This is a genomic window from Mycobacterium sp. 852002-30065_SCH5024008 (assembly GCF_001665645.1).
Classification (GTDB): domain Bacteria; phylum Actinomycetota; class Actinomycetes; order Mycobacteriales; family Mycobacteriaceae; genus Mycobacterium; species Mycobacterium paraffinicum.
Genome location: NZ_LZSZ01000078.1, coordinates 57172 through 110783 on the forward strand (window position 1 = coordinate 57172; position 53612 = coordinate 110783).

57 protein-coding genes (1 of these 57 running past the window's edge) are annotated in these 53612 nt (G+C 66.9%); 28 read left to right on the top strand and 29 right to left on the bottom strand.

All coding sequences use genetic code 11. From position 1 onward, the window contains the following. Together A5781_RS09950 and A5781_RS09955 are read right to left on the bottom strand one after the other, a co-directional pair. Positions 1-406 carry the 5' portion of a serine/threonine-protein kinase gene (locus A5781_RS09950; RefSeq protein ID WP_067204311.1) on the bottom strand. Its footprint begins 2744 nt before the window's first position, so only the first 406 of its 3150 coding nucleotides appear in the window; the start codon lies at positions 404-406; the stop codon falls past the left edge of the window. 150 nt (positions 407-556) lie between these two features. After that, positions 557-1159: a DsbA family protein gene (locus A5781_RS09955; RefSeq protein ID WP_067204315.1), complete on the bottom strand. Its 603-nt coding sequence runs from the start codon at positions 1157-1159 to the stop codon at positions 557-559. 96 nt (positions 1160-1255) lie between these two features. Between A5781_RS09955 and A5781_RS09960 the strand changes: the two genes are divergently transcribed. Then, positions 1256-2086: an arylamine N-acetyltransferase gene (locus tag A5781_RS09960; RefSeq protein WP_067204318.1), complete on the top strand. Its 831-nt coding sequence runs from the start codon at positions 1256-1258 to the stop codon at positions 2084-2086. Here A5781_RS09960 and A5781_RS09965 read toward each other — a convergent pair. The 5 genes from A5781_RS09965 to fadD3 all read right to left on the bottom strand — a co-directional run bounded on the left by A5781_RS09965 (position 2083) and on the right by fadD3 (position 7898). Continuing rightward, positions 2083-3240, bottom strand: a complete 1158-nt coding sequence (locus A5781_RS09965) for a pyridoxal phosphate-dependent aminotransferase (RefSeq protein WP_067204321.1) — start codon at positions 3238-3240, stop codon at positions 2083-2085. The two genes, A5781_RS09960 and A5781_RS09965, sit on opposite strands and share 4 nt — an antisense overlap. Further along, the gene (locus A5781_RS09970) at positions 3237-4187 is read right to left on the bottom strand and encodes an acyl-CoA dehydrogenase family protein (RefSeq protein ID WP_067204324.1); all 951 of its coding nucleotides are present in this window, start codon (positions 4185-4187) and stop codon (positions 3237-3239) included. Before A5781_RS09970 ends, A5781_RS09965 begins: the two co-directional genes overlap by 4 nt. Before the next feature lie 78 nt (positions 4188-4265). Beyond that, positions 4266-5210: an acyl-CoA dehydrogenase family protein gene (locus A5781_RS09975; protein WP_067204327.1), complete on the bottom strand. Its 945-nt coding sequence runs from the start codon at positions 5208-5210 to the stop codon at positions 4266-4268. Beyond that, positions 5207-6352: an acyl-CoA dehydrogenase family protein gene (locus A5781_RS09980; protein ID WP_067204331.1), complete on the bottom strand. Its 1146-nt coding sequence runs from the start codon at positions 6350-6352 to the stop codon at positions 5207-5209. Before A5781_RS09980 ends, A5781_RS09975 begins: the two co-directional genes overlap by 4 nt. 1 nt (position 6353) lies before the next feature. Then, positions 6354-7898 (bottom strand): 3-((3aS,4S,7aS)-7a-methyl-1,5-dioxo-octahydro-1H-inden-4-yl)propanoate--CoA ligase FadD3, encoded by a 1545-nt coding sequence (fadD3, locus tag A5781_RS09985; protein WP_067204334.1) that lies wholly within the window; start codon positions 7896-7898, stop codon positions 6354-6356. A gap of 48 nt (positions 7899-7946) precedes the next feature. Between fadD3 and ipdE1 the strand changes: the two genes are divergently transcribed. From ipdE1 to fadA6, 4 genes are read left to right on the top strand one after another with little or no spacing between them, the layout of a single operon-like run. Beyond that, positions 7947-9095, top strand: a complete 1149-nt coding sequence (ipdE1, locus tag A5781_RS09990; protein WP_067204337.1) for an acyl-CoA dehydrogenase IpdE1 — start codon at positions 7947-7949, stop codon at positions 9093-9095. Next, positions 9092-9880, top strand: a complete 789-nt coding sequence (gene ipdF, locus A5781_RS09995) for a (5R,7aS)-5-hydroxy-7a-methyl-1-oxo-2,3,5,6,7,7a-hexahydro-1H-indene-carboxyl-CoA reductase (protein WP_067204340.1) — start codon at positions 9092-9094, stop codon at positions 9878-9880. Before ipdE1 ends, ipdF begins: the two co-directional genes overlap by 4 nt. 44 nt (positions 9881-9924) lie before the next feature. Next, positions 9925-10527, top strand: coding sequence for a TetR family transcriptional regulator KstR2 (kstR2, locus tag A5781_RS10000; RefSeq protein ID WP_156624522.1), 603 nt, complete (start codon positions 9925-9927; stop codon positions 10525-10527). A 3-nt stretch (positions 10528-10530) separates the two neighbouring features. Then, positions 10531-11691 carry a steroid 3-ketoacyl-CoA thiolase FadA6 gene (fadA6, locus tag A5781_RS10005; protein ID WP_067204347.1) on the top strand — a complete coding sequence of 387 codons (1161 nt, stop codon included), beginning with the start codon at positions 10531-10533 and terminating at the stop codon, positions 11689-11691. Between the two features lie 99 nt (positions 11692-11790). Here fadA6 and A5781_RS10010 read toward each other — a convergent pair whose 3' ends face one another. The 5 genes from A5781_RS10010 to echA20 are packed head-to-tail and all read right to left on the bottom strand — an operon-like array spanning position 11791 to position 15713. Further along, positions 11791-12216 carry a nitroreductase gene (locus tag A5781_RS10010; protein WP_067204350.1) on the bottom strand — a complete coding sequence of 142 codons (426 nt, stop codon included), beginning with the start codon at positions 12214-12216 and terminating at the stop codon, positions 11791-11793. 41 nt (positions 12217-12257) lie between these two features. Beyond that, a complete protein-coding gene (gene ipdC, locus A5781_RS10015; protein WP_067204353.1) occupies positions 12258-13334 on the bottom strand; it encodes a (3aS,4S,5R,7aS)-5-hydroxy-7a-methyl-1-oxo-octahydro-1H-indene-4-carboxyl-CoA dehydrogenase in 1077 nt (358 codons plus the stop codon). Beyond that, positions 13334-14077: a cholesterol ring-cleaving hydrolase subunit IpdB gene (ipdB, locus tag A5781_RS10020; protein WP_067204356.1), complete on the bottom strand. Its 744-nt coding sequence runs from the start codon at positions 14075-14077 to the stop codon at positions 13334-13336. The genes ipdC and ipdB overlap by 1 nt, the downstream gene beginning before the upstream one ends. Positions 14078-14079: 2 nt before the next feature. Beyond that, positions 14080-14958 (bottom strand): cholesterol ring-cleaving hydrolase subunit IpdA, encoded by an 879-nt coding sequence (gene ipdA, locus A5781_RS10025; protein ID WP_067204358.1) that lies wholly within the window; start codon positions 14956-14958, stop codon positions 14080-14082. Next, positions 14955-15713, bottom strand: a complete 759-nt coding sequence (gene echA20, locus A5781_RS10030) for a (7aS)-7a-methyl-1,5-dioxo-2,3,5,6,7,7a-hexahydro-1H-indene-carboxyl-CoA hydrolase (RefSeq protein ID WP_067204361.1) — start codon at positions 15711-15713, stop codon at positions 14955-14957. The genes ipdA and echA20 overlap by 4 nt, the downstream gene beginning before the upstream one ends. A gap of 59 nt (positions 15714-15772) precedes the next feature. Here echA20 and A5781_RS10035 point away from each other — a divergent pair, with 59 nt between their 5' ends. Both A5781_RS10035 and A5781_RS10040 read left to right on the top strand, forming a co-directional pair. Next, the gene (locus tag A5781_RS10035) at positions 15773-16558 is read left to right on the top strand and encodes an SDR family oxidoreductase (RefSeq protein WP_369817707.1); all 786 of its coding nucleotides are present in this window, start codon (positions 15773-15775) and stop codon (positions 16556-16558) included. 14 nt (positions 16559-16572) lie between these two features. After that, positions 16573-17478, top strand: coding sequence for an SDR family oxidoreductase (locus A5781_RS10040; protein WP_067204364.1), 906 nt, complete (start codon positions 16573-16575; stop codon positions 17476-17478). Between the two features lie 48 nt (positions 17479-17526). On the opposite strand, the gene A5781_RS10045 is transcribed toward A5781_RS10040, so the two are convergent. The 5 genes from A5781_RS10045 to A5781_RS10065 form a co-directional block, all read right to left on the bottom strand. Continuing rightward, the gene (locus A5781_RS10045; RefSeq protein ID WP_067204367.1) at positions 17527-18717 is read right to left on the bottom strand and encodes a cytochrome P450; all 1191 of its coding nucleotides are present in this window, start codon (positions 18715-18717) and stop codon (positions 17527-17529) included. A 170-nt stretch (positions 18718-18887) separates the two neighbouring features. Beyond that, positions 18888-19337, bottom strand: coding sequence for a nitroreductase family deazaflavin-dependent oxidoreductase (locus A5781_RS10050; protein ID WP_067204370.1), 450 nt, complete (start codon positions 19335-19337; stop codon positions 18888-18890). A 39-nt stretch (positions 19338-19376) separates the two neighbouring features. Beyond that, entirely contained in the window at positions 19377-19829 is a 453-nt protein-coding gene (locus A5781_RS10055; RefSeq protein WP_067204373.1) for a nitroreductase family deazaflavin-dependent oxidoreductase, read from the bottom strand. Between the two features lie 59 nt (positions 19830-19888). Next, the gene (locus A5781_RS10060; RefSeq protein ID WP_067204376.1) at positions 19889-20281 is read right to left on the bottom strand and encodes a hypothetical protein; all 393 of its coding nucleotides are present in this window, start codon (positions 20279-20281) and stop codon (positions 19889-19891) included. Between the two features lie 6 nt (positions 20282-20287). Continuing rightward, a complete protein-coding gene (locus A5781_RS10065) occupies positions 20288-21451 on the bottom strand; it encodes a steroid 3-ketoacyl-CoA thiolase (RefSeq protein ID WP_067204378.1) in 1164 nt (387 codons plus the stop codon). A gap of 122 nt (positions 21452-21573) precedes the next feature. Between A5781_RS10065 and A5781_RS10070 the strand changes: the two genes are divergently transcribed. From A5781_RS10070 to A5781_RS10095, 6 genes are read left to right on the top strand one after another with little or no spacing between them, the layout of a single operon-like run. Beyond that, positions 21574-22815 carry a cytochrome P450 gene (locus A5781_RS10070; protein ID WP_067204383.1) on the top strand — a complete coding sequence of 414 codons (1242 nt, stop codon included), beginning with the start codon at positions 21574-21576 and terminating at the stop codon, positions 22813-22815. A 7-nt stretch (positions 22816-22822) separates the two neighbouring features. Next, positions 22823-23836 carry an acyl-CoA dehydrogenase family protein gene (locus tag A5781_RS10075; RefSeq protein ID WP_067204386.1) on the top strand — a complete coding sequence of 338 codons (1014 nt, stop codon included), beginning with the start codon at positions 22823-22825 and terminating at the stop codon, positions 23834-23836. Continuing rightward, positions 23827-24990 carry an acyl-CoA dehydrogenase FadE29 gene (gene fadE29, locus A5781_RS10080; RefSeq protein WP_067204389.1) on the top strand — a complete coding sequence of 388 codons (1164 nt, stop codon included), beginning with the start codon at positions 23827-23829 and terminating at the stop codon, positions 24988-24990. Before A5781_RS10075 ends, fadE29 begins: the two co-directional genes overlap by 10 nt. Continuing rightward, positions 24987-25940 carry a bifunctional MaoC family dehydratase N-terminal/OB-fold nucleic acid binding domain-containing protein gene (locus A5781_RS10085; protein WP_067204392.1) on the top strand — a complete coding sequence of 318 codons (954 nt, stop codon included), beginning with the start codon at positions 24987-24989 and terminating at the stop codon, positions 25938-25940. Before fadE29 ends, A5781_RS10085 begins: the two co-directional genes overlap by 4 nt. Then, complete coding sequence (locus A5781_RS10090) at positions 25937-26338, top strand: MaoC family dehydratase (protein WP_067204394.1); 402 nt, start codon at positions 25937-25939, stop codon at positions 26336-26338. The genes A5781_RS10085 and A5781_RS10090 overlap by 4 nt, the downstream gene beginning before the upstream one ends. Then, positions 26338-27507, top strand: a complete 1170-nt coding sequence (locus A5781_RS10095; protein WP_067204397.1) for a lipid-transfer protein — start codon at positions 26338-26340, stop codon at positions 27505-27507. Before A5781_RS10090 ends, A5781_RS10095 begins: the two co-directional genes overlap by 1 nt. A gap of 67 nt (positions 27508-27574) precedes the next feature. On the opposite strand, the gene A5781_RS10100 is transcribed toward A5781_RS10095, so the two are convergent. Further along, positions 27575-28435: a MaoC/PaaZ C-terminal domain-containing protein gene (locus tag A5781_RS10100; RefSeq protein ID WP_067204400.1), complete on the bottom strand. Its 861-nt coding sequence runs from the start codon at positions 28433-28435 to the stop codon at positions 27575-27577. 1 nt (position 28436) lies between these two features. Then, positions 28437-30119 carry a 3-oxosteroid 1-dehydrogenase gene (gene kstD, locus A5781_RS10105; RefSeq protein WP_067204505.1) on the bottom strand — a complete coding sequence of 561 codons (1683 nt, stop codon included), beginning with the start codon at positions 30117-30119 and terminating at the stop codon, positions 28437-28439. Between the two features lie 72 nt (positions 30120-30191). Between kstD and A5781_RS10110 the strand changes: the two genes are divergently transcribed. The 7 genes from A5781_RS10110 (at position 30192) to A5781_RS10140 (ending at position 36542) form a co-directional block, all read left to right on the top strand. Then, complete coding sequence (locus A5781_RS10110; RefSeq protein WP_067204402.1) at positions 30192-30977, top strand: 2-keto-4-pentenoate hydratase; 786 nt, start codon at positions 30192-30194, stop codon at positions 30975-30977. A 52-nt stretch (positions 30978-31029) separates the two neighbouring features. After that, entirely contained in the window at positions 31030-31962 is a 933-nt protein-coding gene (locus tag A5781_RS10115; protein WP_067204405.1) for an acetaldehyde dehydrogenase (acetylating), read from the top strand. After that, positions 31959-33020 carry a 4-hydroxy-2-oxovalerate aldolase gene (gene dmpG / locus A5781_RS10120; RefSeq protein WP_067204410.1) on the top strand — a complete coding sequence of 354 codons (1062 nt, stop codon included), beginning with the start codon at positions 31959-31961 and terminating at the stop codon, positions 33018-33020. Before A5781_RS10115 ends, dmpG begins: the two co-directional genes overlap by 4 nt. A 64-nt stretch (positions 33021-33084) precedes the next feature. Further along, positions 33085-33396, top strand: coding sequence for a hypothetical protein (locus A5781_RS10125; protein WP_067204414.1), 312 nt, complete (start codon positions 33085-33087; stop codon positions 33394-33396). 88 nt (positions 33397-33484) lie between these two features. Next, positions 33485-34612, top strand: coding sequence for a hypothetical protein (locus tag A5781_RS10130; RefSeq protein WP_067204417.1), 1128 nt, complete (start codon positions 33485-33487; stop codon positions 34610-34612). Positions 34613-34614: 2 nt separating this feature from the next. Continuing rightward, complete coding sequence (locus tag A5781_RS10135; protein ID WP_067204420.1) at positions 34615-35397, top strand: SDR family oxidoreductase; 783 nt, start codon at positions 34615-34617, stop codon at positions 35395-35397. Then, positions 35397-36542 (top strand): sulfotransferase, encoded by a 1146-nt coding sequence (locus tag A5781_RS10140; RefSeq protein WP_067204424.1) that lies wholly within the window; start codon positions 35397-35399, stop codon positions 36540-36542. The genes A5781_RS10135 and A5781_RS10140 overlap by 1 nt, the downstream gene beginning before the upstream one ends. A 186-nt stretch (positions 36543-36728) precedes the next feature. Here A5781_RS10140 and A5781_RS10145 read toward each other — a convergent pair whose 3' ends face one another. Both A5781_RS10145 and A5781_RS10150 read right to left on the bottom strand, forming a co-directional pair. Beyond that, complete coding sequence (locus A5781_RS10145) at positions 36729-37181, bottom strand: hypothetical protein (protein WP_067204427.1); 453 nt, start codon at positions 37179-37181, stop codon at positions 36729-36731. A 5-nt stretch (positions 37182-37186) separates the two neighbouring features. After that, the gene (locus A5781_RS10150; protein WP_066955237.1) at positions 37187-38344 is read right to left on the bottom strand and encodes a Rieske 2Fe-2S domain-containing protein; all 1158 of its coding nucleotides are present in this window, start codon (positions 38342-38344) and stop codon (positions 37187-37189) included. A gap of 126 nt (positions 38345-38470) precedes the next feature. On the opposite strand from A5781_RS10150, the gene A5781_RS10155 reads away from it, so the two are divergent. Beyond that, positions 38471-38995, top strand: coding sequence for a gamma carbonic anhydrase family protein (locus tag A5781_RS10155; protein WP_067204430.1), 525 nt, complete (start codon positions 38471-38473; stop codon positions 38993-38995). Positions 38996-39026: 31 nt separating this feature from the next. Here A5781_RS10155 and A5781_RS10160 read toward each other — a convergent pair whose 3' ends face one another. From A5781_RS10160 to A5781_RS10180, 5 genes are all read right to left on the bottom strand, one after another. Beyond that, positions 39027-39809, bottom strand: a complete 783-nt coding sequence (locus tag A5781_RS10160) for an alpha/beta hydrolase (RefSeq protein ID WP_067204434.1) — start codon at positions 39807-39809, stop codon at positions 39027-39029. 92 nt (positions 39810-39901) lie between these two features. Continuing rightward, positions 39902-40315, bottom strand: a complete 414-nt coding sequence (locus A5781_RS10165; protein WP_067204437.1) for a nuclear transport factor 2 family protein — start codon at positions 40313-40315, stop codon at positions 39902-39904. Beyond that, entirely contained in the window at positions 40312-41511 is a 1200-nt protein-coding gene (locus tag A5781_RS10170; RefSeq protein ID WP_067204439.1) for a thiolase domain-containing protein, read from the bottom strand. The genes A5781_RS10165 and A5781_RS10170 overlap by 4 nt, the downstream gene beginning before the upstream one ends. Further along, a complete protein-coding gene (locus A5781_RS10175; protein WP_067204443.1) occupies positions 41511-42575 on the bottom strand; it encodes a thiolase domain-containing protein in 1065 nt (354 codons plus the stop codon). The genes A5781_RS10170 and A5781_RS10175 overlap by 1 nt, the downstream gene beginning before the upstream one ends. 15 nt (positions 42576-42590) lie before the next feature. Next, positions 42591-43586, bottom strand: a complete 996-nt coding sequence (locus tag A5781_RS10180) for a Zn-ribbon domain-containing OB-fold protein (RefSeq protein WP_067204446.1) — start codon at positions 43584-43586, stop codon at positions 42591-42593. 64 nt (positions 43587-43650) lie between these two features. On the opposite strand from A5781_RS10180, the gene A5781_RS10185 reads away from it, so the two are divergent. The 3 genes from A5781_RS10185 to A5781_RS10195 are packed head-to-tail and all read left to right on the top strand — an operon-like array spanning position 43651 to position 46632. Next, positions 43651-44682 carry an LLM class F420-dependent oxidoreductase gene (locus tag A5781_RS10185; protein WP_067204449.1) on the top strand — a complete coding sequence of 344 codons (1032 nt, stop codon included), beginning with the start codon at positions 43651-43653 and terminating at the stop codon, positions 44680-44682. Between the two features lie 43 nt (positions 44683-44725). Beyond that, a complete protein-coding gene (locus A5781_RS10190) occupies positions 44726-45442 on the top strand; it encodes an acetoacetate decarboxylase family protein (RefSeq protein ID WP_067204452.1) in 717 nt (238 codons plus the stop codon). After that, the gene (locus A5781_RS10195) at positions 45439-46632 is read left to right on the top strand and encodes a cytochrome P450 (protein WP_156624525.1); all 1194 of its coding nucleotides are present in this window, start codon (positions 45439-45441) and stop codon (positions 46630-46632) included. Before A5781_RS10190 ends, A5781_RS10195 begins: the two co-directional genes overlap by 4 nt. 331 nt (positions 46633-46963) lie before the next feature. On the opposite strand, the gene A5781_RS10200 is transcribed toward A5781_RS10195, so the two are convergent. After that, positions 46964-47785, bottom strand: coding sequence for a crotonase/enoyl-CoA hydratase family protein (locus A5781_RS10200; protein WP_156622606.1), 822 nt, complete (start codon positions 47783-47785; stop codon positions 46964-46966). Positions 47786-47849: 64 nt separating this feature from the next. Between A5781_RS10200 and A5781_RS10205 the strand changes: the two genes are divergently transcribed. Genes A5781_RS10205 through A5781_RS10220 form a run of 4 tightly spaced genes read left to right on the top strand, consistent with a single transcriptional unit; the run spans position 47850 to position 52649 of the window. Further along, a complete protein-coding gene (locus A5781_RS10205) occupies positions 47850-49490 on the top strand; it encodes an acyl-CoA synthetase (protein ID WP_067204462.1) in 1641 nt (546 codons plus the stop codon). Then, complete coding sequence (locus A5781_RS10210; RefSeq protein WP_067204466.1) at positions 49487-50254, top strand: fructosamine kinase family protein; 768 nt, start codon at positions 49487-49489, stop codon at positions 50252-50254. Before A5781_RS10205 ends, A5781_RS10210 begins: the two co-directional genes overlap by 4 nt. A gap of 23 nt (positions 50255-50277) precedes the next feature. After that, entirely contained in the window at positions 50278-51102 is an 825-nt protein-coding gene (locus tag A5781_RS10215; protein WP_067204469.1) for an amidohydrolase family protein, read from the top strand. Next, a complete protein-coding gene (locus tag A5781_RS10220) occupies positions 51099-52649 on the top strand; it encodes an acetolactate synthase large subunit (RefSeq protein WP_067204472.1) in 1551 nt (516 codons plus the stop codon). The genes A5781_RS10215 and A5781_RS10220 overlap by 4 nt, the downstream gene beginning before the upstream one ends. On the opposite strand, the gene A5781_RS10225 is transcribed toward A5781_RS10220, so the two are convergent. Together A5781_RS10225 and A5781_RS25545 are read right to left on the bottom strand one after the other, a co-directional pair. Continuing rightward, a complete protein-coding gene (locus A5781_RS10225) occupies positions 52635-53357 on the bottom strand; it encodes a serine hydrolase (RefSeq protein WP_067204475.1) in 723 nt (240 codons plus the stop codon). The two genes, A5781_RS10220 and A5781_RS10225, sit on opposite strands and share 15 nt — an antisense overlap. An 87-nt stretch (positions 53358-53444) precedes the next feature. Then, positions 53445-53582 (bottom strand): hypothetical protein, encoded by a 138-nt coding sequence (locus tag A5781_RS25545; RefSeq protein WP_156624527.1) that lies wholly within the window; start codon positions 53580-53582, stop codon positions 53445-53447. Between the last annotated feature and the right edge of the window lie 30 nt (positions 53583-53612).

Consider the following 53612-nt stretch of genomic DNA (forward strand, 5'->3'; position numbering starts at 1 on the left):
CGCCGCAGAGCTTTACGCCGATGTGCAACGCCTCGGGCCAGGCGACCGGCCCTTCCCGGCGGAGCCGGACCGCCAGTGAGTCCGCCGAGTGATAGGGCATCACGATGTAGGGCTTGCCGCTCGGGGTCACGCCGACCCGCAGGATGTTGACGATGTTCGGATGGCCGGATAGCCCGCCCATCGCGTAGCCCTCGCGCAGGAACCGTTCTCTGCTGTCGTCGTCGATGTGGGATGGCAGCACCTTCACCGCGACGCTTCGCCCGAGCGCGGTCTCATAGCAGCAGTAGATGACCCCCGCTCCGCCGCGGGCTACCTGGCGCGCATCCTCGAACCCCGCGGCCGCCAGCTCCGCGGTGATGCCGCTCGGTACCGGTGCGACATTGTCGGAATGGGGCTCTTCAGGCATTTGCTGGCGCTCAACCCTCCGCGAAATATGTGATAGGCGAGCTCAAGGTTAAACGCTCAGCACCTCGCCGGTGCCTCTTTCGGCAACCTTCGTTCACCCGGCCGCGGGCCCGGGCCGGGAGAGTTAGCCGACGACGCGCGTCGGTCGCGCTCAGGCGTCGATGGTCGGCGGGCCCTGATGGGGCCGTTGCAGCTCTGCGAATTCCGGAACGCCAGCGATGGTGAGCACGGCCTCCAGCAAGCGAATACCGTCCTGCGTGTTCGGTGTTCGGGTCAGGACGGGGCCGGAGAACGCGTGGCCGTCGATCGCGATGATCGGGCTGCCGGCCTCGTCGCCCAAGGCGTCTTGGCTGGCTTGGTGCGCCCGCTTGACCGCGTCGTCGAAGCCGCTGTCGTCGAGGGCTTCGGCAAGCCTCTCTTCGAGGCCGTTCTCGGCGAGGGCTTCCCGGATTCCTGCTGCGGTGAGGTCCTCCTGCCGCACATGGATCCGGCGACCGATCGAGTCGTAGAGGCCCGCAAACGCGTCCGGTCCTCGCTCGGCGACGGCCGCGGCGAACAGGCGTCCCAGCCGTGTCGACCGCTCCATCATGCGTTGCTGTTTGGCGTCCTTGTCCTGGCCCTCGTTGAGCACCGCCAGGCTCATCTGCCGCAGGGCGACCGGTGTGTGCGTCGATTGTGCGGCGTCGCGCAGCCAGCGCGCTGTCACCCAGGAGAAAGGACAGACGGGATCGAGATAGAGGTCGACGTCGGGCACGGGTTCCTCCTTCGGACCAAGGCTTGGGGCTAGGGACGGCATACCCGCTACCGGCCGTCGCACGCCTGCCGGTGGCGTTGGCAGCAGAATGGCCGTATGACGCTGGAGCTGGGCGAGTACTTCGATCGCATCGGTTATGGCGGTGCCGCGGCGCCCAACCTCGACGTATTGCGGGCCTTGGTGAGCGCGCACACCAAAGCGATTCCATTCGAAAACCTCGATCCGCTGCTGGGTGTGCCCGTCGACGACCTGAGCCCGGGCGCCCTCGCCGGCAAGCTGGTTCGGCGGGGCCGGGGTGGCTACTGCTACGAGCAGAACGGCTTGATGGGTTACGTGCTGACCGAGTTGGGCTTCCGCGTGCGGCGCCTGGCCGGCCGGGTGGTGTGGATGCGGCCGCTCGACGCGCCGTCACCGCCGCAGACGCACACCGTGTTGGCGGTGACGTTCCCCGGCTCCCACGCTTCGTACCTCGTCGACGTGGGCTTCGGTGGCCAGACACCCACCTCGCCACTGCGCATCGAGACCGGCAGCGTGCAGCAGACGACGCACGAGCCTTACCGGCTGGAGGACCGCGGCGACGGCCTGGTCTTGCAGGCCCAGGTCCGCGGCGAGTGGCAACCGCTCTACGAGTTCAGCTCCCGGACCGCGCCGGACGTCGACCTGCAAGTGGGCAGCTGGTTCGTCTCGACGCATCCCTCGTCGCACTTCGTCACCGGTCTGACGGCCGCGCGCGTCACCGACGACGCCCGACTGAACCTGGCCGGTCGGAACCTGGCCATCCATCGCGCCGACGCCAGCGAGAAGATCCGCCTGGACGACGCGGCGGCGGTGGTGGATACCCTCATCGGCCGGTTCGGCATCAACGTGTCTGACGTCGGCGACCGCGGTGCCCTCGAGGCTCGCCTGGACAAGATCCTGGACGCCTAGAGCCAGGGGCCGATCCGCCGCAGCGCCTCTTCGATGTCGCCGGTCGGCCCGGCGAACGACAACCGGACGAATGAGTTGCCGTGCGTGGTGTCGAAATCGATCCCCGGCGCGATGGCAACCCCGGTGTCGTCCAACAGTTTCGAGCAGAACGCGATCGAGTCGTTGGTGCGGTCCGACACGTCGGCGTACACGTAGAACGCGCCGTCAGTGGGCGCGAGGCGGTCGATGCCGATCTGGCGCAGCCCATCGAGCAGCAGCGTGCGGTTGGTCGCGTAGTGGTGCAGGTTGCCGTCGGCCTCGGCGATCGCCTCGGGGGTGAAGGCCGCCACCCCGGCGAGTTGCGACAGCACCGGCGGGCAGATGGTGAAGTTGCCGGTCAGGCGGTCCACCGCTCGCAGCAGCGCCGGTGGCACCAGCATCCAGCCCAGCCGCCAACCGGTCATCGCCCAGTATTTCGAAAAGCTGTTGACCACCACGGCGTCTCGTGATGTCTGCCAGGCGCAACTGGTCTGCGGCGCCCCCTCGTAGACCAGGCCGTGGTAAACCTCGTCGCTGATCAGTCGCACCCCGGACGTCTCGCACCACGAAGCTATGGCGGCCAACTCGGACGGCGCTATCACGGTTCCGGTGGGATTGGCCGGGCTGGCGACGATCACGCCGTGGGGCGGCGGGTCGAGTTCGGCGAGCATCTGCACGGTGGGCTGGAAGCGGGTCTGCGGCCCGCAGGGGATTTCGACCACCTCGCATCCCAACGCGGACAGGATGTTTCGGTAGCACGGGTAGCCAGGACTGGCCAGCGCCACCCGGTCACCGGCGTCGAAGCACGCCAGAAACGCGAGCAGGAATCCGCCGGAAGAACCGGTGGTGACCACCACGTCGTCGGGTTCGACCCGAAGCCCGTGCTGGCGTTGGTAATCCGCCGCTATCGCCGCGCGCAGCTCGGGGGTTCCCAGCGTCACGGTGTAACCGAGCTCGTTGAGGTGCAAGGCGGAGGCCGCGGCCGCGCGCACCGGCTCCGGCGCTCCCACGCTGGGCTGGCCGGCCGACAGGTTCACCAGGTCGCCGTGGCTGCGCTGGCGTTCGGCCGCGGCCAGCCATACGTCCATCACATAGAAGGGCGGGATGGCGGCGCGCAGCGCGACGTGGTCGTTCACGACGTCTCGAGCACCTCGGCTTCCAGTCGTGCGAGCAGTTCTTGCGGTGTGCTGAGCAGATGCGCGCTGCCGTGGGCGCGTTTGAAATACAGGTGCATGTCGTGTTCCCAGGTGATCGCGATCCCGCCGTGCAGCTGGATGCCTTCGGCGGCGGCGGTGCACAGCGCCTCGGTCGCGGCGAGGCGCGCGGTGGCCGCGTTGGTCGGGGTGGGCTCGTTGCAAGCGTCCGCAACGACGGCCTTCGCCGCGGCGATCGCGACGTACAGATCGGCCATCCGGTGTTTGAGGGCCTGGAAACTGCCGATCGGACGGCCGAATTGCACTCTGTTCTTGGCGTATTCGACGGTGAGTTCCAGGCAGCGTTCGGCGGCGCCGATCTGCTCGGCGGCCAGCAGGATGGCCGCGCTGTCGGCGATGCCGGGGTCGGCGCCGATCGGTTCGGTCGCCTCGGCCTTGAGCTGCGCGAGCCGCCGGGTCGGGTCCATGGTGGTGACGGGCTGCGCGCCGAATCGCGTCCACCGGCTCAACTGGCGGTCGTCGACAGCGACTACGACATCGGCGATATCGCCGTTGACCACATAGTCGGCGTCGAGCACCAGCGCGCCGATCGAGGTGCCCTCCGCGAGGCCGCCCAGCGTCTCGGCGTCGGGCTCGGGCGCGGCCAGCAGGGCCAGCTCCGCCAGCGTCGTGCCCAGCAGGGGGGAAGGCACCAGCGCCCGGCCCAGCTCCTGCAAAACCGTTGCGGCATCGGCCAGTTCGCCGCCCGCTCCACCCAGCTCCTCGGGGATCACCAGCGCGGCGGCGCCCACCTGCTCACACAGCAGCTGCCACAGCGACTCGTCGTAGCCGCGGTCGGACTCCATCGCCGCGCGCACCGCCGCCGGGTTCGCGTGCTTGGCCACCAGGGTCGCGACGGTCTCCCGCAGCATCTCCCGTTCTTCACTCACGAGCGCCGCTCCTCTCCCCCGCAAGCGGGTGGTACCCCCACATCGCTACACTCTGCATCGTCGCGCCGCGAGTCATGGTTATAGCGCCTCCAGCACTCGCCGCCGATGCGCCTCGGGCGTACCCCAGGCCGAACGCAATGCTTGCACCCGCAGCAACCAAAGCGACAGGTCGTGTTCCTGGGTGAACCCGATCGCGCCGTGGGTCTGCAGCGCCGACCGCGCGGCCAGCAGGCCCGCCTCGGCCGCCGCCGCCTTGGCCGCGCTGACGTCGCGGGGCTCGAGTGATAAGGCCGCGCCATACAGCAGCGGGCGGGCCAGCTCGATCGCGATGTGCACGTCGGCGAGCTTGTGCTTGATCGCCTGATAGGAACCGATCACCCGGCCGAATTGCGACCGCTGCTTGGCGTAGTCGACCGTATCGCGCAGCAGCGCCTCGGCCGCGCCGACCAGCTGTGCGGCGGTGGCCAGCGCCCCGAACTCGTAGGCGCGCCGAAGATCCGCCTGCCAGGCCCGGCCGGCTGGGGTCACGTCGTAGAGGGGCCGGCTCGGGTCGACCGACTCGTGCCGGTCACCCGGCGTCGCTTCGGCGACGCCCTCGTCGGTTGCCACCAGCACCAGCCCGGCCGTGACGGCGTCCACCGCGCGCGGTGTCTGCGGCGGCAGCGCGACGGTGACCATCAGCTCACCGGAGGCCAGGGCGGCGCAGCGCTCGGCCTGATCGTCAGAGGCGAGCAAAACCGGTGCCACGGCGATGGATTCGGCCACCGGGCCGGGCACACACCACCGTCCCAGGCGTTCGAGTGCGACCACCAGGTCGACCGGATGCGCCTCGATGCCGTCGAACTTCTCGGGGACCGCCAGCGCGGTGACACCCAGGTCGGCCAGCTGGCCCCACACCTTGCGGCCGGGCGCGGTATCGCCCGCCGACCACGCGCGGATCACGCCGGGCAGGTCGGCCGCGCCCAGGGCGGCGTCGATGCTGGCCGCGAAGTCGCGCTGCTGTTCGTCTAGCGCAAATTTCACTTCTTGCCCCCGGACTTCTCGCGGGGCAGGCCCAGCAGCCGCTCCGAGATGATGTTGCGCTGAATCTCGTTGGTGCCGGCGTAGATCGGGCCGCCCAGCGCGAACAGCAGGCCATCGGTCCAATTGCCGGCGAGCTCGCCGTCGGCGGCGAGCACGTCGAGTGCGGTCTGGTGCAGCTCCACGTCGAGGTCCGACCAGAACACCTTGGTCACCGACGATTCGGCGCCCAGCTCACCGCCGTCGGCCAGCCTGGTCACCGTGCCGAAGGTTTGCAGCCGGTAGGCCTGTGCCTTGATCCAGCCATCGGCGACGCGGTCGGCGAAGGCCGGGGGAGAGCCGCTGTCCTTCCAGAGCTGCACCAGCCGCTCGGCGGTCGCCAGGAAGCGGCCCGGGCTGCGCAGGGACATGCCGCGTTCGTTGCTCGAGGTGCTCATGGCCGCCCGCCAGCCCTCGTTCGGGGTGCCGATGACGTCGTGATCGGGGACGAACACGTCATCGAGGAAGATCTCGCCGAAGCCGGTGTCGCCGCCCAGCTGGACGATGGGTCGCACGGTGACGCCCTTGGCCTTCAGGTCGAACATGAAGTACGTCAGGCCGTTGTGCCGCTCGGCCGTCGGGTCCGACCGGAACAGCCCGAAGCCCATTTCCGCGAACGGCGCGCGGGAACTCCAGATCTTCTGCCCGTTCAGCAGCCAGCCGCCGTCGGTTTTGGTTGCGGTGGATCGCAGCGAGGCCAGGTCGCTGCCGGATTCCGGCTCCGACCACGCCTGAGCCCAGATCTGTTCGCCGCTGGCCATTTTCGGCAGGATGCGGTCCAGCTGCTCTTCGGTGCCGTGGGCGAACAGCGTCGGCGCCAGCATCGAGGTGCCGTTGGCGCTGGCGCGTCCCGGGGCGCCGGCGCGGAAGTACTCCTCTTCGAACACCACCCAGTGCAGCAGTGGCGCGTCGCGGCCCCCGTATTTCTTGGGCCAGGTGATCACCGACAGCCCGGCGTCGAACAGCACGCGGTCCCACTGCCGGTGCTGGGCGAAGCCCTCGGCGTAGTCGTAGGACTTCGTCGGGATCGAATCGGCGTTGGCCGACAAGAAGTCCCGCACCTCGGCCGCAAACGCCAGGGTCTCTTCGTCTAGTTCCAGATCCACTTCACGTCCACTCTCGCAGTTGTGGTTTGACCACCTTGCCGCCCGGATTGCGCGGCAACGCGTCGACGAACCGCACCGACCGCGGCGCCTTGAAGTTCGCCAAATGTTCACGGGTGTAAGCGATCACGGACTGCTCGTCGAGGTCGAAGCCGGGCCTGGTCACCACAAATGCCCGCCCGACCTCGCCGAGGCGCTCATCGGGAACCCCGATCACGGCGGCGTCGGCGACCCCCTCCATCCGGGCCAGCACCTGCTCGACCTCGGCGGGGTAGACATTGAATCCGCCGCAGATGTACATGTCCTTGAGCCGGTCGGTGATGCGCAGGTTGCCGGCCGCGTCGACGGCACCGATGTCACCGGTGTGCAGCCAGCCGTCGGGGTCGATGGCGGCCGCGGTGGCGGCCGGGTCGTCGAGGTAACCCAGCATGACGTTCGGCCCGCGCAGCAGCACCTCACCCGCTTCTCCGGGAGTTGTTGCCTCGATGCGCAATTCGAAGTCGGCGAATGGGCGCCCGCACGTCGTGGCGACGGTGACCGCGTCGTCGTCCGCCCGGCACATCGTGCCCATGCCGTTCGCCTCGGTCAGCCCGTAAGCGGTCAGCACGATGTCGATGTCGAGCTCGGACTGCATGCGCTCGACCAGCACGACGGGAACGGTGGCCGCTCCGGTCACCGCGAACCGCAGCGAGCTCAGGTCGTAGTCCTTGCGCTGCGGATGGTCCAGCAGGGTCTGATAGATGGTGGGCGGTCCGGGCAGCACGGTGATGCGGTGTTGCTCGATCGCCTGCAGCGCGCGCAGCGGGTCGAAGGTCAGGTGCGGGATCAGCGTCGCCCCGGTCTGCAGGCAGGCCAGGATGCCGGCCTTGTACCCGAAGTTGTGGAAGAACGGGTTGATGCACAGGTAGCGGTCGTCGCTGGTGATCTTGCCGTTGGCGGCCCACGACGCCGAGGCCGACAGCGACTGCCGGTGCGCGCAGAGCACCCCTTTGCTGCGGCCGGTGGTGCCCGAGGTGAACAGGATGTCGCTGACGTCGTCGGGCGTGACCGCAGCGGCGCGGGCCGCGACCGCGCTGACGTCCGAGCCGCGCGAGATGAAGTCGTCCCACGTTCCGTCGTCAGCCTCGATCGGGATCCGCACGATGCGCCGCAGCGCGGGCAGGGCTTCCGGGCCCAAGCGGTCCAGGTCGGCGACGCGATCGTGGCCGAGGAATCGCCCCATCCCGAACAGCACGGGCGCTGCGGTGCGCGCCAGGATGTCGGCGGCTTCCTCGGCGGTATAGCGGGTGTTCAGGGGCACCATGGCCGCACCGGCGTGGTGGATCGCCAGGCAGGCCACCACCCAGTGCCAGGTGTTCGGCGACCAGATCGCCACGCGGTCCCCCGCTTGCACGCCGAGGCTGATCAGCGCGGCCGCCGCCCGGTGCACCTCGTCGCGCAGTGCGGCCGCCGTGAACGACCGCTCGTCGGTGATCAACGCGTCATGATTGGGGAGTTGCTGCGCCAAACGATCGAGCGCCGCCGGTACGGTGCGCGGATCGCTCCCCATGAATGCTCCTCTAACAAAGCAAGTGCTTGGTAGGTTAGCCTACAGGGCATGCAGGACGTCGAGGAGTTCCGGGCGGAGGTCCGCGGTTGGCTCGCCGACAATCTGGTCGGCGAATTCGCAGCTCTCAAGGGTCTTGGCGGACCGGGGCGCGAGCACGAGGCGTTCGAAGAACGCCGGGCGTGGAATCGGCATCTGGCCAAGGCCGGCCTGACCTGCCTGGGCTGGCCGGTGGAACATGGCGGCCGCGGGCTGTCGACCGCGCACCGCGTGGCGTTCTACGAGGAGTACGCCCGCGCCGATGCCCCGGACAAGGTGAACCATTTCGGCGAGGAGCTGCTCGGGCCGACGCTGATCGCCTTCGGGACGCCCGAGCAGCAGCAGCGCTTCCTGCCGAAGATCCTCGACGTCACCGAGCTGTGGTGTCAGGGCTATTCCGAGCCCGGCGCCGGCAGCGACCTGGCCAACGTCTCCACCACCGCCGAGCTGGATGGTGACCAGTGGGTGATCAACGGCCAGAAGGTGTGGACCTCGTTGGCGCACTGGGCGCAGTGGTGCTTCGTGGTCGCTCGCACGGAGAAGGGTTCCAAGCGGCACGCCGGGCTGTCGTATCTGTTGGTGCCGCTGGATCAGCCGGGTGTGCAGGTCCGCCCGATCATCCAGCTGACCGGCGACTCGGAATTCAACGAGGTCTTCTTCGACGACGCCCGCACCGACGCCAATCTGGTGGTCGGCCAGCCCGGCGACGGCTGGCGGGTCGCCATGGGCACGCTGACCTTCGAGCGCGGCGTGTCGACACTCGGGCAGCAGATTCGCTACGCCCGTGAGCTTTCCAACCTGGCCGACCTTGCGCAGCGCAACGGCGCCGCCGACGACCCATTCATCCGGGAGCGGCTGACGCGGGCGTGGACCGGGCTGCGGGCCATGCGTTCGTATGCGCTGGCCACCATGGACGTTGAGCAGCCCGGCCAGGACAACGTGTCGAAGTTGTTGTGGGCCAACTGGCATCGCGATCTGGGTGAGCTGGCGATGGACGTGATCGGCAAGCCGGGGCTGACCTTGTCGAACGGCGAATTCGACGAGTGGCAGCGGCTTTTCCTGTTCACCCGCGCCGACACCATCTACGGCGGCTCCAACGAGATCCAGCGCAACATCATCGCCGAGCGGGTGCTCGGCCTGCCCCGGGAGGTAAAGGGATGACCCTGTCCGAAGCTCCGAAAGAGGTTGCCGGGCACGGGCTTCTGCAAGGCAAGGTGGTCGTCGTAACCGCGGCCGCCGGCACCGGGATCGGCTCGGCGACGGCGCGACGGGCGCTGGTCGAGGGCGCCGACGTGGTGGTGTCCGACCACCACGAACGACGGCTGGGGGAGACCGCCGACGAGCTGTCCGCGTTGGGATTGGGCCGGGTCGAGAGCGTGCTGTGCGACGTGACGTCCAGCGCGCAGGTGGACGCGCTGATCGCGTCGACCACCGCCCGGATGGGCCGACTGGACGTTTTGGTCAACAACGCCGGGCTGGGCGGTCAGACGCCGGTGGTCGACATGACCGACGACGAGTGGGACCGCGTCCTGAACGTGACGCTGTCGTCGGTGTTCCGGGCCACCCGGGCGGCGCTGGGCTACTTCCGCGAAGCGGACCACGGTGGGGTGATCGTCAACAACGCAAGCGTTCTGGGCTGGCGGGCGCAGCACTCGCAGGCGCACTATGCGGCCGCCAAAGCGGGCGTGATGGCGCTAACCCGTTGCAGCGCGATCGAAGCCGTCGAATACGGGGTGCGGATCAACGCGGTGTCCCCGAGCATCGCCCGGCACAAGTTTCTGGACAAGACGACCTCGTCCGATCTGCTCGATCGGCTGTCGGCCGGTGAAGCGTTCGGGCGGGCGGCCGAGCCGTGGGAGGTCGCGGCCACCATCGCGTTCCTGGCCAGTGACTACTCGAGCTACCTGACCGGCGAGGTCATCTCGGTGTCCAGCCAGCATCCGTGAGTGGGCAGCTGGCCAAGCAAGCGCTTGGTTGATACTCTGATCGGGTGGACCGAGTGGCCGGTCAGGCAAACAGCCGTCGCGACGAGTTGTTAGAGCTCGCCGCGACCATGTTCGCCGAGCGTGGATTGCGCGCCACCACCGTGCGCGACATCGCGGACAGCGCGGGAATCCTCTCCGGCAGCCTCTATCACCACTTCTCCTCCAAGGAGGAGATGGTCGACGAGGTGCTGCGCAGTTTCCTGGACTGGTTGTTCGCCCGCTACAGCGAGATCGTGGACAGCGAGGCCAACCCGCTGGAGCGGCTCAAGGGGCTGTTCATGGCGTCGTTCGAGGCGATCGAGCATCGGCACGCGCAGGTCGTGATCTATCAGGACGAAGCCCAACGGTTGTTGTCGCAGCCCCGGTTCTCCTATATCGAGGACATGAACCGCCAGCAGCGCAAGATGTGGCTCGAGGTGATCAACCAGGGCATCGACGAGGGCTACTTCCAGCCCGACCTCAACGTCGACCTGGTCTACCGTTTCATTCGTGACACCACGTGGGTGTCGGTGCGCTGGTATCAACCAGGCGGACCCCTCACCGCACAACAGGTGGGTCAGCAATACCTCGCCATCGTTCTCGGTGGGATTACCAAAGAAGGAGTCTGACAAATGGCAGAGGCGTACGTCATCGACGCTGTACGTACCGCGATCGGCAAGCGCAACGGATCGCTGGCCGGGGTGCATCCCGTGGACCTCGGCGCCCTTGGTTGGCGTGGGCTGCTCGACCGGGTCGACGTCGACCCCGCCGCCGTCGACGACGTGATCGCCGGCTGCGTCGACGCCATCGGCGGGCAGGCGGGCAACATCGCCCGGCTCTCGTGGCTGGCCGCGGGCTACCCCGAAGAGGTTCCCGGCGTCACCGTGGACCGGCAGTGCGGCTCCAGCCAGCAGGCGATTTCCTTTGGCGCACAGGCCATCATGGCCGGCACGGCCGACCTCATCGTGGCCGGCGGTGTGCAGAACATGAGCCAGATCCCGATCTCGTCGGCCATGACCGTGGGAGAACAGTTCGGGTTCACCTCCCCGACCAACGAGTCCAAGCAGTGGCTGCACCGCTACGGCGACCAGGAGATCTCTCAGTTCCGCGGCTCGGAGATGATCGCCGAGAAATGGAACCTGTCGCGCGAGGAGATGGAGCGCTACGCGCTGGCCAGCCACGAGCGCGCGTTCGCCGCGATCCGCGGCGGTCACTTCGACAACGAAATCATCACCGTCGAAACGGAATCCGGGCCGTTCCGGGTCGACGAGGGCCCGCGCGAGTCGTCGCTGGAGAAGATGGCCGGCCTGAAGACGCTCGTCGAGGGCGGCCGGCTGACGGCGGCGATGGCAAGCCAGATCTCCGACGGCGCGAGCGCGGTGCTGCTGGCTTCCGAGCAGGCCGTCAAGGACCACAAACTGACCCCTCGCGCGCGCATCCACCACATCAGCGCCCGCGCCGCCGACCCGGTGTTCATGCTGACCGGGCCCATCCCGGCCACGCGCCACGCGCTGGAGAAGGCCGGGCTGTCGATCGACGACATCGACACCGTCGAGATCAACGAGGCGTTCGCGCCGGTGGTGATGGCCTGGCTCAAGGAGATCAAGGCCGACCCGGAGAAGGTCAACCCGAATGGCGGCGCGATCGCCCTTGGGCATCCGCTGGGCGCGACCGGCGCCAAGCTGTTCGCCACCATGCTCAACGAACTCGAGCGCGTCGGCGGCCGCTATGGCCTGCAGACGATGTGTGAGGGCGGGGGCACCGCGAACGTCACTATCATCGAGCGGCTGTAGCGCCTTCGGGGCTTCGTCTTTCGTCGCGACACTTAAACCAGGCACACGACACGCCGAAAAGCGTGTGCGTGGTTTAAGTCTCGACGAACAGCGCCGAGCTCAGTTCGGCGCCGAAGCATCCCGGACTCTGAGGTAATGCGCGATGCCGAGCCGGGCGAACGTGCGTTTCCGGTCGGCCGACAGCATGGGCAAGGCCGCCTCCGCGTCGATCACCTCGGGCTGCGCGACGTCGTAACTCTCGCCCTGGGAGGAGATGGTCGCTCGCCCAGCGGCAAGGACGTTCTGCAACCAGTCCACTCCGGTGCCATAGGGCAGCGGTATGACGAACCCGTCGGCCGTCCGGTCCGCCACGACCGGCGTGGCGTACTGCTTGCCCGATCGTCGTCCGGTGTGGCGGATGGCCGATGCGTACCAATGTTTGTGGCCGGCCAGGCGCAGCATCAGTGGGTTGAGCAGGTATCTGTTGGAAACACGGATCGCGCCCAGCAACGGCTTCGGCCAGGCTTCAGGTAGTAGCGCACTCATGACTCCACGATGATCGCGAGCCCGCGCCGGAGCCAGGGTCTTTAGTCGCCGGATTCGATCAGCGCGGACGCCGACTGCAGGTGTCCGATCGCGTCACGCACGATCGAGTCGATCAGCTCGGCGCACGACGGCAGGTCCTCGAGGATGCCGGCCACCTGGCCGGAGGCGAGCACCCCGGCTTCGGTGTTGCCCTCGACCAGCCCCGCCTTTAGCAGCATCGGGGTGTTGGCCGCCATCACCACCTGCGACCAGGTCATCTCCTTGCCGTGGCGCATCGCCACGCCGTCGCGGATCATCGACCGCCAGGTCATCTGCGACATGTGCTTGAACTTCGCCGCATTGCGCACGGCCGCGGTGAGACCCCGCACCGGCGAACCGCTTTCCAGCCTCTCGACGAGCCCGGTGCGCAGCACCCGGTGCGGCATGCCGTCCACGCGCGTGGTCACCACCGTGCCGTCCAGCGCCGCTTCGAGGTAGCGGCGCTTAACCGCTTCGGGCACGGTCGAATCGGAGGTCAGCAGAAAGCGCGTGCCCATCGCCACCCCGGCCGCGCCGTAACTCAGCGCGGCCGCCAGCCCGCGCCCGTCGAAGAACCCGCCCGCCGCGATCACCGGGATTCCGGTGCCCTGCACGGCGTCCAGCACCGACGGCAGCAGTAACGTCGTGGCGACGGGTCCGGTGTGTCCACCGCCCTCGCCGCCCTGCACGATCATCGCATCGGCGCCCCAGGCCGCGACCTTACGCGCATGCTTGGCTGCGCCGATCGACGGAATCACCACCGCCCCGGCCTCTTTCAGCCGCGCGATCAGCTCCTGCTTGGGCGCCAGGGCGAACGACGCCACCTTCACGCCCTCGCGGATCATCAGATCGACGCGGTCGCCGGCGTCCGCGGCGTCGGCGCGGATATTCACCCCGAACGGTTTGTCGGTGGCGGCCTTGACCTTTCCGATGGCCGTCGCCAGCTCGTCGAGTGTCATGGTGGCCGAAGCCAGGATGCCCAGGCCGCCCGCGTTGGCCGTGGCGGCCACCAGCCGGGCGCCGGCCACCCAGCCCATCCCGGTTTGGACCACCGGGTGCTCGACACCGACCAGCTCGGTCAGCGGCGTGCGCAACTTCATCAACGTATCTCTCTGTCGCGCAGGGATTTCGGGTCGATCACCTCGCGGATCAGGTGGAGCTCTTCGTCCGTCGGTAGCCTGGTCTCGCCGGCCTCGTCGACGCCGTGCACGTCGAACGACGTGGCCTCACGAACGTCGTCGGGTGACGCCCCGGGATGCAGCGTCAGCGCGCGCATCGTGCGGCCCGGGCCGCCGAAGTCGAACACGCCCAGGTTGGACACGACCCGGTACGTGTTGGCGAACCGGAAGGCCGGATTGTCCGCGTCCACCTTGTCCCAGCCGATGCCGCAGACCACGTCGACGGCCTCGCAGAACACCCGCGTCGAATGGTTGCCCACCCAATAGCTGGTCGCATGGTTGATCGAGTTACCTGGCGCACCCCTCAGGCCGAACATCTGTCTGCTCGGGTGTTGCAGCGGACCGAACGCCGAGATGTTCTGATTGCCAAAGCGGTCAACCTGATTCGCACCCATCACCACGTGCCGCCGCCCCCAGGCCAGCGTCTCGAAGACCCGGCCGAATGGCATCCAGCCCTCGACGGGTCCGGTCTTGCCCAGGGCCGGGGTGTCGGCCAGCAGCTGCGCCTCGCCGTCGGTCAGCAAGATGTCGGGTGAAAAGGTCAACCGCGCCAGCCGCGCACCGACCGAAGCCATGTTCGTCATCGGGCTGACCATGATTTCTCCGGCGTCCCTGAATAATTCGGCGCAGGCGACTGCGCACACTTCGGCGCGGGTGCTGCTCACTTTCAGGCCTCCTCTGCGAATGCGCGAACCGCCGCCTGGTAGTCGTCCTCGCTGCCCGACAGGTAGGTCTGGACGAACTTCTGCCAGCCCTCTTCGGTCGAGGCCGCCTCGGCGTAATGCCGCTGGAACTTCTCGTCCCGGCCGTAATCCGGTGCGGCGGTGGTGAAGTGGGCGCCGCCGGGCGCCTCCACCACGGCGTCGACCATCATCCGGTTCACCAGCAGGGCCTGCGGGGGAACAGCCTTGACCAACTCCTCCGTGGAGACGACACGCTCCACCGACAGGAAGCGCTGGTCGGCGGACATCAGGAACAGGTCGTCGAAGTAGGGATCGATACCGGTGTAGGCCGCATTGCCTTGGCAGTCACCGAGATTGAGGTGCACAAAGGCCGCGTCCAGGCGCAGCGCCGGCATGGCGATCAGCGTCTCGTAGCCGCCCTCGGGCGCGGGGTAGGGGCTGGTCACGGTTTGCAGTTCGCCCTCCCAGAAGTCGGGGACCGAGCTGCCCAACCCGGCACGAATCGGCAGGAACGGCAGGCGTTGCGCCGCGGCTTGCAGGCCGCAACGCAGCATGCCCTCGTCCATTTCCCGGGCCTCGATGGCGCCGCTGGTGCGGGCCTTGGCGAACCACGGGTCGTAGAAGGGCGGGGAGTCGAGCGAGACGAAGCCGTAGTAGACGCGCTTGACCTTGCCGGCCGAGCACAGCAAGCCGAGGTCGGGTCCGCCGTAGGTGACCACCGTGAGGTCGGTGACGTCGGTACGCAGCATGGCCCGCACGAACGCCATCGGCTTGCGCCGCGAGCCCCAGCCGCCGATGCCGATGGTCATGCCGCTGCGCAACTGCCCGACGGCTTCGTCGAGGGTGGTTCTCTTGTCGCTCAAGATTTCTCACCCTTCGCCGTACCGGCGAACGCGTCGCGGTGCTCGTCGGCCACCCCGGCCAGATTGAGCTCGAACGTAAACCCTTGCTCCATGCGGTAACTCGAGTTGACCCGCTGCACGTCGATGAGGTTGAGCGCCTCCTTGGCCGCGCGGATGACGCGGGTGTCCTTGGCGGCGATGTCGCGGGCAACCCGTAGCGCGGCCTCGTCCAGCTGGTCGCGCGGCACCACCTCGTGCACCGAACCGAAGTGGTGCAGGGTGGCGGCGTCCACGGTGGCGGCGGTGAAGAACAGCCGCCGCATCAGGTGCTGCGGCACCAGCCGAGAGAGGTGGGTGGCCGCGCCCAGGGCGCCGCGCTCCACCTCGGGCAGCCCGAACGTGGCGTCGTCGGAGGCCACGATGACGTCGGAGTTGCCGACCAGGCCGATGCCGCCGCCGACGCAGAACCCGTTCACGGCGGCAACGACCGGCACCGCGCATTCATAGACCGCGCGGAAGGCGGCGAAGCAACCGCGGTTGGCGTCGATCAGCGCGGTGAATCCCTCCGTGCGCTGCATCTCCTTGATGTCGACTCCGGCATTGAAGCCACGGCCCTCGGCCCGCAGGATGACGACGTGAGTCTCGGGGTCCTGACCGGCGGCCGTGATGACGTCGGCCAGTTCGAACCAGCCGCGCGACGGGATGGCGTTGACCGGGGGAAAGTCGACGGTGACCGCGACGATGCCCGGTTCGGTGGTTTTGGATGTGATGGGCACGGTGCCACTTCCTTGTGGGGTAACTACCTAAGCAAGCACTTGCTTGGTACGCTAGCACAGTGACTCGCGCCGAAGCACCCGACGCCATCAACTTGGGGCTGGCCGGGCGGGTGGTTCTGGTCACCGGCGGGGTCCGCGGAGTGGGTGCCGGCATCAGTGCGGTCTTCGCCGCGCAGGGCGCAACCGTCATCACCTGCGCACGGCGGCCCGTCGAGGGCCTGCCCTATGAGTTTCACTCGTGCGACGTCCGCGATGACGACGCCGTCAAGGCGCTGATCGACTCCATCGTCGACGAACACGGCCGGCTCGACGTCGTGGTCAACAATGCGGGCGGTTCGCCGTACGTGCTGACCGCGGAGTCCAGCGCGAAGTTCAACCGCAAGATCATCGAGCTCAATCTGATTGGCGCGCTGTCGGTTTCGCAACACGCGAACGCCCAAATGCAAAACCAGGACCGCGGCGGGTCGATCATCAACATCTGCAGCCTGAGTGGTCGACGGCCGTCGCCCGGCACCGGCGCGTACGGGGCGGCCAAGGCGGGCTTGGAAAGCCTCACGCAGACACTGGCGGTGGAGTGGGGGCCGAAGGTCCGGGTGAATGCCTGCGTGGTCGGCATGGTGGAGACCGAGCAGTCCGAGCTTTTCTATGGTGATGCCGAGTCTATCGCCGCGATCTCAAAGAACGTGCCACTGGGCCGGTTGGCCAAGCCCGAAGACATCGGTTGGGCCACAGCGTTTCTGGCGTCGGACACGGCGTCCTACATCAGCGGTGCCTCGCTGGAGGTGCACGGCGGCGGTGAGCCGCCGCACTATCTGGCCACAACAAACGCCAGCGCGATCAAGTAGAGGAGACACGAACAATGGGAGTGGTTGACGGCCGCGTCGTCATCGTCACCGGAGCGGGCGGCGGTATCGGTCGCGCGCATGCGCTGGCCTTCGCGGCCGAAGGCGCCCGCGTGGTGGTCAACGATATCGGCGTGGGCCTCGACGGCTCACCGGCCGGCGGCGGCAGCGCCGCACAGGGCGTGGTCGACGAAATCACCGCGGCCGGTGGGGAAGCCGTCGCCAACGGATCCAACATCGCCGACTGGAACGAAGCCGCGGGCCTGATCCAGACCGCCGTAGACACCTTCGGTGGCCTGGATGTCCTGGTGAACAACGCCGGCATCGTGCGCGACAGGATGATGGCCAACACCAGCGAGGAAGAGTTCGATGCCGTCATCGCCGTGCATCTCAAGGGTCACTTCGCCGCCATGCGGCATGCGGGGTCGTACTGGCGCGGGTTGTCCAAAGAGGGCAAAACCGTCGACGCGCGGATCGTCAACACCAGTTCGGGTGCCGGCCTGCAGGGCAGCGTCGGACAGGGTAACTACAGCGCCGCCAAGGCCGGCATCGCGGCGCTGACGTTGGTCGGCGCGGCCGAAATGGGCCGCTACGGCGTCACCGTCAACGCCATCGCACCGTCGGCCCGCACCCGCATGACCGAGACCGTCTTCGCCGAGATGATGGCAACGCAGGACCAGGATTTCGACGCGATGGCGCCGGAGAACATCTCACCCCTGGTGGTGTGGCTGGGCAGCGCCGAATCCCGCGACGTCACGGGGAAGGTGTTCGAGGTCGAGGGCGGCAAGATCCGGGTCGCCGAGGGCTGGGCGCACGGACCGCAGATCGACAAGGGCGCGAAGTGGGACCCCGCGGAACTGGGGCCCGTCGTCGCCGACCTGCTCGCCAAGGCGCGCCCGCCGGTACCGGTGTACGGGGCCTAGTCCGGAGATCAGTAGCCGGCACGGCACGCGCATTCTCGCGGGCGAAGCCTATGCGGGAAGCAGCTTGAGTGGCAGGGCTTGGTGGCGGCGAATGATGTTGTTGATCGCCCAGGTCGGTGTACCCGCGACCTCGATGCGGTCGACGCGATCGATCAGCGCGCGCAGCATGGCTGCCGTTTCCAAGCGCGCCAGACCTTGGCCGGCGCAGGCGTGCGCCCCTTGGCCGAATCCGATCTGACGGCTGGCGTCGCGGCGGATGTCGAAGACCTCGGCCTTCGCCCACTCGTGTTCGTCTCGGTTGGCCGAGGCGTACATCACCAGGACGCGGGCTCCCGACGGCATTGTCACGCCGGAGATTTCGGCCTGACGGCCCACGCAACGCGCAAATGCACGCAGTGGTGGCTCGTAGCGGACGATCTCATTGATGGCGTTCGTCATCAGCGCAGGCTCCTCCTTCAGGAGCTGCCATTGCTCGCGGTGGCTGGCGAACAAGTACAAAGCGCTGGAGATGGCGCTCATGGTGGTGTCTATCGACGGGGCTAGGTAGTCGACCATCAGCGGCGGACACTCGCGGTGAGACAGCTTGCCTTCGTCGGCGGCCCTCAGGAGCTCGTGTGCCATGCTGCCGTCGAGAACGGCGCGTTGGCGAACGACGCGGCGCGCGAAGCGCAGCATCTTCAACGCTTGGGGCGTCGATCTGATCGCGTGCCAGTTAAGTGGACCGAGGACATCGAAAGTGGCTCCGCCCCATTCGATTAGGTGATCGCGATGATTCCGGGGCCAGCCTATGAGGTCGGGCACCACGGCCAGTGGCAGCGCGGCGGCGAGGTCGGTCACGCCATCGACCTCACCCTTGCTGAGCGCCGCATCGACGACCTCGGCGGCAGTAGCTTCCACACTGTCGCTGATCGCGCGCAACACGCGCGGTAACAGCCGGTGAGCGACCAGCTTGCGTCGACGATCGTGCTCACCGCCATCGCTGTTGAGCGTCGTGCCCTGGGACAAGCGGTTGGTGATCGGATTCAGCGATACACCCCTGCCCGATAGGAACGTCTGGTCATCCCGCAACACTGCCTTGCACTCGGCGTAGCGGGGCAGCGCGTACGCCTTCTGTTTGGATAACCAGACCACCGGCCCCAGGTCGCGCAGGCGCTGGTAATGCGGGTATGGATCGAGGATTGCGTCGGTGGAGTAGATGTCTGGCTTGTATACCGGGACACCGGCCGGTTTGCGACGCATCGGTTCTCCTCACAGCGCGCGGCCGGACCTACGGCAACGTCGATATTTCTGACGAAATCGTCACACACGACGAGATGATCAGTCAAGACCTTGCCTGCGGGCTCGACGGGTAGCAGAGACCGGCGGCCTCGCTTCTCCCTCTCGAGAAACGTTTTATGTGTGCCGCACGCTCAACGCGGCGGCTCGCACACCACGAGCGGGATGACCCGGTCGGTGACCGCGCGGTACTTGCGGTAGGGCGGGTACATCCGCATCAGTGGCGGCCAATAGCGTTCCCGCTCATGGTCGGTGGCGTCGCGGGCCACCAGATCCATTGATTGGGAACGGATTTGGACTCGCACCTCGGGATTCTCCTTGAGGTTGTGGTACCACAGAGGATGCTCCTGCCGCCCGCCGAAGGAAGCCGGCAGAATGACCCGATCGCCATCGCGCAGATACAGGGTCGCGGTGGTCCGCGGCTCGTTGGACTTTCGTCCGGTCGTCGTCAGCAACGCCACCGGAAACCGCACCAGCCTCGCGCCGATCCGGCCATCCGTTCGGCGGTACACCCAGATGTGTGCGCGCGCGAAGTATTTGAGCAGCAGACCGACCGCCCGGGAGTTGCGAATCCAGTTCGGCATCTTGCCCAGGATGATTCCCCACCTGGGGCAAGGGAAACGTCAGGGGTCGCAGATCACGATGGGGATGACCCGATCGGTCCAGGACCGGTAGTCGTCGAACGACGGGTACATGGCGTCCAGTTTCGGCCAGTACTGCGCGCGCTCGGCCTCGGTGGCATCGCGGGCCTGCAGTTGTAGCACATCGTCCTTGATCTGCACGGAGACTTTGGGATTGGCCTTGAGGTTGAGGTACCACAGCGGGTGCTTGTCGCTGCCGCCCTTCGAGGCGACCAACACCACCCGGTTCCCTTCGCGCAGGTAGAGCAGCGGGCTCACCCGGGGTTCACCCGTTTTGCGGCCCGTGGTGGTGAGCAGTGCGACGGGAGCGTTCTGGAAGGTGCTGCCGAATCTCCCGTTGCTGCGCCGGTAGATCCACGTGTTGCCCTTGGCCATCCACTTGATGATGAAGCTGACCCAAGGAGCATTCAACGAGCGTGGTTTCGGTTTGGGCATGATGTTCCTCTGTGCTCGATCTGGCCGGCGCCCCGCACCCCGCTTTGCGGGCTGCGTCGTTAGCGGCCCTGCTGAATGAACGGTTGGAAGCGAACCTTGATGTGGTGGATTTCGGCTCTGCCGCTCGGGGTTTCGGCGGGAATCACGAACGTCTCGTCGACCCGTGCGGCCAGCCGCCGACCGCCGAACGCCGCCTTGGTCAGCACGGCGTAGGCCGCGTGCACCCGGTCGCCGTCGATTCGGTAGTCCGGCGGCGTCGTTTCCTTGAGCAATCGGTACTGAGCCCCGCGATTGAGGCTGCGGCGCAAGTGGTTTCCGGAGAATCCGTTCTTGACGCCCTGCTCGATGCGGGTGCAGCCGGCGGCGAACGGAACGGAGTCGCCGTCATGGCTGACGAGCGCGTCGATGTAGGACTGCGCCGCGGCGATGCGGCTGGATTCCGAGACGATCAAGACGAGCTAGATGCGCTCGATGATGGTGCCGGTCGACAGGGCACCGCCCGCGCACATGGTGATCAGCGCGGTGCTCTGGTCGGTGCGCTCCAGCTCGTGCAGCGCCGTGGTGATCAGCCGGCTGCCCGTGCTGCCCACCGGGTGGCCCAGCGCGATGGCACCGCCGTTGACGTTCACCTTGTCCATGTCCGGATTGTGCACCCGGGCCCAGGACAGCACGACCGACGCGAACGCCTCGTTGATTTCGGTGATATCGATGTCGCCCATCTTCATGCCGGCCTTCTCCAGCACCTTGGCCGTCGACTGCACCGGGCCGTCCAGGTGGTAGTAGGGCTCGGCGCCGACCAGCGCCTGGCTGATGATGCGGGCGCGCGGCCGCAATCCGAGCGCCTTGGCCTTGTCCTCGTCCATCCACAACACGGCAGCGGCACCGTCGGAGATCTGCGACGACGTCCCCGCCGTGTGGATCCCGCCCTCGATGACCGGCTTGAGCGAGCTCAGGCCCGAGAGCGTCGTCTCACGCAGGCCCTGATCGCGCGAGATGGTGACCCGCTCCGACGTCGGTTGCTTGTTCTCGTCGAGCGCCGGCGCCTCGATCGGAGAGATCTCGCGGTCGAAACGGCCCTCCTCCCATGCCCGCTTGGCCTTGGCCTGCGACTGGTAGCCGAACTGGTCGATGTCGTCACGGGTGATGCCGCGCCGCTTGGCGATCCGCTCGGCCGCGGTGAACTGGTCGGGCAGGTCGATGTCCCACGACGCGGGCCGCAGGATCCCGCGATCGGGGCCGGCGTTGGCGCCGAGCCCGACGCGGCTCATCGCCTCGATTCCGCACGCAATGCCGACGTCGATGGCGCCCGCCGCGATCAGGCCCGCGATCAGGCCGTTGGCCTGCTGGCTGCTGCCGCACTGGCAGTCGACGGTCGCCGCGCCGACGTGGTCAGGCAGGCCCGCGACGAGCCAGCTGACGCGCGTGATGTTGTTGGACTGCTCGCCGAACTGCGTCACGCAGCCGCCGATGACCTGTTCGACGTCGCCGGCGTCGATGCCGGCCTTCTCAACCAGTGCCCTCTGCACCGCACCAAGCAGCTCGGTGGCGTGCAGGCCTGACAGCCATCCGTTGCGCTTGCCGATCGGGCTGCGGGTGGCTTCGACGATTACCGGGTTACCCATTCCGTCAGGCTAGAACACGTTTCATTACTCTGACAAGCGAGGATGGTGACCTGCCTTTTATCTGCGCAGGAGCCGTGTTTTACTGGCACTAGAACACGTTGCAATTGAGGAGCGCACACATCATGGCACCCCCCAACATTCCCGCCGACTTCGACTTCCTTGACCCTGACGTCAACCTCGCAGGGTTGCCCGTTGAGGAACTCGCCCAGCTGCGCAAGGCGGAGCCGATCCACTGGGTCGACATCCCGGGCGGCTCGGGCGGCTTCGAGGACCACGGATACTGGCTCGTCACCAAGCACGCCGACGTCAAGGAGGTGTCGAAACGCAGCGACATCTTCTCGAGTTGGATGAACGGCGCCATCCCGACGTGGCCGCCGGAGATGAAACGGGAGCAGGTCGAGCTGCAGCGCAGCGTCATGCTCAACATGGACGCACCCCACCACACCCGGCTGCGCAAGATCATCTCCCGCGGGTTCACGCCGCGGGCCATCGGACGGCTGGAGGCCGAGCTGGCCCAGCGCGCCCAGAACATCGCCAAGACCGCGGCGGCCGAGGGGAGCGGCGACTTCGTCGAGCAGGTCTCGTGCGAGCTGCCGCTGCAAGCCATCGCGGGCCTGCTCGGCGTTCCCCAGGAGGATCGCGACAAGCTCTTCCGCTGGTCCAACGAGATGACCGGTGGCACCGACCCCGAGTACGCCCACGTCGATCCCGCGCAGTCGTCCATGGAGCTGATCACGTACGCGATGGCGATGGCCGAGGAGCGGGGCAAGAACCCCACCGACGACATCGTCACCACGCTCATCGAGGCCGACATCGAGGGCGAGAAGCTCTCGGATGACGAGTTCGGCTTCTTCGTGGTCATGCTCGCGGTGGCGGGTAACGAGACCACTCGGAACTCGATCACCCACGGCATGATCGCCATGGCGAACAACCCCGATCAATGGGAGCTCTTCAAGAAGGAGCGCCCATCGACCACCGCCGACGAGATCATCCGGTGGGCCACTCCGGTATCGGCCTTCCAGCGCACCGCCAACGAGGACACCGAGTTGGCCGGCGTGCAGATCAAGAAGGGTCAGCGGGTGGTGATGTCCTACCGGTCGGCCAATTTCGATGAAGAGGTCTTTGAAGACCCGCACACCTTCAACATCCTGCGCGACCCGAATCCCCATGTCGGCTTCGGCGGCACCGGCGCCCACTACTGTATCGGCGCGAACCTGGCCCGCATGACCATCAACCTGATCTTCAACGCGGTCGCCGATCACATGCCGGACCTCAAGCCGATCGGCGAGCCCGAGCGGCTGCGGTCGGGTTGGCTCAACGGGATCAAGCACTGGCAGGTCGACTACACCGGCGCCACACGGTGACGTCCTGATGGACTTCAATCTCACTGCGACGCAACAGGCCGTCGCCGATGTGGTGACGTCCGTTCTGGACCGGGATCTCAGCTGGGAAGCGCTGGTCAGCGGGGGCGTGCCGGCGCTGCCGGTCCCCGAGCGTCTGGGCGGTGACGGCGTGGGCCTGCCCGAGGTCGCCACGGTGCTGACTGAGGTGGGTCGTCACGGCGCCATCACGCCGGCGTTGGTCACGCTCGGTTTCGGCGTGGTGCCGCTGCTCGACCTGGCGTCCGATGAACAGCAGGACCGGTTCCTGGCCGGTGTCCCGAAGGGCGGCGTGTTGACGGCCGCGCTCAACGAGCCGGGGACCGCGCTGCCCGACCGGCCGTCGAGCACCTTCGCCAACGGGCGGCTGTCGGGCACCAAGGTCGGTGTTGGCTATGCCGGACAAGCGGATTGGATGATCGTCACCGCGGACAGCGCGGTCGTCGTCGTGTCGCCGAAGGCCGACGGTGTGCAGCTTGTCCAGACCCCGACGTCCAGCGACACCGATGAGTACACGGTGACGTTCGCTGACGTCGCGGTCGGTGACTCCGACGTGCTGGCGGGCGCGACGGCCCCCCGAGTCAACCAGTTGGCGCTGGCGGCAATCGGCGCGTACGCCGACGGATTGGTGGCGGGGGCGTTGCGCCTCACCGCCGACTACGTGGCCAACCGCAAGCAGTTCGGCAAGCCGCTGTCGACGTTCCAGACGGTGGCCGCCCAGCTCGCCGAGGTCTACATCGCCTCGCGCACCATCGATTTGGCGGCGAAGTCGGTCGTGTGGCGACTGTCCGAAGGGCGGGATGCTGACGACGACCTCGATGTCCTGGGGTACTGGGTCACGTCGCAGGCGCCGCCGGTGATGCAGCTCTGCCACCACCTGCACGGCGGCATGGGAATGGACATCACCTATCCGATGCACCGGTACTACTCCACAATCAAAGACCTGACCCGGCTGCTGGGCGGGCCTTCTCATCGTCTCGACCTGGTGGGAGCGCAATGTTCATAGACCTGACTCCGGAGCAGCGTCAGCTGCAAGCGGAATTACGGGAATACTTTTCGAACCTGATCTCCTCCGATGAGATGAAGGCGATGGAGCAGGACCGTCACAACGAGGCCTATCGTGCGGTGATCCGGCGGATGGGCCGGGACGGCAAGCTCGGGGTCGGATGGCCAAAGGAGTTCGGCGGGTTGGGTTTCGGCCCGATCGAGCAGTCGATCTTCGTCAACGAGGCGCATCGGGCCGACGTGCCGCTGCCCGCGGTGACGTTGCAGACAGTGGGTCCCGTCCTGCAGCAATTCGGTAGCGAGGCGCAGAAGAAGAAGTTCCTGCCGGCGATCCTGGCCGGTGAGGTGCACTTCGCGATCGGTTACACCGAGCCCGAGGCGGGAACCGATTTGGCCTCCCTGCGGACCACCGCCGTGCGTCAGGGTGACGAGTACATCGTCAACGGGCAGAAGATCTTCACCACCGGCGCTCACGACGCGGACTACATCTGGCTGGCCTGCCGCACGGATCCGGAAGCCGTGAAGCACAAGGGCATTTCGATCCTGATCGTCGACACCAAGGATCCCGGTTATTCCTGGACGCCGATCATCCTGTCCGACGGCGCCCACCACACCAACGCCACGTACTACAACGACGTGCGCGTGCCCGCGGACATGCTGGTCGGCGAGGAGAACGGCGGCTGGCGGCTGATCACCACCCAGCTCAACAACGAACGGGTCATGCTGGGCCCCGCCGGCCGTACGGCCGGCATCTACGACCGGGTGCACGCCTGGGCGTCCAAGCCCGGCGCCGACGGGGTCACGCCGATCGACCACGCCGACGTCAAGCGGGCGCTCGGTGAGATCCACGCGATGTGGCGAATCAACGAGCTGCTGAACTGGCAGGTCGCCGCCGCGGGCGAGGACATCAACGTGGCCGATGCCGCCTCGACGAAAGTCTTTGGTACGGAGCGTATTCAGTACATCGGCCGACTTGCCGAGGAGATCGTCGGCAAGTATGGCAACCCGGCCGAGCCGGAGACCGCCGAGCTGCTCAACTGGCTGGACTCGCAGACCAAGCGGAACCTGGTGATCACCTTCGGTGGCGGCGTGAACGAAGTGATGCGAGAAATGATCGCGGCCGCCGGCCTCAAGGTGCCGAGGGTGCCCAGGTGACCGACATCCAGGAAGCGATCGCGGAGATCAAGGCGGCCGGGGGTCCGAAGCCGCGCGCCGGCCGCGACCCGGTGAACCAGCCGATGATCAACAACTGGGTGGAGGCCATCGGCGACGGCAACCCGATCTACGTCGACGAGGCAGCCGCCCGCGCCGTCGGACACCCGGGAATTGTGGCCCCGCCGGCCATGATTCAGGTGTGGACCATGTTCGGCCTGAGCGGGGAACGGCCGAAGGACGACCCGATGGGGCCCATCATGCAGTTGTTCGACGACGCCGGCTACATCGGCGTCGTCGCCACGAACTGCGAGCAGACCTATCACCGCTACCTGCAGCCCGGCGAGCACGTCAGCATCACTTCGGAGATGGGCGACGTAATCGGGCCCAAGCAGACCGGTTTGGGTGAGGGCTATTTCATCAACCAGCACATCATCTGGCGGGTCGGGGACGAGGATGTCGCCGAGATGAATTGGCGCATCCTGAAATTCAGGCCGCGCGAGGCCGCTGAGCAGGCGTCGTCGGTGCCCGCGGATCTCGACCCCGATGCCATGATGCGCCCCTCGTCGTCGCGCGACACGGCGTTCTTCTGGGAGGGCGTCAAGGCACACGAGCTGCGGATCCAACGGCGGCCCGACGGCAGCCTACAGCACCCGCCGGTGCCCGCCGTGTGGCAGGACAAGGCCGCTCCGATCGACTACGTGGTGGCGAGCGGTAAGGGCAAGGTCTTCAGTTTCGTTGTGCACCACGCACCGAAGGTGCCCGGGCGCACGCTGCCTTTCGTGATCGCGCTGGTCGAACTCGAGGAGGGCGTGCGGATGCTCGGCGAGCTGCGTGGGGCGGACCCGGGCTCGGTGGCGATCGGAATGCCGGTGCGCGCAACCTATATCGACTTCCCGGCCGGCGACACCGGCCCCGAGTGGACCCTGTACGCATGGGAGCCAGACGCATGAGCGCCCCGACCATCGAAGTGGGCACCGTATTGCCGGAGCTGAAGCTGCACGGTGATCCCACGTTCATCATCTCGACGGCCCTGGCGACGCGGGACTTTCAGGACGTACACCACGACCGCGATCTGGCGCAGGCCAAGGGGTCGAAGGACATCTTCGTCAACATCCTGACCGACACCGGGCTGGTGCAGCGTTACGTCACCGACTGGGCGGGTCCGTCGGCGCTGATCAAGTCCATCGGGCTGCGGCTCGGGGTGCCGTGGTACGCCTACGACACGGTGACCTTCTCCGGTGAGGTGACTGCCGTGGACGACGGCCTGATCACGGTGAGGGTGTTCGGCCGCAACAGCCTTGGTGACCACGTCATCGCGACCGTGACCCTGAGGATGGGGGACTCCTGATGTTGTCGGGTAAAGCCGCGATTGTCGGCATCGGCGCCACCGACTTCTCGAAGGACTCCGGTCGCAGCGAGCTGCGGTTGGCGGCCGAGGCGGTGCTGGACGCGTTGGACGACGCGGGTCTTTCGCCGTCCGATGTCGATGGGCTGACCACCTTCACGATGGACACCAACAACGAGACTGCTGTCGCGCGGGCGGTCGGCATCGGTGATCTGACGTTCTTCTCGCAGATCGGATACGGCGGCGGCGCCGCGTGTGCGACCGTCCAGCAGGCGGCGATGGCCGTCGCCACCGGCGTGGCGGACGTCGTGGTGGCGTACCGGGCATTCAACGAGCGCTCGGGCATGCGGTTCGGCCAGGTGCAGACCCGGCTGGTGGGAGATGCCCGCGCACAAGCGGATTCGACCGCCGCGGACAACTCGTTCTCCTACCCGCATGGCCTCTCGACGCCGGCCGCGCAGGTCGCCATGATCGCCCAGCGCTACATGCACCTGTCCGGCGCGACCAGCCGCGACTTCGGCGCCATCTCGGTGGCCGACCGTAAGCACGCCGCCAAGAATCCGAAGGCGTACTTCTACGAAAAGCCGATCACCATTGAGGACCACCAGAATTCGCGGTGGATCGCCGAGCCGCTGCGACTGCTGGACTGCTGCCAGGAAACCGATGGCGCGGTCGCGATCGTGGTGACTTCGCCCGAGCGCGCGCGGGACCTCAAGCAGCGGCCGGCCGTCATCGAGGCGGCATCGCAGGGCTCGAGCCCCGACCAGTACACGATGGTCAGCTACTACCGACCGGAACTGGGCCTGCCCGAGATGGGCGTGGTGGGCCAGCAGCTTTGGGAGCAATCCGGCTTGAAGCCGTCCGACGTACAGACCGCCATCTTGTACGACCACTTCACGCCCTTCACGCTGATCCAGTTGGAAGAGTTGGGATTCTGCGGCAAGGGCGAGGCCAAGGACTTCATCGCCGATGGCGAGATTGAGATTGGTGGCCGGCTTCCCATCAACACGCATGGCGGTCAGCTCGGTGAGGCGTACATCCACGGCATGAACGGCATCGCCGAGGGCGTGCGGCAATTGCGCGGCACCTCGGTGAACCCGGTCCCCGACGTCGAACACGTGCTCGTCACCGCGGGTACGGGTGTGCCCACGTCGGGCCTGATCCTGGGCTAGGCCGGGTTCTCCTCTTTGCGCCGAGCGTGCGGCCAGCCGCACACTCGGGGGAGAAGCGAAGAAAACCCTAGGCCGGCACCAGCTCTACGCCGCTCAAAACCACGGCGTTGTCGCGGGCAGGCGCGACGACGCTGGCCAGCAGGCGCCCGTCTTCCTTCCAGATGCCGACATTGAGCGTCTCGCCGGGGAACGCCACACCGGCGAAGCGTGCGCCGTAGGCGGCCACCGCGCCGGCGTCGCCGTCCAGCAGCGTGTCGACGATGGCCTTGCACGTCATGCCATACGTGCACAGGCCGTGCAGGATGGGCTGCGAAAAGCCGGCCGCCGCAGCGAATTCCGGATCGGAGTGCAGCGGGTTGCGGTCCCCGCAGAGCCGATACAGCAGCGCTTGCTGCGGCAGGATCGGCACCGCCACCTCGACATCGGGCGCGCGGTCCGGCGCCGCGTCCGACGTGGACGGCCCGCGCTCGCCGCCGAATCCGCCTTCGCCACGGGCGAAGATGGACCGCCGCTGGGTCCACAGCAGCGTGCCGTCGGGCGCGCTGGCCGTCGTCTCGCTCCAGATCACCGCGGCCTTGCCCTTGTCCCAGATGTCGGTGAACCGGGTGACGGCGCGAGCGGATCCCGAGGGCGGCAGCGGCCCGGGCACCTCAACCCGTTCGCTGGCGTGCAGCACCTTGCCCAACTCGATGTCGATGCCGGGGAATTGCACGGTCGGCGGCTTGGTCATGTGAAAGGACGCCGCCACGTTGCCGAACGTCGGCAGGACCTGCGGTGTGTCGTCAAGGAGGTAGCGCAGTTCGCGCGGGTCCATCGGATCCTTGCCGGCCCCCAACGCCAGGTGGTAGAGCTGCACATCGCTGCTCGTCCAGGCGAATTCGATGGGGTCCAACTCGGCGGCCAGCGCGACGTCTACATCGATAGGCATATCAGTTTTCCCCCGCGATGTGCAGTGCGGCCAAGTAACCGTAGGTCATCGCCGGGCCAATCGTGCCGCCCGGACCCGGGTAGGTGTGACCCATCACCGGGGCACTGACATTGCCTGCGGCGTAAAGGCCTTCGATGATCGAACCGTCGTCGCGCAGCGCACGGCCGTGGACGTCGGTGCGGACGCCGCCCTTCGTGCCCAGGTCTCCGGGCACCATCTTGGCGGCGTAGTATGGCGCGTGGGTGAGCTCGCCGAGGTTGGGGTTGGGCTTGTTGGTCGGGTCGCCGTAGTAGCGGTCGTACGCGCTCTCGCCGCGGTGGTAATCCTCGTCGACGCCTGACCGGGCGAAGCCGTTGAATCGCTGCACCGTGGCCAATAACTCGGCCGCCGGAAGGCCGGCCTTTTGGGCGAGCTCCTCGAGCGTGTCGGCCTGGATGATGACCCCGGACTCCAGCCACTTGCGGGGAATGCGTTGCCCCGGCTGCAATCCCGCGAAGATATAGCGGTCCCGGTATTGCTGGTCGAACACCAACCACGCGGGAATGTTCTCGCCCGGCCCCGACCCCTGGCCGAATTCCCCGCCGTACATGTGGTGGCAGGCCTCGACGTAGGGCATCGACTCGTTCATGAACCGCTTGCCCGACATGTTCACGATGATGGATCCTGGCGAATTGCGTTCCGACAACGCGAACCACGGTGCGCCCACCAGCGGGACCGTCGGGCCCCACCAGGCGTCTTCCATCAGTTCCAGTGCGGCACCCAGCTTTTCGGCGGCCACGATGCCATCACCGGTGTTGGCCTTGGCGCCGACGGTCCACTCCGTGGTGATCGGCGCGCGCTGGTACTTCACGCGCATCTGTTCGTTGTGCTCGAAGCCGCCCGAGGCGAGGATCACCCCACGACGGGCCCGGATGAGGCGCGGCTCCGATGACTCGGATGCGCCGCTATCGCGGACATAGACCCCGCGCACCACGCCGTCCTCGACGTACAGGTCGGTCAGCGCGGTGTTGAGCAGCACCGGGACGCCCGCCCGCTGCAGCCCGATCCGCAGCGGGCCGATCAACGCCCGGCCCATGCCGACGAGGTTCTTACCGGTCGCCTTCGCCCACATCGTGCGGGCGCCGACCTTCAGGCTGCGCAGCACACCCCGAGGGTGTCGCTTGAGCTGGTTCAGCCGCACGTAGTCCTGTTGCATCACAACCACGTTGAGCGGCACCTTGCCGTATGCCGGTTCCAGCCCGGCCTCGTCGGGTCCGAGCTTGCGGGCGTCGAACGGCTTCGGCTCGATCGAGCGGCCTTCCGCGCGACCGCCGGGCGCCTCCGGGTAGTAGTCGGAGTAGCGCGGAACCCAGCACATCTTCAGCGGCGTGTGCTTCAGCACGAACGACAGCATCTCGGGTCCGCGGTCGAGGTAGGTGTCGATGCGCTCCGGCTCGACGACGTTGCCGACGATCCCGTGCAGGTAGGTCCGGGCCGCCTCGGGATTGTCGCGGACGCCGTCGCGCTTGAGCACCTCGTTGTTGGGAATCCACACGCCACCACCAGAGCGGGCGGTGGAGCCACCAAAGTGCGCAGCCTTCTCGATGACTACTGCGGAAAGGCCCCGGTGAGCGGCGGTAAGGGCAGCCACCATGCCGGCTCCGCCGCTCCCGACCACGACGACGTCGAGCTCCTGTGCTGTCATGTAGAACACGTTATAGAATTGCCCAGGCCGGCCGCTACTGGGCCGGTCACACGAACGAGGGGACTTCTGCAGATGCTCAGTGTTGCGACGCGAGACGAGCTTGCTGCCGACTTGGCGCAGGCTGAGCGGAGCCGCGAGCCGATCGCGCCGCTGACTGCCGCCCACCCGGACATCGACGTCGTCGACGCCTACGAAATCCAGCTGATCAACATCCGTCAGCGGGTCGCCGAGGGGGCCCGCGTGCTGGGCCACAAGGTGGGCCTGTCGTCGAAGGCGATCCAGCAGATGATGGGGGTCGACGAGCCGGACTACGGGCATTTGCTGGACGAGATGGAATTGTTCGAGGACACGCCGGTTAAGGCGAACCGCTACCTGTGGCCGAGGGTCGAGGTCGAGGTCGGTTTCATCCTGAACGCCGACCTGCCGGGAGCCGGCTGCACCGAGGAAGACGTGCTGGCGGCCACCGAGGCGCTGGTCCCTTCGATCGAGTTGATCGATACCAGGATCACCGACTGGAGGATCGAGTTGTGCGACACCATCGCCGACAACGCCTCGTCCGCGGGCTTCGTTCTCGGCAAGGCGCGCGTCTCGCCTCGCGACGTCGACCTGAAGGGCATCGACGCCGTGTTGCGCTGCAACGGCGAGGTGGTCGCGGAGGGCCGCACCGACGCGGTGCTGGGCAACCCGGTCACCGCGGTCGCTTGGCTGGCCCGCAAGGTGGAGGGCTTCGGTGTACGGCTGCGCAAGGGAGACCTGGTGCTGCCCGGATCGTGCACGCGAGCGATCGACGCGCATGCCGGCGACCAGTTTGTGGCCCACTTCACGGGCCTGGGTTCTGTTCAATTGTCTTTCGAATAGTCTCGAATTAAATCGTCGGACTTAAATATCGAGAGCTTCGCAAAGGAGCGTCATGCCGGCTAAGGCGAGTGTGGCCATTGTCGGGTCGGGAAACATCAGCACTGACCTGCTTTACAAGCTGCTGCGGTCGGACTGGCTGGAGCCGCGCTGGATGGTGGGCATCGACCCGGAAAGCGAAGGCCTGGCACGGGCCCGCAAGCTGGGTCTGGAGACCACGCACGAGGGCGTTGACTGGCTGTTGGCCCAGTCCGAGAAGCCCGACCTGGTGTTCGAGGCGACCAGCGCCTACGTGCACCGGGACGCGGCGCCGAAGTATGAGGCCGCGGGGATCCGGGCGATCGACCTGACGCCGGCCGCGGTGGGCCCCGCGGTCATCCCGCCGGCCAACCTGCGACAGCACCTCGATGCGCCGAACGTCAACATGATCACCTGCGGGGGCCAGGCGACCATCCCCATCGTGTACGCGGTCAGTCGCGCGTTGGTCGACCAGGGCGGGGTGCCGTACGCCGAGATCGTGGCGTCGGTGGCGTCGGTCTCCGCGGGGCCGGGCACCCGGGCCAACATCGATGAGTTCACCAAGACCACCAGCAAGGGTGTGGAAACCATCGGCGGTGCCAAGCGCGGCAAGGCGATCATCATCCTCAACCCCGCCGACCCACCGATGATCATGCGCGACACCATCTTCTGCGCCATCCCCGAGGACGCCGACCGGGACGCGATCGCCAAATCCATCCACGACGTCGTGGCCGAGGTGCAGACCTACGTGCCGGGGTATCGGCTGCTCAACGAGCCGCAGTTCGACGAGCCGTCGATGAACTCCGGTGGTCAGGCGGTCGTCACCACGTTCGTCGAGGTCGAGGGCGCCGGCGATTACCTGCCCCCGTATGCGGGCAACCTGGACATCATGACCGCCGCGGCCACCAAGGTCGGCGAGGAGATCGCGAAGGAATCCTTATCCGCGACGGCGGGAGGAGCGCAGGCATGAGCACTCAGGAGATCTTCTTCAACCCGATCTGGGACGTCCGGCTGACCGACACCTCGCTGCGCGACGGCTCCCACCACAAACGCCACCAATTCACCAAAGAAGAGGTGGGCGCCATCGTGGCGGCGCTGGACACCGCGGGTGTGCCGGTCATCGAGGTCACCCACGGCGACGGGCTGGGCGGGTCGAGCTTCAATTACGGGTTCTCCAAGACGCCCGAGCAGGAGCTGATCAAGCTGGCCGCCGAGACGGCCAAGGAAGCCAAGATCGCCTTCCTGATGCTGCCCGGCGTGGGCACCAAGGAGGACATCAAGGAAGCCCAGAACAACGGCGGCTCGATCTGCCGGATCGCCACCCACTGCACCGAGGCCGACGTGTCCATTCAGCACTTCGGCCTGGCCCGCGAGCTGGGGCTGGAAACCGTCGGGTTCCTGATGATGTCGCACACCATTTCGCCGGAAAAACTCGCGCAGCAGGCCCGCATCATGGCCGACGCGGGCTGCCAGTGCGTCTATGTGGTCGACTCGGCCGGCGCGCTGGTTCTCGAAGGGGTCCGCGACCGGGTGGCCGCGCTGGTCGCCGAATTGGGGTCGGCTGCTCAAGTTGGTTTTCATGGGCACGAGAACCTCGGCCTGGGGGTGGCGAACTCGGTGGAGGCGGTCCGGGCGGGCGCCAAGCAGATCGACGGCTCGTGTCGCCGGTTCGGCGCCGGCGCGGGCAACGCGCCCGTCGAGGCGCTCATCGGGGTGTTCGACAAGATCGGCGTCAAGACGGGTATCGACTTCTTCGACATCGCCGACGCCGCCGAAGAGGTGGTCGCCCCGGCGATGCCGGCAGAATGCCTGCTGGATCGCAACGCGCTGATCATGGGCTACTCGGGGGTGTACTCGAGCTTCCTCAAGCACGCCATCCGCCAGTCCGAGCGCTACGGCGTACCCGCGCATCAGCTGCTGCACCGGGCGGGTCAGCGCAAGCTCATCGGCGGCCAGGAAGACCAACTCATCGATATCGCGCTGGAAATCAAGCGCGAGCAAGAAAGCGGCACCGCGTCCTCGCGCTGACCACCTCCTCCTGAGCGACGAAACGCACAGGTTACGCAAAGCTGCCGCGAGTACTCTGGCGCGCATGAGCACATCCAACACAGTCGGCGCTCGCCGCCGCGGGCTGTACGGCCTGCTCGCCGGGGGGCTGCTGACCGCCACCGCCGCCGCGGTCATCGCGGTGCCACTGGCGGGCACGGTCAACGCGGCTCCCCAGTGCAACCAGACCGTCGGAAATTCCATCGACTCGTACCTGAAGCAGCACCCCCAGCTCCACCAGGAGCTGCAGGCCAGATCTCAGGCCGAGGGCGGTAACGGCAACGTCATGGACTACCTGAATCGGCATCCCGACGTCCGGCAGCACCTGATCGACCTGTCGCAGCAGTGCGCGCCCTAGCGAGTCGGCCTCGTCCTTGAACGTGCGGCCGACGCGCGGGAAACGTTCGCCATTGACGAAAAAGTAGAACACGTTCTAGCGTCTAGGCGTGTTCTCTGATCCCCTCACCGCCGCGATCGTCGAAGCCGAGAAACTGATCGCCGACGCCCCCCACATCGAGACCGACGCTGACCTGCTCGAAGGGCTGCAGTACCTGGCGGGCTGCGTTTCGGCCTGCATGCACCTGGCCTTCGACTACGACCGGGACCACCCGTTCCTGCAGTCGGGCACCGGACCGTTCACCAAGATGGGCCTTGACAACCCCGACACCCTCTACTTCGGCACCCGGGTGCACGCCAATCACGACTACGTCGTCACGGGCCGGCGCGGCACCACGACCGATCTGAGCTTCCAGCTGCTCGGCGGTGAATACACCGACGACAACGTGCCGGCCAGCCAGGCCGCGTTCGACGACCGTGAACTCGAAATCGACGCGGACGGCAGCTTCGAGTGGCGGGTGCGGCCCACCAGCCCGGGGCAGCTGGTCATCCGCGAGGTCTATGGCGACTGGTCGGCACAGCGCGGCACGCTGGCCATCTCCCGGCTGGACACCGCAGGCACCGCCCCACCGCCGCTGACCTGCGAAACCATCGAAAAGCGTTACGCCACAGCCGGGAAGCAGCTCGTCAACCGGGTGAAGACCTGGCTGCAATTTCCGCAGTGGTTTTATCTCGACCTCCCGGTCAACACCATGGTCGCACCGCGGCTGACGCCGGGTGGGCTGGCGACGCAATATTCGTCGGTGGGCCACTACGACCTGCGGCCCGATCAGGCACTGGTGATCACCATCCCGGTCTCCGACGCCCCCTACCTCGGCTTCCAACTGGGCAGCCTGTGGTACATCTCGCTGGACTACATCAACCACCAGACGTCGCTGAACAATACTCAGGCGCAAGCGGATCCGGATGGAAAGGTGCGCATCGTCGTGGCCGACCAGAACCCGGGGGTGACCAACTGGGTGGAGACACTGAACCATCGGCGGGGCTTCCTGCAGTTCCGCTGGCAGCGGGTGTCCCGTCAACTCACCGAGGCCGACGGCCCCACCGTGGACCTGGTCGACTTCGACGCCATACCGGCCACGTTGCCCTACTTCGAGCACAATAAGATTTCCGACGACGAATGGCGTGCGCGAATAGTGCTGCGTCAACAACAAATTGCGGCCAGGATGCTGGGGTGACGATGTCAGGATTGCTGAACGACAAGGTCGTCGTCATCAGTGGCGTGGGACCGGGGCTCGGCACCACCCTGGCGCACCGGTGCTCTCAGGACGGTGCCGACCTGGTGCTGGCGGCGCGGACCGTGGAGCGGCTGGAAAACGTCGCCAAGCAGATCAACGACACCGGGCACAAGGCGTTGGCGGTGCGTGCCGATATCACCGACGACGACGAGGTCAACTACCTCGTCGAGACCACCATGGCGACCTACGGCAAGGTCGACGTGCTGGTCAACAACGCGTTCCGGGTGCCGTCCATGAAGCCGTTGGCCGGCACCAGTTTTCAGCACATCCGTGACGCGATCGAGCTGAGCGCGCTCGGCGCGTTGCGGCTCATCCAGGCTTTCACGCCCGCGTTGGAGAAGTCACACGGGTCGATCGTCAACGTCAACTCCATGGTGCTACGGCACTCCCAAGCCAAATACGGCGCCTACAAGATGGCCAAGTCGGCGCTGCTGTCCATGTCGCAATCCCTGGCCACCGAGCTGGGTGAGAAGGGGATCCGCGTCAATTCAGTTGCCCCCGGCTATATCTGGGGTGAAACATTGCAGGCTTATTTCGAGCACCAGGCAGGCAAGTACGGCACCACGGCGGAGGAGATCTACGCGGCGACCGCGGCGAACTCCGACCTGAAGCGCCTGCCCACCGAGGACGAGGTGGCCTCGGCGATCCTTTTCCTGGCCAGCGATCTGTCCAGCGGCATCACCGGGCAGACCCTGGACGTCAACTGCGGGGAGTACCACAACTGATGTCCGATCGCACCGATATCGGCACCGTCGACGAACTGCACGCATCGGCCACCAAGCTGACCGGCCTCGACGACTTCGGCACCGACGACGACAACTACCTCGAAGCGCTGGAGGTGCTGCTGGACTCGTACCGGCGGGAAGCCGGTCTAACCGTGTTGGGCAGCAAGATGAATCGGTTCTTCCTGCGCGGCGCGCTGGTGGCCCGGCTGCTGTCCGAGGCGTCCTGGAAGCAGTACCCGCAGCACGCCGACGTGGTGATCGAACGCCCGATCTTCGTCACCGGCCTGGTGCGCACCGGCACCACCGCGCTGCACCGCCTGCTCGGCGCCGACCCCGCGCATCAGGGCCTGCACATGTGGCTGGCCGAATTCCCGCAGCCTCGTCCACCACGCGAAACCTGGGAGTCGCATCCCCTCTATCGCCAACTCGACGATCAATTCAACAAGCACCACCAGGACAACCCCGGGTACACCGGCCTGCACTTCATGGCCGCATACGAACTGGAGGAGTGCTGGCAGCTGCTTCGGCAATCGATGCATTCGGTGTCCTACGAGACGTTGGCGCATGTGCCCACGTACGCGCAGTGGCTGTCGCAACAGGACTGGACGCCGTCCTACCAGCGGCACCGCAAAAACCTCCAGCTGATCGGACTGAACGACACCGAAAAGCGTTGGGTGCTGAAAAATCCCAGTCATCTGTTTGCGTTGGACGCCTTGATGGCGACGTATCCCGACGCGCTGGTGATTCAGACACATCGGCCGGTCGAGACGATCATGGCTTCGATGTGCTCGCTTGCCCAGCACACCGCCGAGGGATGGTCGACGAAGTTCGACGGAGCTCAAATCGGCGCTGACGCAATGGATACCTGGTCGCGTGGACTGGAGCGCTTCAACACCGCCCGCGCCAAATACTCGCCGTCTCAGTTCTATGACGTCGACTACAAGGAACTGATCGCCGATCCGATCGGCACGGTGGCCGACATCTACCGCCACTTCGGATTGTCGCTGACCGAGGAGGCGCGGGCGGCGATGGAAAAGGCGCACGCCGACAGCCAGTCCGGCGAGCGGGCGCCGAAACACCGCTACTCGCTGGCCGATTACGGGCTGACCGTTGAAACCGTCAAGGAGCGGTTCGCGGGATTGTAGTCAGTCGCCGATACGCTGCGGCCCTAACCACACACCGTCTGGAGACCGATGGCGCCGGCCCGCTCGCGCGCCGAGGCAAGGTCCGGTGATGCCGCGAACCGATGGCCAGCGCTCGAGACGGCGACATCGCGGTGGTATTCCTCGAGGCGTTCGAGCCGATAACCAAACTGCCCCAAGGGCAGTGATTCAGTCAGCGTCCGGATCGTCGGGCTCGGCCAGATAGCCCTCCGCGACGGCGTGTTCGATGCTGTCGCTCAGTTTGGGGCACGACCGGGTGCGTGCGGTATCGCCGCCGGAGTTACGCACCTCGGTGAAGTGCGCGCAGCGCTGCAATGCTTCGGTGTTCCATTGCACGGCGGTGTGGCCCGGGCCCAGCCTTCGGACGGTGACGGTGACGTGGCAGAACCGGCAATCCACCGGAAGCAGCCCCGAACTGAGGTAGCGTTCTCGGTCGGCGCGGCTGGCCTCGGCGACGGCGGCGGCGCGTTGCGGATCGTTGGCGAAATCCCTTGACTTCGACCAAGATCCGCCATTGCTTTCGGAACTGACCGGTCGCTCGTCGTGGTCGTGGTGATCGCCGTGCAGCAACAACATCGACCGAGCGAGCCGATCGACGTCAGGAACCTGATCGCCGGGCATGTCGGTCAGTGTTGCTCCGCGGGTACGTCTTCGGTCTCTTTGGTCTTCAGGTTCTCTTCGACCTCGGCGTTCCAGTACTCGTTGGCGCGCGTGGTGTCCACCTCGATCTCGAAGCGTTCCACCATCTCCGGCTGGATGTCGGCAACGTCGACATAGAACTGCTGATACCAGCGACGCAGCTGATAGACGGCGCCGTCCTCCTCGACCAGCAGCGGGTTGTCGATGCGGGTCTTGTGCTTCCAGATTTCGACGTCCTGAAGGAAGCCCTTGCTGACGCCTTCGGTGAACACCCGCGACAGCTTCTCGGTCATCTTTTCGTCCATGCCCTTGGGCTTTTCGACGATGACGCCCCACTGCAGCACGAACGAGTTCTGGGTAACCGGGTAGTGGCAGTTGATCAGGATCGACTCGGCCTTGTATCCGCCGTAGCTGTTGTGCAGCCAGTTGATCATGAAGGACGGCCCGAAGTACGACGCCTCCGAGTCGAGGTGCGCCTCACCGTACGAGGTGCCCAGGTCGTTGACGTCCGGCCGCCCCACGTTGTGCAGATACTGCGACGCGATGTGGCCCTCGAAAACGTTCTTGAAGTACGTCGGCAAACCGAAGTGGATGTAGAAGAAGTGCGCCATGTCGGTGACGTTGTCGATGATGTCGCGGCAGTTCGACCCCTCGATGAGGATCCGGTTCCACCGCCATTCGGTCCACTCGTCACTCGCCGCTTCCGGGATGTCGGGAATCCGCACCGCGGGGTCCGGCGGGTTCTGCTCGTGGTCGTGCCAGACGAACAGCAGGCCGCCGCGTACATCGGTCGTCCACGAGCGGGTGCGCGCCGTCTTGGGTGTGCGCTTGGCGTACGGCACCAGCTTGCAGCGCCCATCACCACCCCAGCGCCAGTCGTGGAACGGGCAGGCCACCTCGTCGCCCTTGATGGTGCCCTCCGAGAGGTCGCCACCCATGTGCCGGCAATAACCGTCCAGCACCTTCAGGTCCCCACTTGAGTCGGCGAAGACCACGAGCTTGGTACCGAACGCCTCGACGGAGTGCGGCTTACCGTCCTGGAAATCCTTCGCGACGCCCAGGCAGTGCCAGCCCCGGGCGTACCTCGTCGGCAACGCGCCGGGATCGATTTCCCGGATGCCGACCGCTTTGGTGTCGGTACTCACCAGTCACCTCCAACTCACGACCCCTCTAACTAGAACACGTTACAGTTTTGCGCCCGGGGCGCGCAACGACGGCGAGTCTGGCTGGGCTTTCCCGCGGCGTGCGCGCACTCGGGGTATATCTAGACGATGCCGCTGTTTGCTTTCGAGGGGCGGGCGCCGCGGGTGGATCCCACCGCGTTCGTGGCCCCGACCGCCACCCTGATCGGCGACGTTGTCGTCGAGGCCGGTGCCTCGGTGTGGTTCAACACCGTCCTGCGCGCCGATTATGGGCCCATCGTGGTGCGGGAGGGCGCGAACGTGCAGGACGGGTCCGTGCTGCACGCGCCGCCGGGCATCCCGGTCGACATCGGCCCGGGCGCCACGGTGGCGCACATGTGCTGCATTCACGGGGTGCACGTCGGGTCCGAGGCCTTGATCGCCAACCACGCCACCGTTCTCGACGGCGCGGTGATCGGCGCACGGAGCCTGATCGCAGCCCACTCGCTGGTGACGGCCGGCACCCAGATTCCGGCCGGCATGCTGGCGGTAGGCGCACCGGCGCAGATCAAGGGCCCGGTCGCCGGGACGGGCGCCGAGATGTGGGTCAAGGTGAATCCGCAGGCCTATCGCGAGCTGGCTCAGCGGCACCTGGCCGGGCTCGAGCCGCTCTAGACCTTCCGGGCCGACGTGTCCGCGCAACGCGTCAGACACTGGCGAAAAGGCGATGCGTCGCGATCCAATCGTCGATGAGGCCCATGGTGGCGGGTAACGCCGCTCCGGAAAACACCATGTGGTCAGACCCCGGGATCTCCACGTAACTCGCGTTGGCAAACCGGCCCGCCGTCCGGCGCGCCAGACGGGGCGGCATGATGCGGTCGTGGGCGCCACTGATGACGAGCACCGGTCCCGTGACGGCGCCGAAGTCCACTCTTGCGGCCTTGTTGCGGTCCAGCCACGGCATAGCCAGTTCGAAAAACAGCACCCGCCCGGATTCGCAGACCAGGTCGTCGAACACCTCGCGAGCCGCCTCCTCGGTCTGGGCGCTAGCGATCCCTCGCCGAAACCGTTGCCACGCCGGGGGATAGACGGCCCTGGCCCATGGCCGCGGCTTATGGGCGTGCGGCAGCGCGATGCCGATCGTCGTTGTATTCAGACCCGAGGGCCCCATTGACGACGGGCAGGCGGCGACGACGCCGGCATGTGCCGTCTGGGCCGCGACCAGCTGGACCAGCAGGCCCCCCAACGAGTGCCCGACCAGCAGCGGCGGGGAATCCAACGATGCGACCAGCGCAACGAGATCGTGTGTGTAGTCGCGGATGCTCAACGACGCGATCTTGGCCGCACCGTCGCGCAGGGGCAGTTCGTGATGGCGCAATGTCGGCGTGTGCACCGTGAAGCCACGTTCCGCAAAAGCGGCCCGGGCGGGTGCCCACTGCTCCCCGCGGCTCCATGAACCGTGCACGAGAACGGCGTGCTTGTCGGACATGAAGATAGCGTGCCAGCAGATGGGGCCGACGGTCGGCAGAATCGAAGCAGCGAGGGGAACTCGGCACTAACGTGTGATGTCGACCCCGCGTCCTAGCTGGTTACCTTCTTCAACGTGGCTGTCGCCCGGTCCATCTCCCAGTACGCGCGCAGGGCGGTCATCTTGCCCTCGTCGTCGGCCTTGTACGTGAACACACCCTCGGCGGTCACCTGGTAGTCACCATGGGTGATGAGGATGTGCCCGACATTGGCTTCCTCGTTGCCGCATTGGTAGGTGTCGCGGAAGACGAACTCGATTTTGGTGGTGGGGGCGATGGCCTTGTCCCAGAAGGCCGAGATCGCGTCGCGGCCCCGGTGGCCCCTGCCCTCCGGGTCGAACGCCGACGGCCCGATCGGATCCTCCACGACGGCGTCGTCGGCGAACACCGCCAGCCACGCCTCTTTGTCCCTGGCTATGACCGCCTCGCGCGAGCGCCGACCGGCCTCGTGCGCCGGGTGTTCGCTCACGCGTCGACTTTCTCAGGCGTGGGCTTGTCCGCACCGACCACCCACATGGAGTAGTACTGCGAGCCACCGCCGTAGGCGTGGCCCAAGGCCTTGCGCGCGCCCTGAACCTGGTGATCCCCACCTTTGCCCATCACCTGAATCGCCGCCTCGGCGAACCGAATCAGGCCGGAGGCGCCGATCGGGTTCGACGACAGCACACCGCCGGACGGGTTGACCGGCAGCCGTCCGCCGATCGCCGTCTCGCCGGCTTCGGTGAGTTTCCAGCCCTCGCCCTCGGGCGCAAACCCGAGGTTTTCCAACCACATCGGCTCGAACCACGAGAACGGCACGTAGATTTCCGCGGCGTCGATCTCGTCGATCGGGCTGGTGATGCCCGCCGCCTTCCACAGCGCGGCGGCCGCGTCACGCCCGGCCTGCGGGCTGACCTGGTCGCGGCCCGAGAACTGCAGCGGCTCGGTGCGCAGCGCGGTGGCATGAATCCATGCCACCGGTTGTCCTTGCGCCAGACGGGCTTCGGCAGCCTCCTCGTTGCCGATCACGACCGCGGCGGCGCCGTCCGATGACGGACACGTCTCGTCGTAACGGATGGGATCCCACAGCATCGGCGACTCCATCACCTTCTCCAAAGTGATGTCGGGCTGGTGCAGGTGGGCCAGCGGGTTGCGGGCCCCGTTGAGCCGGTCCTTCACCGCGACCATGGCGCCGATGTTCAACGGTGCGCCCGACCGGCGGATGTACGACCGCACGTGTGGGGCGAAATAACCGCCCGCACCGGCGCCGACCGGCTTGATGAAGGGGATCGGAATCGACAACGCCCACATCGCGTTTGACTCCGACTGCTTTTCCCAGGCCATCGCCAGCACACGCCGGTATTTGCCCGATTGGACGAGGCTGGTGGCCACCACCCCGGTGGATCCGCCGACCGAACCCGCGGTGTGCACCCGGATCAGCGGCTTGCCGGTGGCTCCCATGGCGTCGGCCATAAACAGCTCGGGCATCATGACGCCCTCGAAGAAGTCGGGCGCCTTGCCGACGACCACCGCGTCGATGTCGTCGAAGGTGGAGCCGGAGTCGGCCAGCGCGCGGTCGATCGCTTCGCGCACCAGCCCGTTCATCGAGACATCTTGTCGCTTCGCGACGTACTTCGTTTGTCCGGTACCGAGTACCGCGGCGAGGTTCGGGCCTGCACCGGCCATCAGTTCATTCCTTCCATGACCGCGACCAGGTTCTGTTGCAACGCGGGCCCGCTGGTGGCATGCGCGAGCACCCGCTCGGCCGACCCGTTCCAAATGTGTTGCGCCGCAAAGCCGATGCGCTCGAGCCCGGCGACGAACATGGGGTTCGCGGTCAGCGCGCCGCCGGACGGATTGACTTTGGTTGGCCCCGGAATCCGAATGGCATCCGCGACGATCAGGTGCTGGTGGGTGAAGGGCGCGCAGATCTCGGCAACGTCGAGGTTGTCGATCCTGCCCCCCGTCGCCGCTTGAGCCGCCGCCCTGGTCGACACCGATTGGGTGAGGTCGCGCGCGCCGAGCGAAGGCGTCTCGATGCGGTGCTCGATTCCCGTTATCCAGGCTGGGTTTTCGCGCAGTTCGCGCGCCCGGTCACCGGCCGCGAGCACGATGGCGGCGGCGCCGTCGGTGATGGGCGCGATGTCGTGGCGCCGCAGTGGCTCGGCGAAGAATGGCCTTTCGAGCAGTTCCGCGACGCTCATCGCCGGCTCCACAGAATCCGCCCGGCGGGCATTCTCGAAGGTGTCGAACGCGACGCGCGCCATCTGCTCTTCGGTCCACTTGCCGGTGTCGAGCCCGACGCGGGCCTGCAGCCCCGCCATCGACACGGAGTCCGGCCACAGCGGCGCGACGGTGTACGGGTCGGTCTGCCGCGACAGGATCCGTCGCAGAATCCCAGCCGAGGACTTGCCGAACCCGTACACCAGCGCGGTGTCCACCTCGCCGGTCAGCAGCTTGATGTACGCCTCGTAGAGGGCCCAGGCCGCGTCCATCTCGACATGCGACTCGTTGATCGGCGGGACAGCGCCGATCGAGTCAATTGCCGAGATGAACGAGAAAGCCCGTCCTGCAAGGTAATCGGACGAACCCGAGCACCAGAAGCCGATGTCGGCCTTGGTGATTCCGAGGTCCTCGTAGAGCTGGGCGAAGCACGGCATCAACATCTCGACACCGTTGGTGGTGCCGTCGGTGCGGCGGACATGCGGCGCGTGGGCAAAGCCGACCACCGCAACGTTGCGAGCGCTCATTTACAGGTAGGCCCTTTACAGGTGGTGCTTGTAGGTGTCGTACTCGGCGTCGGGTTCCCCTGTCGGCCGGAAGTACTCGATGTTGTCGATGCCAAAGCCCCACTCCTCGCGGGGTTTCCACACGGCTTCCACGCGCATCCCCATCCGCACCTCGTGGGCGTCGATATCGGCGACCAGGTGCAGAAAGGGAATGTCGGCCCCGTCGAGCAACACATAGGCCGCCACGTACGGCGGTTTGATGCGCTGTCCCTGGAACGGGATGTTGATGATCGCGAACGTCGTGACCGTGCCGTTGTCCGGCAGCTCGACGAACTCGGTGGTGGGCTGGCCGGTGGCCGGGTCCGCGCCGTGCGGCGGGAAGTAGACCTTGCCGGTTTTGCCGGTCCGCGCGCCCAGCAGCTTGCCCTGGGCGATGGCGCGCAAGTAGGCGCTCTCCTCATGGGAGGCGGTGTGCTGAATCGTCAGCGAGATTGGCGTGACGATCATGGTCACCGGATCCTGTTCGCCCGCGGCGTGTTCGGACACGGGTTCGGCTTCCTCGCCGAGTGCGAAGTAGGCGATGTCGGTAATCGCGCCCACCGGCTCGTCGGCCCAGTGCACGTGCACCCGGGAGCCGCACTTGATGGCGGAAGGACTGCCGGCGTCGACGGCGTGCATCAGCGGGGTGTCCGCGCCGTCGAGCTTGATCAGCGCCCAGGCGAACGGACGGTCCAGCGGCTGGCCTTCCAACGGTTCGGGTTGCCACGTCCAGGACACGACGGTGCCGACGCTGGAGACCGGTACCATTTCGCCCAGCGGCTCGTAGGTAACCGGGTCATATTCCGCCGGTGGAACGTGCACCCGGCCATCGGATCCGCGGGCCCCCAAGACATGGCGCTCACGCAGTGCGGTGAAGAACTTGCTTAGCGTGGGGCCGACCGAACGGGTGTAGTCGAAAGACAACGTCAGTGGCGCGGAGAGCGGTGGCTCAGGGTGATCCGTCAAGGTCGGGCTGCTCGAGCTGGCTGTCACGCCATCGAGTAGAACAGGTTCTAAGAACGGTTTCAACATCGGGTCGCCGGAAGGGTCAATGACTATGAAGCTGGGGTTGCAGCTCGGGTATTGGGGCGCTCAGCCGCCGCAGAATCACGCGGAGCTCGTAGCCGCGGCGGAGGAAGCCGGTTTCGACGCCGTATTCACCGCCGAGGCGTGGGGGTCCGACGCCTACACGCCGCTGGCCTGGTTGGGATCGTCGACCCACCGGCTCCGGCTGGGCACCTCGGTGATCCAGCTGTCCGCGCGCACCCCGACGGCAACCGCGATGGCCGCGCTGACGCTCGACCACCTGTCCGGCGGCCGGCACATCCTGGGCCTCGGCGTCTCCGGCCCACAGGTGGTCGAGGGCTGGTACGGCCGGCCGTTCCCCAAGCCACTGGCCCGCACCCGCGAGTACGTCGACATCATGAGGCAGGTCTGGGCGCGAGAGAAGGCGGTGACCAGCGACGGGCCGCATTATCCGTTGCCGCTGACGGGGGAGGGGACGACCGGCCTAGGCAAGGCGCTCAAGCCCATCACCCACCCGTTGCGCCCCGACATCCCGATCATGCTGGGGGCCGAGGGGCCGAAGAACGTCGCGCTGGCCGCCGAGATTTGCGATGGCTGGCTGCCGATCTTCTACACGCCGCGGATGGCGGATACCTACAACGAATGGCTCGACGAGGGCTTCGCGCGGCCCGGGGCGCGGCGCAGCCGCGAGGACTTCGAGATCTGCGCGACCGCCAACATCGTCATCACCGACGACCGCGCCGCCGCCTTCGCGGCCATGAAGCCCTATCTGGCCCTCTACATGGGCGGTATGGGCGCCGAGGACACCAACTTCCACGCCGACGTGTACCGCCGGATGGGCTACGCCGAGGTGGTCGACGAGGTGACCAAGCTCTTCCGCAGCAATCAGAAGGACAAGGCCGCGACGATCATCCCGGACGAGGTCGTCGACGACGCCGCGATCGTCGGCGATATCAACTACGTCCGTGAGCAGGTCAAGGTCTGGGAAGCCGCCGGCGTCACCATGATGGTGGTCAACGGACGCAACGAGGCCCAGATCAGGGAGCTCGCCACGCTGATCTGACCCGCTATTGCCGAACGAATAGAACACGTTCTAGATTGGCCCGATGACAGCCTCGCAGCACACCATCGCGGGCACGGTACTCACGATGCCGGTGCGAATCCGCCAGGCAAATCAACATATGGCGATGTTCTCCGTCGACGCCGACGCCGCGCAGCAGATGATCGACTACAGCGGCCTGCAGGTCTGCCGCTACCTTCCCGGCCGCGCGATCGTGGTGCTGATGTTGATGCACTACATCGACGGCGACCTGGGCCAGTACCACGAGTTCGGCACCAGCGTGATGGTCAACCCGCCCGGCTCGAACGCAAGCGGGCCGCGTGCCCTGCAGTCGGCCGGTGCCTTCATTCACCACCTTCCCGTCGACCAGGCGTTCACCTTGGAAGCGGGAACCAAGATCTGGGGCTACCCGAAGGTGATGGGCGACTTCACCGTTCGGGAGGGCCGCCGGTTCGGTTTTGACCTCAGCATCGACGGCCAGCCGGTGATCGGCATGGAATTCCGCCGCGGCCTGCCGTTCCGGCTGACCCCGCGCCAGCAAGCGCAACGCACCTACTCGCACCGCGACGGAATCACCCGCGAGACCGCCTTCGAGCACACCCTGGACGGCGTGCGAACGCGATTCGGCGGGGTGAGCGTCCGGCTCGGCGAGCATCCGTACTCGAAAGAGCTTGCTTCGCTTGGTCTTCCGAAGCGTGCCATGGTGTCCAGCTCTGTTGACCGCGTACAAATGTCCTTCGGTGATGCCCAGGAGATCTCATGACGATGACGAAACCCGACGTCGACCTCACCGACGGGACTTTCTACGCCGGTGACTCTCGGCCCATCTACAAGTGGATGCGCGAGCACGAGCCGGTCTTCCGGGACCGCAATGGATTGGCCGCCGCCTCGACCTACCAGGCGGTGATCGAGGCGGAGCGCAACCCGGACTTGTTCTCCAACGCCGGCGGCATCCGACCCGATCAACCTGGGGTCGAAATGATGATAGAGATGGACGATCCGCAACATCTGTTGCGCCGCAAGCTCGTCAACTCCGGTTTCACCCGCAAACGCGTGAAAGACCTGGAATCCAAGATCGTTTCGCTCTGTGACACGCTGATCGACGCGGTGTGCGAGCGCGGCGAGTGTGACTTCGTCTGGGACCTGGCCGCGCCCCTGCCGATGGCCGTCATCGGCGACATGCTCGGCGTGCGGCCGGAAGAACGCACGATGTTCCTGAAGTGGTCCGACGAGCTGGTCGGCGCGTTGAGCAGCACCGCCGCTGAAGCGGACGTCCAGGTCACCATGGAAGCTTTCGCGGCCTACAGCCAGTACATGATGGGGATGATCGAAGCCCGCAAGAAGGAGCCGACCGATGACCTGGTCAGCGTCCTCGTGCACGCGGAGGTCGAGGGCTCGCGGCTCGAGGACCACCAGATCGTCACCGAGGTCCTGCTGCTGTTGATCGGCGGCGACGAGACCACGCGCCACACGCTGTCTGGCGGGACGAGGCAGCTGCTGTTGCACCCCGATCAGCACCGGCGCCTGGCGGCCGACCTGAGCTTGCTACCCAACGCGATCGAGGAGATGCTCCGCTGGACCGCGCCGGTGAAGAACATGGCGCGCACGATCACAGCCGACACCGAATTCCACGGCACCCAGCTGCGCCAGGGCGAGAAGATGATCCTGCTGTTCGAGTCGGCGAACTTCGACGAGAAGGTCTTCGACGACCCGGAGACGTTCAACATGGAGCGCTACCCGAACAACCACCTTGCCTTCGGCTTCGGGACGCATTTTTGTCTCGGTAACCAGCTCGCGCGGCTGGAGCTGTCGATCATGCAGACCCGGCTGCTGCAGCGGCTACCGGACATGCGGCTGGCTTCGGACGCCGACCTGCCCTTGCGTCCCGCCAATTTCGTGTCCGGCCTGGAGAAAATGCCGGTGGCGTTCACGCCGACCGCGCCGCTGGGCTGAGCGCCGCCCCTGTTCGCCGAGCGTGATCTGAGGGCGAGGAAATCGGCCGAAACCAGCCATGAGTTCACGCTCGGCGGGTCCAGGCGGCGGCCACGCGTGCGAGGATTCCGCCCCGCGTGTCGCCGGCCGTGACCCGGATGGCCATCCATCCGAGGTCGGCCAGCGCTTCGTAGCGGGCGTCAGTGCGCCCGATGCCAGCGCCTCGCTGCCGATGAACGGTTCCCGCATGCCGGCAGTGTGGCGCGGGGGACTGACAACGCCGAACGTGACGTCAGGGCGAAAAATCGGCCGAAAAGTGGCCCTCAGTTCACGTTCGGCGCCAAGAGGAGGGTTACTTGTTCTGGAAGTTGGGCTTGCGCTTCTCGGCGAACGCCCGGGGGCCTTCCTTGGCATCATCGGACAGGAACACCTTGATGCCGATCTGAGTGTCGATCTTGAAGGCCTCGTTCTCGTGCATGCCCTCGGTCTCGCGGATCGCCCGCAGGATCGCCTGCACGGCCAGCGGGCCGTTGTTCTCGATGATCTCGGCGATCTCGAGGGCCTTCGTCAGCGCCTGCCCGTCGGGCACCACATGCCCGATCAGGCCCATCTCCTTGGCTTCGGCGGCGGTGATGTGCCGCCCGGTCAGCAGCAGGTCGCACGCCACCGTGTAGGGAATCTGGCGCACCAGCCGCACAGCCGATCCGCCCATCGGGTAGAGGCTCCACTTGGCCTCCGAGATGCCGAACTTGGCGCTCTCGCCCGCGATGCGGATGTCGGTGCCCTGCAGGATCTCGGTGCCCCCGGCGATCGCGGGTCCCTCGACGGCCGCGATCAGTGGCTTGGTCAGCCGGCGGCCCTTCAGGAGAGCGTCGATTCGCGACGGGTCGTAGCTGCCGTCCTTGAAAGACTCACCCGGCGGCTTCTTGGTTGCCGCCTTGAGGTCCATGCCGGCGCAGAAGTAGCCACCGGCCCCGGTCAGGATGCAGCAGCGAATGTCTGGATCGTTGTCGACGCGGTCCCAGGCCTGCACCATGATTTCCATCATTTCGGTGCTCAGGGCGTTGCGGGCGTGCGGCCGGTTCAACGTGACGATCAGGGTGTGGCCACGCTGTTCCACCAGCGCATCTGCTCCAGAGGGGCCGGACTGCTCGTTTGCTGGGGCCGGTGCCACGGCTACCGCCTTTCCGTCGACGAGGGGCATGAGCTTGTCAAGAAATGTAACACGTTCTAATTTGGTGGCCGTGGCCCTGAATATTGCCGATCTCGCAGAGCACGCCATCGACGCTGTGCCGGACCGTGTCGCCCTGATCTGCGGCGACGAGAAGCTGACCTACGCCCAACTTGAGGAGAAGGCCAACCGCCTGGCCCACTACCTGATCGACCAGGGGGTGAAAAAGGACGACAAGGTCGGGCTGTACTGCCGTAACCGCATCGAGATCGTCATCGCGATGCTCGGCATCGTGAAGGCCGGCGCCATCCTGGTGAACGTCAACTACCGCTACGTCGAGGGTGAGCTTCGCTACCTGTTCGACAACTCCGACATGGTCGCCCTGGTCCACGAGCGCCAGTACTCCGACCGGGTGGCCAACGTGCTGCCGGACACCCCGAACGTCAAGACGATCCTCGTCATCGAGGACGGCTCCGACAACGACTACCAGCGCTACGGCGGTGTCGAGTTCTACTCGGCGATCGCTCAAGGATCCCCCGAGCGCGACTTCGGCGAGCGCAGCGCCGACGACATCTACCTGCTCTACACCGGCGGCACGACCGGCTTCCCGAAGGGCGTGATGTGGCGCCACGAGGACATCTACCGGGTGCTGTTCGGCGGAACCGATTTCGCGACAGGCAAATTCGTCGAGGACGAGCACGACCTGGCCAAGGCCGCGGCCGCCAATCCGCCGATGGTGCGCTACCCGATTCCGCCGATGATCCACGGCGCCACCCAGTCGGCCACCTGGATGTCGATCTTCTCGGGCCAAACCACCGTGCTCGCACCGGAATTCAACGCCGAGGAGGTGTGGCGCACGATCCACGAGCACAAGGTGAACCTGCTGTTCTTCACCGGCGACGCGATGGCGCGCCCGCTGCTCGACGCGCTCGACACCGACCACGACTACGACCTTTCGTCGCTGTTCCTGCTCGCCAGCACCGCGGCGCTGTTCTCGCCGAGCATCAAGGAAAGGCTGCTCGAGCTGCTGCCCAACCGTGTCATCACCGACTCGATCGGCTCCTCGGAGACCGGATTCGGCGGTACGAGCATCGTCGCGAAGGACGCGCCGCACGCCGGCGGCCCGCGCGTGACGATCGACCACCGCACCGTCGTCCTCGACGAGGAGGGCAACGAGGTCAAGCCCGGCTCGGGTGTGCGCGGCTTCATCGCCAAGAAGGGCAACATCCCGGTCGGCTACTACAAGGACGAGAAGAAGACCGCCGAAACGTTCAAGACCATCAACGGGGTCCGCTACGCGATCCCCGGAGACTGGGCCCTCGTCGAGGAGGACGGCTCCGTGACGATGCTGGGCCGCGGCTCGGTGTCGATCAACAGCGGCGGCGAGAAGATCTACCCCGAGGAGGTCGAGGCGGCGCTCAAGGGCCACCCCGACGTGTTCGACGCGCTGGTGGTCGGTGTTCCCGATCCCCGCTACGGCCAACACGTGGCCGCCGTCGTGCAGCCCCGCCCGGGTGCCCGGCCGTCGCTGGTGGAGCTGGACCGCTTCGTGCGCTCCGAGATCGCCGGATACAAAGTGCCCCGCAGCCTTTGGCTGGTCGACGAGGTGAAGCGGTCACCGGCCGGTAAGCCCGACTACCGCTGGGCCAAGGAGCAGACGGAGGCGCGCCCGGCCGACGACGTGCACGCCGCCCACGCGACCGCTTGAGCGACTTCGTCAAGCAACACCCGGCCGCGCCCAGTAATTACTTTGCGTGGGAGGCCGCCGGATTGCGGTGGCTGGCCGGCGTCGACGGGGGTGTGCCCTGCGCGCGCGTTGTCTCCGTCGACGCGACGAGCCTGACCCTGCGGCGGCTCGAGTCGGTGACACCGACTCCCGAGGCGGCGCTCGCGTTCGGCGGCCGGCTCGCGGTGACGCACGACGCCGGTGCCCCCGACTTCGGCGCCGGGCCCGACGGGTGGGACGGACCCGGGTTCTTCGGGCCGCTGTCCCAGCCGCTGCCGATGTCGCTGCGGCGGCACCGCCGCTGGGGCGACTTCTACGCCGAGGAGCGGCTACTCCCGATGGTGGAGCTGGCCGCGGCGCGGCTCGATGCGTCCACCCGCAGCGCCATCGATTCCGTCGTAGCGCGTTGTCGCTCGGGTGATTTCGACGACGACGACCCGCCCGCCCGGCTGCACGGCGATCTGTGGGGCGGCAACGTGATGTGGACGCCCGACGGGGTGGTGCTGATCGACCCGGCCGCGCACGCCGGTCACCGCGAGAGCGACCTGGCGATGCTCGCGCTGTTCGGTTGCCCGCACTACGATGCCATCGTCGCGGGCTACGAGCGGGTGCGGCCGCTGCGCGCCGGCTGGCGCAACCGCATCGGGCTGCACCAGCTCTTTCCCCTGCTGGCGCACGTCGTGCTGTTCGGCGGCGGGCACGCCCAGCGGACGCACGCCTGCGCCCGCGCCGCGCTGACCCTCTGACGCCGCGTCTACTCTTGATCGCGATGACGGTCGATGTGTGGATGCAGCACCCCACTGCGCGGTTCCTGCGCAGCGACATGCTGGCATCCTTGCGGCGCTGGACCGGTGACTCCATACCGGACGCCGACGTCCCGATCGAGGCGAGCATCGCGACCATGGACGCGGCCGACGTCCGCTTCGGCCTGCTCAGCGCGTGGCGCGGCCCCGGCGGCCAGGATTTGATTTCCAACGACGAGGTCGCCGAGTGGATTCGCCTGCATCCGAACCGGTTTGGCGGACTGGCCACCGTCGACCTCGATCGCCCGATGGAAGCGGTCCGTGAGCTGAGGCGCCGCGTTCGAGAGGGATTCCTGGGCCTGCGGGTGGTGCCGTGGCTGTGGAACGCGCCACCCACCGACCGCCGCTACTATCCGCTGTTCGCCGAATGCGTGGAGCTCAGGGTGCCGTTCTGCACCCAGGTGGGCCATACCGGTCCGCTGCGGCCATCGGAGACCGGCCGCCCAATCCCCTACATCGACCAGGTCGCGCTCGACTTTCCCGAGCTGGTGATCGTGTGTGGCCACGTCGGGTATCCGTGGACCGAGGAGATGGTCGCCGTCGCCCGCAAGCATCCGAACGTCTACATCGACACGTCGGCCTACACGATCAAGCGACTTCCGGATGAGCTCGTCCGGTTCATGAAAACCGGTACCGGACAACGCAAGGTCTTGTTCGGCACCAACTATCCGATGATGACCCACGCGCACGCTTTGGCGGGACTGGCGGACCTCGGTCTGGCCGACGAGGGCCGCCGAGACTTCTTGCACGGCAACGCCGAGCGTGTTTTCAAACTGGAGGCGATCACGTGAACGGTGCCCAGGCCCTGATCAACACCCTGGTCGACGGTGGCGTCGACGTGTGTTTCGCCAACCCGGGCACCTCGGAGATGCATTTCGTGGCCGCGCTGGACACCGTCCCGCGCATGCGCGGTGTGCTGGCGCTGTTCGAGGGCGTCGCGACCGGCGCGGCCGACGGCTACGCCCGCATCGCAGGCCGGCCGGCCGCGGTGCTGCTGCACCTGGGTCCCGGCCTGGGCAACGGCCTGGCGAACCTGCACAACGCCCGGCGCGCTCAGGTGCCGATGGTGGTGGTCGTCGGCGACCACGCGACGTATCACAAAAAGTACGACGCCCCACTGGAATCCGACATCGACGCGCTCGCGGGCACGGTCTCGGGGTGGGTGCGTCGCACCGAACACACCGCGGACGTCGCGTCCGACGCCGCCGAGGCGATCGCCGCCAGCCGCGCAGGCTCGCAGATTTCGACGCTGATCCTGCCCGCCGACGTGTCCTGGTCGGACGGGGCGCAAGCCGGCGCCACCGTGCCCGCGGAACCCGCGGGGGCCGAGCCGCGGTTGGCGTTCGAAGTGATCGAGGTGCTGCGCTCCGGGGAACCCACGGTGCTCATGATCGGCGGTGACGCCACTCGCGGTCCGGGTCTTGCCGCCGCCGTTCGGGTCGCGCAGGCGACCGGGGCACGGGTGCTGTGCGAGACATTCCCGACTCGGCTGGAGCGCGGTGCGGGCGTCCCCGCCGTCGAGCGGCTGGCCTATTTCGCCGAGGCCGCGACCGCGCAACTCGACGGTGCCAAGCATCTGGTGCTGGCCGGCGCCAAGTCGCCGGTGTCGTTCTTCGCCTACCCGAACATGCCCAGCGACCTCGTCCCGGCCGGCTGCGAGGTGCATCTGCTCGCCGGGCACAGCGGCGCCGCCGAAGCGCTCGCTGCGGTGGCCGACGAGGTCGCGCCCGGAACGGCTGCCCCGGTGGCGGCCGCGGCGCGGCCGCAGTTGCCAACGGGTGCCCTGACGTCCGCGTCAGCGGCCGACGTGATCGGCGCGCTGCTGCCGGAACGGGCGATCGTCGTCGACGAGTCGAACACCTCGGGTGTGTTGCTCGCCCAGACCACGGCGGGGGCGCCGGCCCATGACTGGCTGACGCTGACCGGCGGGGCGATCGGGTACGGCATCCCGGCCGCCGTGGGTGCCGCGGTGGCGGCACCCGATCGTCCGGTGCTCTGCCTGGAATCGGACGGGTCGGCGATGTACACGATCTCCGGATTGTGGACTCAGGCGCGGGAAAACCTGAACGTGACCACCGTGATCTACGACAACAGCGCCTACGACATCCTGCGGATCGAGTTGGCTCGGGTGGGCGCCGGATCGGCTCCCGGGCCCAAGGCGCTGGACCTGCTGGACTTGTCGCGCCCCACAATGGATTTCGTCAAGATCAGCGAGGGGATGGGAGTGCCTGCCCGCCGCGTCACCACCGCGGAGGAACTCGCCGACGCGCTGCGTCAAGCATTGAGCGAACCAGGGCCACACCTGATCGACGCCGTGGTGCCGTCAATAACGGGCTAACCCTGGAAGCCGGCTGAGGACCCACTCGGACATTGCGTTCAGGACCTCGACGCCCGTCTCCAACACCCCGTCGTGAACCTTGGCCGCGAGCGCCACGCCCCACTGCCCCGATGGTGTGGGCACGATGCCGAACTGCCGCACCAGGTAGTCGCCGTGCATGCCGGGCCCCCAACCGCCCTTGGCCGCAAGGCCTTTGGCCGCCAGCCCCCAGCGATGACCGCTGGTGAGTCCCTGCATCAGGTCGATGACGTCGGCCGAATCGGGGATCGAAGGCAGCTCGGCCGCGAACCGCGCTTGCCGCTGCAGGGTCCACTGCGTCTGGCCGAACGCCGTATACCCACGCCGAAGCCGACGAGATTCGACCACGGTGGCCGTGTCACCGCCCTCGGCGATCACAGCCTGCACCCGCCGTGCCGCTTCCTCCGGATCGCCCAAGCGGGACCACAATTGCTCCGATGCGCGATTGTCGGATTCCGTGATCGCCTTAACGGCCAGGTCCTTGGCGTGCAACCAATCGCACCGCAGCGCGGCGATCGCCAACGGCACCTTGATGGTCGACCATGCGACACCGGACCACCACCGACCCAACGAGTAGGTGCGATCCGGTCGGGCGATCGCAATGCCGACGTCCGCCGGTACCGTGGCGCAAAGCTGTTCAAAGCTCGCTTCGAGCGCTGTCTCCAGAGGCCGGCTGATCGGACCAACCATCGCGCCTCCTTCGACGACATCTCTGAGCAGTGTCGCATTATCGTCGACCGTCTTAACGCCCAGTGCGACAACGGTGACGGCGCGTCGCTAACTCGCCGGCAGCGGCGGCAGCGGCGGTGACTCCTCCTGCGGGGGAGGCTGCCATGGCTCGGGCTCCGGTGCCTGCGGCGCCCACACCAGCGGCGGCGGGGGAGGCCTGTCTCTTATACACATCTCCGAGCCCACGAGACGGAGCTACATCTCGCTTGACGCCGC

What these genes read in the sequence shown, in the direction of transcription:
- A5781_RS09960 (WP_067204318.1), top strand. Translation starts at nt 1,256, where the DNA reads ATGACGCTGGAGCTGGGCGAGTACTTCGATCGCATCGGTTATGGCGGT.
- fadD3 (WP_067204334.1), bottom strand. Translation starts at nt 7,898, where the DNA reads ATGGGGAGCGATCCGCGCACCGTACCGGCGGCGCTCGATCGTTTGGCG.
- ipdE1 (WP_067204337.1), top strand. Translation starts at nt 7,947, where the DNA reads ATGCAGGACGTCGAGGAGTTCCGGGCGGAGGTCCGCGGTTGGCTCGCC.
- ipdF (WP_067204340.1), top strand. Translation starts at nt 9,092, where the DNA reads ATGACCCTGTCCGAAGCTCCGAAAGAGGTTGCCGGGCACGGGCTTCTG.
- fadA6 (WP_067204347.1), top strand. Translation starts at nt 10,531, where the DNA reads ATGGCAGAGGCGTACGTCATCGACGCTGTACGTACCGCGATCGGCAAG.
- A5781_RS10010 (WP_067204350.1), bottom strand. Translation starts at nt 12,216, where the DNA reads ATGAGTGCGCTACTACCTGAAGCCTGGCCGAAGCCGTTGCTGGGCGCG.
- ipdC (WP_067204353.1), bottom strand. Translation starts at nt 13,334, where the DNA reads ATGAAGTTGCGCACGCCGCTGACCGAGCTGGTCGGTGTCGAGCACCCG.
- A5781_RS10040 (WP_067204364.1), top strand. Translation starts at nt 16,573, where the DNA reads ATGGGAGTGGTTGACGGCCGCGTCGTCATCGTCACCGGAGCGGGCGGC.
- A5781_RS10045 (WP_067204367.1), bottom strand. Translation starts at nt 18,717, where the DNA reads ATGCGTCGCAAACCGGCCGGTGTCCCGGTATACAAGCCAGACATCTAC.
- A5781_RS10050 (WP_067204370.1), bottom strand. Translation starts at nt 19,337, where the DNA reads ATGCCGAACTGGATTCGCAACTCCCGGGCGGTCGGTCTGCTGCTCAAA.
- A5781_RS10055 (WP_067204373.1), bottom strand. Translation starts at nt 19,829, where the DNA reads ATGCCCAAACCGAAACCACGCTCGTTGAATGCTCCTTGGGTCAGCTTC.
- A5781_RS10065 (WP_067204378.1), bottom strand. Translation starts at nt 21,451, where the DNA reads ATGGGTAACCCGGTAATCGTCGAAGCCACCCGCAGCCCGATCGGCAAG.
- A5781_RS10070 (WP_067204383.1), top strand. Translation starts at nt 21,574, where the DNA reads ATGGCACCCCCCAACATTCCCGCCGACTTCGACTTCCTTGACCCTGAC.
- A5781_RS10075 (WP_067204386.1), top strand. Translation starts at nt 22,823, where the DNA reads ATGGACTTCAATCTCACTGCGACGCAACAGGCCGTCGCCGATGTGGTG.
- fadE29 (WP_067204389.1), top strand. Translation starts at nt 23,827, where the DNA reads ATGTTCATAGACCTGACTCCGGAGCAGCGTCAGCTGCAAGCGGAATTA.
- A5781_RS10090 (WP_067204394.1), top strand. Translation starts at nt 25,937, where the DNA reads ATGAGCGCCCCGACCATCGAAGTGGGCACCGTATTGCCGGAGCTGAAG.
- A5781_RS10095 (WP_067204397.1), top strand. Translation starts at nt 26,338, where the DNA reads ATGTTGTCGGGTAAAGCCGCGATTGTCGGCATCGGCGCCACCGACTTC.
- A5781_RS10100 (WP_067204400.1), bottom strand. Translation starts at nt 28,435, where the DNA reads ATGCCTATCGATGTAGACGTCGCGCTGGCCGCCGAGTTGGACCCCATC.
- kstD (WP_067204505.1), bottom strand. Translation starts at nt 30,119, where the DNA reads ATGACAGCACAGGAGCTCGACGTCGTCGTGGTCGGGAGCGGCGGAGCC.
- A5781_RS10110 (WP_067204402.1), top strand. Translation starts at nt 30,192, where the DNA reads ATGCTCAGTGTTGCGACGCGAGACGAGCTTGCTGCCGACTTGGCGCAG.
- A5781_RS10115 (WP_067204405.1), top strand. Translation starts at nt 31,030, where the DNA reads ATGCCGGCTAAGGCGAGTGTGGCCATTGTCGGGTCGGGAAACATCAGC.
- dmpG (WP_067204410.1), top strand. Translation starts at nt 31,959, where the DNA reads ATGAGCACTCAGGAGATCTTCTTCAACCCGATCTGGGACGTCCGGCTG.
- A5781_RS10125 (WP_067204414.1), top strand. Translation starts at nt 33,085, where the DNA reads ATGAGCACATCCAACACAGTCGGCGCTCGCCGCCGCGGGCTGTACGGC.
- A5781_RS10135 (WP_067204420.1), top strand. Translation starts at nt 34,615, where the DNA reads ATGTCAGGATTGCTGAACGACAAGGTCGTCGTCATCAGTGGCGTGGGA.
- A5781_RS10140 (WP_067204424.1), top strand. Translation starts at nt 35,397, where the DNA reads ATGTCCGATCGCACCGATATCGGCACCGTCGACGAACTGCACGCATCG.
- A5781_RS10145 (WP_067204427.1), bottom strand. Translation starts at nt 37,181, where the DNA reads ATGCCCGGCGATCAGGTTCCTGACGTCGATCGGCTCGCTCGGTCGATG.
- A5781_RS10155 (WP_067204430.1), top strand. Translation starts at nt 38,471, where the DNA reads ATGCCGCTGTTTGCTTTCGAGGGGCGGGCGCCGCGGGTGGATCCCACC.
- A5781_RS10160 (WP_067204434.1), bottom strand. Translation starts at nt 39,809, where the DNA reads ATGTCCGACAAGCACGCCGTTCTCGTGCACGGTTCATGGAGCCGCGGG.
- A5781_RS10170 (WP_067204439.1), bottom strand. Translation starts at nt 41,511, where the DNA reads ATGGCCGGTGCAGGCCCGAACCTCGCCGCGGTACTCGGTACCGGACAA.
- A5781_RS10175 (WP_067204443.1), bottom strand. Translation starts at nt 42,575, where the DNA reads ATGAGCGCTCGCAACGTTGCGGTGGTCGGCTTTGCCCACGCGCCGCAT.
- A5781_RS10185 (WP_067204449.1), top strand. Translation starts at nt 43,651, where the DNA reads ATGAAGCTGGGGTTGCAGCTCGGGTATTGGGGCGCTCAGCCGCCGCAG.
- A5781_RS10190 (WP_067204452.1), top strand. Translation starts at nt 44,726, where the DNA reads ATGACAGCCTCGCAGCACACCATCGCGGGCACGGTACTCACGATGCCG.
- A5781_RS10195 (WP_156624525.1), top strand. Translation starts at nt 45,439, where the DNA reads ATGACGATGACGAAACCCGACGTCGACCTCACCGACGGGACTTTCTAC.
- A5781_RS10215 (WP_067204469.1), top strand. Translation starts at nt 50,278, where the DNA reads ATGACGGTCGATGTGTGGATGCAGCACCCCACTGCGCGGTTCCTGCGC.
- A5781_RS10225 (WP_067204475.1), bottom strand. Translation starts at nt 53,357, where the DNA reads ATGGTTGGTCCGATCAGCCGGCCTCTGGAGACAGCGCTCGAAGCGAGC.